This is a genomic window from Andreprevotia chitinilytica DSM 18519, from assembly GCF_000711875.1.
GTDB lineage: Bacteria > Pseudomonadota > Gammaproteobacteria > Burkholderiales > Chitinibacteraceae > Andreprevotia > Andreprevotia chitinilytica.
Genome location: NZ_JONM01000002.1, coordinates 287,481 through 345,151, shown reverse-complemented (window position 1 = coordinate 345,151; position 57,671 = coordinate 287,481). Strand labels below are relative to the sequence as shown.

Annotated in this window: 44 protein-coding genes (2 of these 44 cut by a window edge); 15 read left to right on the top strand and 29 right to left on the bottom strand. The window is 59.4% G+C overall.

Features of this window, described 5'->3' with window-relative positions:
* The 4 genes from BR41_RS04330 to BR41_RS04315 all read right to left on the bottom strand — a co-directional run.
* On the bottom strand, positions 1–369 hold the 5' end (the start) of the coding sequence (locus tag BR41_RS04330; protein WP_035053195.1) for an NAD(P)H-quinone oxidoreductase. It extends 591 nt beyond the left edge of the window; only the first 369 of its 960 coding nucleotides appear in the window; it begins with the start codon at positions 367–369; the stop codon falls past the left edge of the window.
* A gap of 226 nt (positions 370–595) precedes the next feature.
* Complete coding sequence (zapE, locus tag BR41_RS04325) at positions 596–1,747, bottom strand: cell division protein ZapE (protein ID WP_211251656.1); 1,152 nt, start codon at positions 1,745–1,747, stop codon at positions 596–598.
* 181 nt (positions 1,748–1,928) lie between these two features.
* The gene (locus tag BR41_RS04320; protein WP_051710116.1) at positions 1,929–3,542 is read right to left on the bottom strand and encodes a methyl-accepting chemotaxis protein; all 1,614 of its coding nucleotides are present in this window, start codon (positions 3,540–3,542) and stop codon (positions 1,929–1,931) included.
* Positions 3,543–3,682: 140 nt separating this feature from the next.
* Positions 3,683–4,285 (bottom strand): peroxiredoxin, encoded by a 603-nt coding sequence (locus BR41_RS04315; RefSeq protein WP_035053192.1) that lies wholly within the window; start codon positions 4,283–4,285, stop codon positions 3,683–3,685.
* 260 nt (positions 4,286–4,545) lie between these two features.
* Here BR41_RS04315 and BR41_RS04310 point away from each other — a divergent pair, with 260 nt between their 5' ends.
* Positions 4,546–5,433, top strand: a complete 888-nt coding sequence (locus tag BR41_RS04310; RefSeq protein WP_035053727.1) for a type 2 periplasmic-binding domain-containing protein — start codon at positions 4,546–4,548, stop codon at positions 5,431–5,433.
* A 270-nt stretch (positions 5,434–5,703) separates the two neighbouring features.
* Here the strand turns inward: BR41_RS04310 and BR41_RS04305 are convergent, their stop codons facing one another.
* Positions 5,704–8,154 carry an EAL domain-containing protein gene (locus BR41_RS04305; RefSeq protein ID WP_084186832.1) on the bottom strand — a complete coding sequence of 817 codons (2,451 nt, stop codon included), beginning with the start codon at positions 8,152–8,154 and terminating at the stop codon, positions 5,704–5,706.
* 218 nt (positions 8,155–8,372) lie between these two features.
* On the bottom strand, positions 8,373–8,927 hold the full coding sequence (locus BR41_RS04300) for a hemerythrin domain-containing protein (RefSeq protein ID WP_035053190.1): 555 nt from the start codon (positions 8,925–8,927) through the stop codon (positions 8,373–8,375).
* Between the two features lie 162 nt (positions 8,928–9,089).
* Here BR41_RS04300 and modB point away from each other — a divergent pair, with 162 nt between their 5' ends.
* A complete protein-coding gene (gene modB, locus BR41_RS04295) occupies positions 9,090–9,749 on the top strand; it encodes a molybdate ABC transporter permease subunit (RefSeq protein ID WP_035053188.1) in 660 nt (219 codons plus the stop codon).
* Between the two features lie 11 nt (positions 9,750–9,760).
* Positions 9,761–10,597 carry an ATP-binding cassette domain-containing protein gene (locus tag BR41_RS04290; protein WP_051710105.1) on the top strand — a complete coding sequence of 279 codons (837 nt, stop codon included), beginning with the start codon at positions 9,761–9,763 and terminating at the stop codon, positions 10,595–10,597.
* Here the strand turns inward: BR41_RS04290 and BR41_RS04285 are convergent.
* Complete coding sequence (locus tag BR41_RS04285; RefSeq protein WP_051710102.1) at positions 10,563–11,870, bottom strand: MFS transporter; 1,308 nt, start codon at positions 11,868–11,870, stop codon at positions 10,563–10,565. The genes BR41_RS04290 and BR41_RS04285 overlap by 35 nt on opposite strands.
* Before the next feature lie 246 nt (positions 11,871–12,116).
* Here BR41_RS04285 and BR41_RS22690 point away from each other — a divergent pair, with 246 nt between their 5' ends.
* The 3 genes from BR41_RS22690 to BR41_RS04270 all read left to right on the top strand — a co-directional run bounded on the left by BR41_RS22690 (position 12,117) and on the right by BR41_RS04270 (position 16,879).
* Positions 12,117–14,459 carry an extracellular solute-binding protein gene (locus BR41_RS22690; RefSeq protein WP_051710100.1) on the top strand — a complete coding sequence of 781 codons (2,343 nt, stop codon included), beginning with the start codon at positions 12,117–12,119 and terminating at the stop codon, positions 14,457–14,459.
* Positions 14,460–14,693: 234 nt separating this feature from the next.
* Positions 14,694–15,134: a MarR family winged helix-turn-helix transcriptional regulator gene (locus BR41_RS04275; protein WP_051710099.1), complete on the top strand. Its 441-nt coding sequence runs from the start codon at positions 14,694–14,696 to the stop codon at positions 15,132–15,134.
* Positions 15,131–16,879 (top strand): chloride channel protein, encoded by a 1,749-nt coding sequence (locus BR41_RS04270; RefSeq protein ID WP_051710092.1) that lies wholly within the window; start codon positions 15,131–15,133, stop codon positions 16,877–16,879. The genes BR41_RS04275 and BR41_RS04270 overlap by 4 nt, the downstream gene beginning before the upstream one ends.
* 179 nt (positions 16,880–17,058) lie before the next feature.
* Here BR41_RS04270 and BR41_RS04265 read toward each other — a convergent pair whose 3' ends face one another.
* On the bottom strand, positions 17,059–17,820 hold the full coding sequence (locus tag BR41_RS04265) for a type IV pili methyl-accepting chemotaxis transducer N-terminal domain-containing protein (RefSeq protein ID WP_245615807.1): 762 nt from the start codon (positions 17,818–17,820) through the stop codon (positions 17,059–17,061).
* 677 nt (positions 17,821–18,497) lie between these two features.
* On the opposite strand from BR41_RS04265, the gene BR41_RS04255 reads away from it, so the two are divergent.
* The 3 genes from BR41_RS04255 (at position 18,498) to BR41_RS04245 (ending at position 22,199) form a co-directional block, all read left to right on the top strand.
* Positions 18,498–20,204 (top strand): WD40 repeat domain-containing protein, encoded by a 1,707-nt coding sequence (locus BR41_RS04255; protein ID WP_156970559.1) that lies wholly within the window; start codon positions 18,498–18,500, stop codon positions 20,202–20,204.
* Between the two features lie 140 nt (positions 20,205–20,344).
* The gene (locus BR41_RS22685; RefSeq protein ID WP_211251654.1) at positions 20,345–21,226 is read left to right on the top strand and encodes a hypothetical protein; all 882 of its coding nucleotides are present in this window, start codon (positions 20,345–20,347) and stop codon (positions 21,224–21,226) included.
* A 247-nt stretch (positions 21,227–21,473) separates the two neighbouring features.
* Positions 21,474–22,199 (top strand): EAL domain-containing protein, encoded by a 726-nt coding sequence (locus BR41_RS04245; RefSeq protein ID WP_169741246.1) that lies wholly within the window; start codon positions 21,474–21,476, stop codon positions 22,197–22,199.
* Positions 22,200–22,496: 297 nt separating this feature from the next.
* Here BR41_RS04245 and BR41_RS04240 read toward each other — a convergent pair whose 3' ends face one another.
* Positions 22,497–23,387 (bottom strand): MBL fold metallo-hydrolase, encoded by an 891-nt coding sequence (locus BR41_RS04240; RefSeq protein ID WP_035053181.1) that lies wholly within the window; start codon positions 23,385–23,387, stop codon positions 22,497–22,499.
* 366 nt (positions 23,388–23,753) lie between these two features.
* Here BR41_RS04240 and BR41_RS04235 point away from each other — a divergent pair, with 366 nt between their 5' ends.
* The 5 genes from BR41_RS04235 to BR41_RS04230 all read left to right on the top strand — a co-directional run bounded on the left by BR41_RS04235 (position 23,754) and on the right by BR41_RS04230 (position 28,653).
* On the top strand, positions 23,754–26,003 hold the full coding sequence (locus BR41_RS04235; protein ID WP_051710082.1) for a type VI secretion system Vgr family protein: 2,250 nt from the start codon (positions 23,754–23,756) through the stop codon (positions 26,001–26,003).
* A complete protein-coding gene (locus BR41_RS25500) occupies positions 25,897–26,547 on the top strand; it encodes a DUF2345 domain-containing protein (RefSeq protein WP_308417272.1) in 651 nt (216 codons plus the stop codon). Before BR41_RS04235 ends, BR41_RS25500 begins: the two co-directional genes overlap by 107 nt.
* A gap of 63 nt (positions 26,548–26,610) precedes the next feature.
* A complete protein-coding gene (locus tag BR41_RS23985) occupies positions 26,611–27,435 on the top strand; it encodes a hypothetical protein (protein ID WP_156970558.1) in 825 nt (274 codons plus the stop codon).
* A gap of 6 nt (positions 27,436–27,441) precedes the next feature.
* Complete coding sequence (locus tag BR41_RS23980) at positions 27,442–27,993, top strand: hypothetical protein (RefSeq protein WP_156970557.1); 552 nt, start codon at positions 27,442–27,444, stop codon at positions 27,991–27,993.
* Between the two features lie 93 nt (positions 27,994–28,086).
* A complete protein-coding gene (locus tag BR41_RS04230) occupies positions 28,087–28,653 on the top strand; it encodes a DUF3592 domain-containing protein (protein ID WP_084186829.1) in 567 nt (188 codons plus the stop codon).
* Between the two features lie 10 nt (positions 28,654–28,663).
* Here the strand turns inward: BR41_RS04230 and BR41_RS04225 are convergent, their stop codons facing one another.
* The 14 genes from BR41_RS04225 to BR41_RS04160 all read right to left on the bottom strand — a co-directional run bounded on the left by BR41_RS04225 (position 28,664) and on the right by BR41_RS04160 (position 45,916).
* The gene (locus tag BR41_RS04225; protein WP_035053177.1) at positions 28,664–29,572 is read right to left on the bottom strand and encodes a TPM domain-containing protein; all 909 of its coding nucleotides are present in this window, start codon (positions 29,570–29,572) and stop codon (positions 28,664–28,666) included.
* Positions 29,569–30,162: a LemA family protein gene (locus tag BR41_RS04220; RefSeq protein WP_035053175.1), complete on the bottom strand. Its 594-nt coding sequence runs from the start codon at positions 30,160–30,162 to the stop codon at positions 29,569–29,571. Before BR41_RS04220 ends, BR41_RS04225 begins: the two co-directional genes overlap by 4 nt.
* 194 nt (positions 30,163–30,356) lie before the next feature.
* Entirely contained in the window at positions 30,357–30,914 is a 558-nt protein-coding gene (locus BR41_RS04215) for a hypothetical protein (protein WP_156970556.1), read from the bottom strand.
* Positions 30,915–30,966: 52 nt separating this feature from the next.
* A complete protein-coding gene (locus BR41_RS04210) occupies positions 30,967–34,944 on the bottom strand; it encodes a pilus assembly protein (RefSeq protein WP_084186828.1) in 3,978 nt (1,325 codons plus the stop codon).
* 16 nt (positions 34,945–34,960) lie between these two features.
* Positions 34,961–35,602, bottom strand: a complete 642-nt coding sequence (locus BR41_RS04205) for a pilus assembly PilX family protein (RefSeq protein WP_156970555.1) — start codon at positions 35,600–35,602, stop codon at positions 34,961–34,963.
* A gap of 3 nt (positions 35,603–35,605) precedes the next feature.
* Entirely contained in the window at positions 35,606–36,883 is a 1,278-nt protein-coding gene (locus BR41_RS04200; protein WP_084186827.1) for a PilW family protein, read from the bottom strand.
* Positions 36,880–37,320: a hypothetical protein gene (locus tag BR41_RS04195; protein ID WP_051710072.1), complete on the bottom strand. Its 441-nt coding sequence runs from the start codon at positions 37,318–37,320 to the stop codon at positions 36,880–36,882. Before BR41_RS04195 ends, BR41_RS04200 begins: the two co-directional genes overlap by 4 nt.
* A gap of 11 nt (positions 37,321–37,331) precedes the next feature.
* Positions 37,332–37,898, bottom strand: coding sequence for a GspH/FimT family pseudopilin (locus BR41_RS04190; protein ID WP_051710070.1), 567 nt, complete (start codon positions 37,896–37,898; stop codon positions 37,332–37,334).
* Positions 37,892–38,368: a type IV pilin protein gene (locus BR41_RS04185; RefSeq protein WP_035053167.1), complete on the bottom strand. Its 477-nt coding sequence runs from the start codon at positions 38,366–38,368 to the stop codon at positions 37,892–37,894. Before BR41_RS04185 ends, BR41_RS04190 begins: the two co-directional genes overlap by 7 nt.
* A 232-nt stretch (positions 38,369–38,600) precedes the next feature.
* Positions 38,601–40,211 carry a methyl-accepting chemotaxis protein gene (locus BR41_RS04180; protein ID WP_035053165.1) on the bottom strand — a complete coding sequence of 537 codons (1,611 nt, stop codon included), beginning with the start codon at positions 40,209–40,211 and terminating at the stop codon, positions 38,601–38,603.
* 184 nt (positions 40,212–40,395) lie between these two features.
* Positions 40,396–41,367 (bottom strand): aldo/keto reductase, encoded by a 972-nt coding sequence (locus tag BR41_RS04175; protein ID WP_035053162.1) that lies wholly within the window; start codon positions 41,365–41,367, stop codon positions 40,396–40,398.
* Complete coding sequence (gene galK / locus BR41_RS04170) at positions 41,364–42,530, bottom strand: galactokinase (RefSeq protein WP_245615795.1); 1,167 nt, start codon at positions 42,528–42,530, stop codon at positions 41,364–41,366. Before galK ends, BR41_RS04175 begins: the two co-directional genes overlap by 4 nt.
* On the bottom strand, positions 42,530–43,576 hold the full coding sequence (locus BR41_RS04165) for a UDP-glucose--hexose-1-phosphate uridylyltransferase (RefSeq protein WP_035053160.1): 1,047 nt from the start codon (positions 43,574–43,576) through the stop codon (positions 42,530–42,532). Before BR41_RS04165 ends, galK begins: the two co-directional genes overlap by 1 nt.
* Positions 43,577–43,954: 378 nt before the next feature.
* Complete coding sequence (locus tag BR41_RS04160) at positions 43,955–45,916, bottom strand: beta-galactosidase (protein WP_035053158.1); 1,962 nt, start codon at positions 45,914–45,916, stop codon at positions 43,955–43,957.
* 680 nt (positions 45,917–46,596) lie between these two features.
* Between BR41_RS04160 and BR41_RS04155 the strand changes: the two genes are divergently transcribed.
* Positions 46,597–47,619 carry a LacI family DNA-binding transcriptional regulator gene (locus tag BR41_RS04155; RefSeq protein ID WP_035053156.1) on the top strand — a complete coding sequence of 341 codons (1,023 nt, stop codon included), beginning with the start codon at positions 46,597–46,599 and terminating at the stop codon, positions 47,617–47,619.
* Positions 47,620–47,664: 45 nt separating this feature from the next.
* Here the strand turns inward: BR41_RS04155 and BR41_RS24550 are convergent, their stop codons facing one another.
* The 6 genes from BR41_RS24550 to BR41_RS04125 all read right to left on the bottom strand — a co-directional run.
* A complete protein-coding gene (locus tag BR41_RS24550) occupies positions 47,665–49,614 on the bottom strand; it encodes a glycosyl hydrolase 53 family protein (protein ID WP_035053154.1) in 1,950 nt (649 codons plus the stop codon).
* 297 nt (positions 49,615–49,911) lie between these two features.
* A complete protein-coding gene (malG, locus tag BR41_RS04145; protein ID WP_035053152.1) occupies positions 49,912–50,802 on the bottom strand; it encodes a maltose ABC transporter permease MalG in 891 nt (296 codons plus the stop codon).
* A 42-nt stretch (positions 50,803–50,844) separates the two neighbouring features.
* The gene (gene malF, locus BR41_RS04140) at positions 50,845–52,506 is read right to left on the bottom strand and encodes a maltose ABC transporter permease MalF (RefSeq protein WP_245615794.1); all 1,662 of its coding nucleotides are present in this window, start codon (positions 52,504–52,506) and stop codon (positions 50,845–50,847) included.
* Positions 52,507–53,075: 569 nt separating this feature from the next.
* Complete coding sequence (gene malE, locus BR41_RS04135; protein WP_035053150.1) at positions 53,076–54,287, bottom strand: maltose/maltodextrin ABC transporter substrate-binding protein MalE; 1,212 nt, start codon at positions 54,285–54,287, stop codon at positions 53,076–53,078.
* Between the two features lie 275 nt (positions 54,288–54,562).
* On the bottom strand, positions 54,563–55,687 hold the full coding sequence (locus tag BR41_RS04130) for an ABC transporter ATP-binding protein (RefSeq protein WP_035053148.1): 1,125 nt from the start codon (positions 55,685–55,687) through the stop codon (positions 54,563–54,565).
* Positions 55,675–57,671: the 3' portion of a beta-galactosidase gene (locus BR41_RS04125; RefSeq protein WP_156970554.1), read on the bottom strand. It continues 481 nt past the right edge of the window; the window shows 1,997 of its 2,478 coding nt (coding positions 482–2,478); its start codon lies off the right edge, out of view — the gene reads right to left on this strand; its stop codon occupies positions 55,675–55,677. The genes BR41_RS04130 and BR41_RS04125 overlap by 13 nt, the downstream gene beginning before the upstream one ends.

Sequence of the window (57,671 nt, the reverse complement as noted above, 5' to 3'; positions counted from 1 at the left end):
CGCCGTCATCCACGCTTCCGGCAGGGCCGCGGCCTGCTCAAAGGTCAAGGACTCGGGCTTGTGAAGCGCTAGCGCGGCATCGAGCACGCAGAATTCGGCATAGGCCCCACCGCCGACCAGACCGAATACGGCATCGCCAATGGCAAAGCCGCTGGCACCCGCACCAACGGCCACCACCTCACCGGCGATTTCCAGACCAAGGATGTTTGATTCGCCCGGCGGTGGCGGATATTTGCCAGCGGCCTGCATCAAATCGGCGCGATTGACGCCAGCTGCGCGTACCTGCACCAACAGTTGATTGGGGCCGGCTACGGGCACTGGCGCTTGGCCCCTTTGCAGGCCATGGGTGGTGATTTCGATTGCGTGCATAGGTGGCATTCCGGTTGAAAACTTTAAATCTTGAACCACAGAGGACACAGCGTTTCGTAGGGCGGGTTACCCGCCGGATATTCGCGTGGCATACCCAGCCTGCGGCGGGCTACGCAGCAAGCTGCTAACCCGCCCTACATTGCACTGTACCTACAGGTTCTCGCCTTTGCCTTTCATCTGTGAACCTCTGTGGTTCAAGACGTAGGTACTGCCATTGGTGCGGAAACTACGTCTCCGTCACGCCAGCCATGCTCTCGTCCACCGACTGGTGCGGCAGCGACAGATATTCCTTGCTCTGCATCTCGGTCAACCGGCTGGCGGTGCGAAAGAACTCGCTCGCCTGCGCGCCTTCGGTATAGAGCTGATCGGCCGGCACCTCGGCGCTGATGATCAGCTTCACGCGGTGGTCGTAGAACACGTCGACCATCCAGGTAAAGCGACGTGCCTGGTTTGAATTGCGCGAGGAAAGCTTTGGAATGCCCGCGACGATGACCGTGTGATACAGGTGCGCTAGCGCCAGATAGTCCGTCTGCCCCCGACCATCGCCGCAGACCACGTCGAAATCGAACCAGACGATGCCCGGTGCGTGGCGCACGGCGTTGACCTTGCGGCCTTCCACGGTCAGGGTCTTGGATTGATCCTTGCCGGTCGAAATGGCATCGAACAAGGTGCCGAGTTCAGCCTTGTGTGCGTCGGACAACGGGGTGAGATAGGTACGTGCGGCAGTCAGCGTGCGCATGCGGTAGTCCTGACCGCCATCGACACTGAGCACATCGAGCGTGCGCTTCAGGAGATCGATCGTCGGCAGGAAGTTGGTGCGCATCAAGCCATTCGGATACAGCCCATCCGGCGCGTAGTTACTGGTCGTCACCAGCACCACGCCCCGTGCGAACAGGTGCTCCATCAGCCGGCCAAGAATCATGGCGTCGGCAATGTCGGAGACGTGGAATTCATCGAAGCACAACACCCGCACCGCCTTGGCCCACTTTTCCGCCACTTTCGCCAACGGGTCGTCGCTCCCGGCCTGTTTGCGTAGCTCGGCGTGGATTTCCTGCATGAACTGGTGGAAGTGCAGCCGTTTTTTGCGGATGTAGGGCAGGCCGGCAAAAAAGGCATCCATCAGGAAGCTCTTGCCGCGCCCCACCCCGCCCCATAGCCACAAACCACGTGGTAGATCCGGCTGGGGCAACAGGCTCTTGCCGAACAGGCGGCTACGTTTCTTTTTGAATTCAACCAACTGCTGCCAGAGCAACTCCAGTCGGGCAATGGCCTCGGCTTGCGCGGCATCGGCGATGAAACCGGGCTGGCCGGCGATGTGTTGATACCAGGTTTGGGGGCTCACGCCGCTGGCGGGTGGCGCGATCACGTGCTGAGACATCGGGAACCGTGGGCAGACAGGGAAAGCGCAATTTTATCCCGCTGGAAAATAAAAGACGAAAGGCAAAGCCTGTAGACGAGAGGTAAAACGGGATTTGTAGCCCGGACGGCTTGCCGGCCGGGGCCACTGCAGCAAAAGAGAGAGCCCCGGGCCGGCAAGCCGTCCGGGCTACATGACTCACTCAAGTCGCGAATCGCCCCGCCGTGCCACGCATCGTTTCGGCCAATGCGCGCAGCGACCGGGCCAGCTGCGTCGTCTCGCCGGCAATCACGCTGTTTTCTTCCGACATCTGCGAAATCTTTTCGACGTTGCCGGCCAGGATATGGCTGGCTTCGCTTTGCTCCTTGAGCGCTTCGGCGATGACCTGGATTTCCGATTCGACCCGGCGCGCGCCGTCCGTGATGTCGACGACGGACTTGCCCGCCTCGCCAGCCAGCTCGACGCCCCGATTAACGCGGATCACCGCACCGCTCATGCCTTGCACTGCTTCTTGCGAGGCATGCTGAATGCTGCCGATCTTGATGGTGATGTCTTGGGTGGCGAGGCGAGTGCGTTCGGCCAATTTGCGCACCTCATCGGCCACTACGGCAAAGCCGCGCCCTTGTTCACCGGCACGCGCAGCCTCGATCGCGGCATTGAGCGCCAGCAAGTTGGTCTGGTCGGCCACATCGCGAATGACCTGCACGATGCTGGTGATCTCGGTCGACTGCTGCCCCAAGCGCTCGATGCTGCCAGCGACTTCGCGAATCGTGATCGCGATGCCTTCCATTTCCGCCACGGCATCGTTGATTACACCGCCACCACGCCGGGCGTGCCCATCGGCCTCGCCGGACGCCTTGAGCGCCACATCCGCGCTCTCCGATACCTGGGCGATGCTGGTGGTCAGTTGCTCGACCGCTGCAGCCATCGTGCTGGAAGCGTCGCTTTGCTTGGCTGAGTCATCCGACACCCGCCCTGATGAATCAGCCAGCCGGACCGACAACGTGGACAACTCGTCGGATGCACCGATGATGCTGCGCAAGGCTTGCCGAACCGATTCGACCAACTGGTTGAATGCGACAGCAGTCAGTCCGATCTCGTCATGCCGGCCCGCTTCGACCTGACGGGTGAAATCAAGCCGCTCGCCAATTTCGACAATGGTGGCCTGCATACGCCGCAATGGCCGCACGATGGCCGGAATCAACCACAAGCCAAGCAGCACGCTGGCGATCAGGATCAGGCTGATCCACATGATCATCTGGCTGCGGCCGGATGAAAACGCGGCGTGGGCGGCCTCGCTGCTGGTCGTTGCTACTTTCGCGTTGTATTCGACGATCTTGTCGATGGTGGGCAGGAAGTTGCGGAAGGCTTTGCGGCTATCGCCACGGAAATACGCCAGCGCGGCATCGTGCTGACCACCCGCCACCAAGGCGCGAAATTGCTGGTCGGACTGGAAGTATGTGCGCTTGGCCCCGAGGTAAGCCTCGTTCATCGCCTTTTCTTCCGGCGCATTGATCAGGGCCGCATAGGCGGCTTCATGCTTGGCCAGATCGTCGAGATTCTGTTGCTGGCGCTGAATCGTGTCCTTGATTTCTGCGTCGTCTTTCGCGATCAGTAGCTGGGTTTCGCGATTACGGAAATCGATCAAGTCGGCTCGCATCGACAGCGAATATTGCACGCTCGGCATCGCAACACCGGTGACGTCATCGACCGCGCTGGACAATCGGGACAAGGACGAGATGCCGACCATGCCCATGATCGCGGCAAAGAGCACCATCAAGGCGTAGGAAACGATCAGCTTGCGGGAAATGGTCATGGCTGGCTCCAAGGCTCGTATATAACCGCAGAAACACTCAAGACAGCATAGTGCAAGCCACCCCGACCTACCGATCTGGCGGACAAACAAAAACCGCCGGAATAATCCGGCGGTTTTCGTAGACGGGTACAGCCAGCGAATCAGAGCTGGGCAGCCTCCGCAGCCAGGTATTCAGCCACGCCGGCCGCGTCGGCCTTCATGCCCTTCTTACCCTTGTTCCAGCCAGCCGGGCAAACTTCGCCGTGCTCTTCGGTGAACTGCAGCGCATCGACCAGACGCAGGGTTTCGTCGATGTTGCGGCCCAGCGGCAGGTTGTTGACGTACTGGTGTTGCACCACGCCGCTCTTGTCGATCAGGAACGTGCCACGGAAGGCCACGCCATCAGCGGACTCCACGTCGTAGGCCTTGGCGATTTCATGCTTCAGGTCAGCCACGAGGGTGTAGCCGACCGGGCCGATGCCGCCCTTTTCAACCGGGGTGTTGCGCCATGCGCTGTGGGTGAACTGGCTGTCGATGGAGACGCCGATCACTTCGACATTGCGCTTCTTGAACTCTTCCAGACGGTGATCGAAGGCGATCAGTTCGGACGGGCACACGAAGGTGAAGTCAAGCGGGTAGAAGAACACCACGGCGTACTTGCCCTTGGCGGCTTGGCTCAGGGTGTAGTTTTCAACGATTTCGCCGGAACCGAGTACGGCTGCTGCAGTGAAATCAGGGGCTTGCTTGCCTACGAGAACGGCCATGATGGTCTCCTTGGGTTTACGAAGTTCGGGGGTAATTCAGGTTCAAGGGAAGATAGACGTCGGTCGAACAGACGTCCAATCGGGAAACTTGATGCGATTGATAGCGTACTTCTATTTCAGTTCTGCCATGACCGGGCATTGTATTCATGCGGCATGGGCGACGAACGGGCCGGCAGAAGCGCCGGAGCGGATTGCGTACACCTGTAAGCCTTGCGATGATGGCAAGTGCAGACACTTACAACTACAACGAGGAGCCTACCATGTCGCCCGCCCTTTCCCGTCGCACCCTGCTCGCATTGTTGACCTGCACGCTGTTCGCACCGATGGCATGGTCAGCCGATAACGACCCCATCACCATCCTCACCCAGCAAGACGTTTACAACGACTACCAGCATTTCATCGGCACCCGCGACCCGCTGACCCTGACCCGTTTCGACGGTGACGGCTCACGCCGCGATGTGGTCGAGCTGGTACTGGTGCAACAGGCATTGGCGCTCGGCGGCCTGAAACGACCGGTGCGGCTGGTGAAGGTTGATAACAGCAGCGACTCCTACAGCCGCTACCTGAAGGAAATCCTCTCCGGCAACGCCACCATGGGCGGCAATACCGCCTGGATGGTCGACCTCAAATCGCTGGAAGACAAGGTGTTCGTCAGCCCGCCGCTCATTCGCCAAGGTGAATTCGAAGCCGGGCTCTACACCACGCCGGACAACGCGAATGCATTGGCCGCCAAGACCTTGCCACAAGTGCAAAAGCTCACCGCCGTCGTGGCCGAGAGCTGGAAGCCGGATGTCATGACGCTCGATAGCCTCAAGTTCAGCCAGGTACTGAAAACGCAAAGCTGGGATTCGATGGTCGGCATGGTGGTCAAGCATCGTGCCGACGTGCTACTGGCGCCGTTCCAGCCCACCGCGGATATGTCGCTGGAAGCCGCCGGCCACAAGTTCGTGCCGATTCCCAACGTCAAGGTCGGCCTGCAGGGCAGCCGCCATCTCTTCGTGAGCAAACTCGCCCCCAACGGCAACGAAACCGCCCAGGCGCTGGAAAAAGGTCTGACGATGTTGCGCGAAAAGGGCGTGATCGAGCGGGCGTACAAGGAATCGGGGTTCTTTAATATGCGGACGGCGAATTGGAATCGGTTGAACTAGCCGTACGTATAGCCGGCCGGGGTGAGATGGTGTCAAGCAAACCCCGGCCACCAAAGGTGTCCGGGCTACATATTTGCTCCCCTCTCACACTTGTGGGAGAGGGGCTGGGGGGGGGGGTCATACCAAGGGCAGCGTTCTTTGCTAGCACCCTCTTCCTAACCCTCTCCCACTCATAGCTGAGCAAATCTGAAGCCTTGCACGCAAGGGCGAGGGGATTTAAAACAATAACGGCCGCAATCGCGGCCGTTATTGTTTGGAGCAGGGCTGTACTCACACCCCACTCACCTTGACCTCACCATACGGTGAAGCCAGCGGGCGACCGGCAATGGCGGGCTCCGGCCGACCAATATGGAAGCCCTGCAGATAGTCGACGCCTATCTCCTGCAGCACCCGCACGATGGCTTCGTTCTCGACATACTCGGCAATCGTCTTGCGACCCATTGCATGCGCGATGCGATTCACCGCCAGCACCATCTGCCGGCTCACGTCATCCTCGGCCACGTCACGCACCAGGCTACCGTCGATCTTCAGGTAATCCACGTTCAGCGTCTTCAGATAGGTGAAGGACGAGAAGCCGCTGCCGAAATCATCCAGCGCAAAGCGGCAGCCACGGGCGCGCAAGGCTTCGATAAACAGCGACGATTCCTTGATATTCGCAATCGCGCTGGTTTCGGTGATTTCAAAGCAGATGCGGTCGGCCGGCACCGGGTTTTCATCCAATCGTTCCAGCACGAACGCCAGCGTCTGCCGGTTGAGCGACTTGCCGGACAGGTTCACCGACAACTCCGGCAAGACCTCGCCACGGGCCTGACGGATCGATAGCTCATCCAGTACGTGCGCCACCACCCAGCGATCGATGGTCGCCATCAAGTCATAACGCTCTGCGGCCGGAATGAACGCCCCGGGGGAAATGAGGCGGCCCTTCTCGTCTTCCAGCCGCAGCAGCACTTCGTAATGCGGGATCGCGTGTTGGCCGAGGGTCGGCACGATCGGCTGGTAATGCAGCTTGAAGCGGTTGGTCTCGGCCGCTTGCCGCAAGGTGGACAACAGTTGCAGCTCGTTGTGGCGACTCTGCAGGTCTTCCTCGCCGCCGCGATACCACGAGAACCGGTTGCGGCCCGCTTCCTTCGCGGCAAAGCAAGCCACGTCGGCGCGGCTCATGGCTTCCTGCGGCGTGGAGCATTCCTGATCCATGCGCACCATGCCCAGACTGCCGGTCACGGTGAAGGGGCGATCCAGCCAGACGAAGCGGTATTGCTCCAGCGCCACCAGCACCTGCATCGCAATCACTTGCGCCTCGGCTTCATCCAGATCGCTCAGCAGCACGCCGAATTCGTCGCCGCCCAGCCGGCCGATCAAGGCGTTTTCCGGCAGCAGCTCCAGCAGCATGCGCGCCAGCTGGCGCAGCAATTCATCGCCAGCCTGATGGCCGCAGGTGTCGTTGACGAGCTTGAATTGATCCAGATCGATCTGCATCAGCATGCGGCGTGCGCCGGTCAGCTTGACGGCCTCATTCGCCTGCACCAGCGCACTCATGAAACCACGCCGGTTGGTCAGGCCAGTCAATTCATCATGTGTGGCCTGATAGGCCAGCCGCGCGGTCAACGCTTCGGCGGCACTCACATCATGCAAGGCCACCACGTAACCAATGCGGCGGCCGTCCCAATCGCTGATCGAGGCGATGGCGACCTCCACAATGAACCGGTCGCCATTGCGGTTGATCAACGTGGCCTTGTCGCGCTGCTGCCGCTTGCTGGAGGCCTGCGCCGCCTGCATCAGTCGCGACAAACGCGGGCCTTGCGCGTCAGCGGCCGTGACCAGCACATCGCCAATCGGCAGCCCCTTGGCTTCGGCGAAGCTCCAGCCAATCAATTTCTCCGCCGCCGGGTTCAGCAGCTTGACGTAGCCATCGGCGGTCGTCGTGACGATGGCATCGGCCACCGAAATCAGCGTGACCTCGGCCAGCTCTTTTTCCTGGAACAGCTCGCGCTGTGCCGCATCGCGGTCTTCGATCCCCTGCTGCAGGTTCTGCCGCATAGTGTTGAACGCATCAGTCAGCGCCTGCAACTCATCCTGGCTATTGCCCGGCCGTGCCAGATCGAGCGGCGCAGACAAGCGTTCGTAATTGAACTTGCGGGTGTAATCGGCGATATGGCTCAAATGGCGCGCAATCAGGCGGTGGTACAGCCACAGGAAGCACAGCGCCGAAGCGCCCATGCCGGAGCCAAGCAACAGCAGCATCCGCTTCACTTGCGAAGTCAGCTGCGATTCGAGGCCATCCAGCGTGTTGACGAGGCGCAACTCACCCAGCCGCACCGATTTGCCGGTCAGCGGGTGATTGTAATTAACGGGGTAGGTCTTGCTGATGACGTTATGCGGGTCGCCATTGAGCGCGCCGACCTGATAGCGCGTGCCATCCGGTTCAACCAGTTCGACCCAGTTGACCGCCTTGGTCTGCAGCAGGGAATTGAGTTGGGTGTGGACTGCTTCGGTGTTGACCAGCCAGAGATTGGACGCCAATTGCGGCGTCACGCTGCGGGCGAGCGTATTCAGATCCGTGCTGATTTGCGCGAGGCTGCGCTGGTATTCCTGTTTGACCAGGAAGAACGTCAACGACAGCGTAACGACGAAGCTGGTGATGACTACGGCTGCAACCAGACGCCATGCCAGACGGTTGGCTTGGTAAAACTGACTGAAACGGCGGTCCAATGAGTGAAGCACGGTATTTTATTTGAATCGAATCAAGTGTAATGGCGGTCGACTTCGAGCATAAACGGCGAATACGGCTGGCACAAATTGTAAGGCTTTGTCGACGTCAAAATGGCGACACATCCCCCGAAAAATAGCGCGATTTGCTTATTTATAGCGCCTGTCGCGGCGGTTTCAGAATCAGATTACATACAGGGCGAGTCGTCAAGAAAGCTTTCTCGGAAAGTAAATTAGCGACCACTGATCGAGACCGGTGGCTGGCGTCGTTTTTCCATTCTGGCACCAATACCGGCCAGCGTTGCCGCATCCAGCAAACGGCCCACATGGGGATAGACATCGTTTTCCTCGCGCGCGGCATGTTGCGGGTAGCGCCGGGCGAATTCTTCGGCCAAATCTCGCGGCAGCGTAGCCCCCTCGCTCGCCCCCGATTCCCCGCCAACAATCAGCTGCAGCGCCGCCCGCACGCGCAGCCACAAGGCATCCAGCTCAAGGTGTTCGGCCGAGAGGGCCAGGATTTCTGCTCGCAATGCCGGCTCGGCACAAGCCAGCAAGGCGGGGAACAGATCGTCTTCTTCATCTTGATGGTGCAGCGGCGCGGCGATATCGAAATACCGCAAGATGCCACGCGCCGCATCCTGCGCTACATCGTCACAACCACGGCGTTCCAGATGTTCGGCGAGCTTGGCGGTCAACGCGGCAAAGCGCCTGATCTTGTCGTGGCAGGTGATCAACATCTCGATCGGCGCTTCAAAGCTGCCCCCTTCCTGCTCAAACAATCCAACCACACCAGTCCCCTCCAACCCAAGACACCGGCATTATATAAGACACCCGAGGTGCGCCCGCGCCTTTATCCAGCGACAATGGGCGGCTTGTAACTGCTGGCAGCTGCACCGCGGTTACAGCCCTCTAACCCGATCAGAACCCTCAGACCCGAACCGAAGCAACCGATGGATTGGCAACCGCTCCTGCTTACCCTGCGCCTAGCGCTCGTCACCACGGCGATCCTGTTCGTGCTCGGCGTGCCCTTGGCCGGCTGGCTCGCACTGACCAAGAGCCGCTTCAAGCCGCTGGCCGAAGCGCTGCTGGCCATGCCGCTGGTACTGCCACCATCCGTGCTCGGCTTCTATCTGCTGCTGGCCTTTAGCCCCGCCAACGCCTTCGGGCAATGGATCGAACACGTGTTCGGCATCCGGCTGGTATTCAGCTTTACCGGCCTTGTGATTGCCTCAGTGATTTTCAGCCTGCCCTTCATGGTGCAACCGCTGCAAGCCGGGTTTGAAGCCTTGCCGGCGCAGTGGGTGGAAGCGGCGCGCACCCTCGGCAAACATCGCCGCGACATCCTCGCCCATGTGTTGCTACCCAATGCCAAGGGCGCGCTGCTGTCTGGCGGTGTACTGGCGTTTGCGCACACGGTGGGTGAGTTCGGCGTAGTGCTGATGATCGGCGGCAACATCCCCGGTGTGACCCGCGTGGCATCGATCGCCATTTACAACGATGTGGAAAGCCTCAACTACGCCGCCGCGCACAGCTACGCCGGCATCTTGTGTGCGCTGAGCTTCGCCGTGGTGATTGGCTTGTATGTCTTCAAGCGGCAGCGCGGGCAATGAACCCATCCGCCATGACCCACGTACTCGAATTTGAACTGACCAAAACCCTGCATGGCGCGAACGGTGGCTTGCCGCTGGCTATCGCCGGCCGTATCGAGGCCGGCCAGACCCTCGCGCTGTTCGGCCCATCCGGCTCCGGCAAGACCACCGTACTGCGCATGCTCGCCGGCCTGACGCCCCCGGATGCCGGTCGAATCACCATCGGCAACGCGCTCTGGTTCGATGCTGACCGCCACGTCGACCGCCCCACCGAACACCGGCTGATCGGCATGCAATTCCAGCAAGCCGCGCTATTCCCCAACATGCCTGCGCTGACGCAACTCGAATTTGCCGGCGCAACGCCCGCCGAGGCGATGGAACTGCTGGAACGGGTCGAGCTGGAAGGCTTCGCCCGACGCAAGCCGGCTGCGTTGTCCGGAGGTCAGCAGCAGCGGCTGGCACTGGCACGGGCATTGGCCCGCCGCGCGCCACTGTTATTACTGGATGAACCGCTCTCCGCGCAGGACGCCGCGTTACGCGTACGGGTACAGGATCGTCTGCGCGATTTGCAGCGCGAACGCGGCTTCACGCTGATCGTGGCCAGCCACGATGTGGCGGAGATCGTCCGCATCGCCGATGAAGTGTGGCAACTCGATGCCGGCCGCGTCGTTACGCGTGGCACACCAACCGCCGTGCTACTTGGCGGCCACCCGGTGGGCATCGTGCTGACGATTGAACATGACCACGTACTGGTTTCGATCGGCGGCGGCGTGCTGCGCCTGCAACTGGCCGCTGCCGAAATGCCGACGCTGTTCGCCGGCGCCCCGCTCGAACTTACCCCGCAGAGGCTGGCTGCGGCACAGCGATAAACCGGCCGCGCCCGATCATCAGCGCCATGCCGGCCGCCGCCATGCACAGCACGCCGGCCACCAGGAAGGCAGTCCGGTAGCTGCCCATCTCCACCCGTAACACGCCAGCGGCAAAGGCAATACCTGCCGCGCCCAGCTGATGCGATGCGGAAATCCAGCCGAAGTACAGTCCGACCTGCTCCTTTCCAAACGCTTGGGTAGCCAGCCGCACCGTTGGCGGCACAGTCGCGATCCAGTCCAGCCCGTAGAAAATCGCAAACACACCCAGCCCATAAAACGGCGACACCCCGTAATCCGCCAGCCCGCTGTACACCAGCCCGAACGCATACGGCAGATACAGCAGCGACAAGCCGCGCAAGCCGTAATACCAGGCCAGCAGCTTGCGGTTGTCCCACCGATCACTCAGCCAGCCCGACAAGGTCGTACCGGCAAAATCGAACAAGCCCATCATCGCCAGCAATCCCGCCGCCGTAATTTCCGGAATGCCCTGATCCGCGCACGCCGGAATCAGATGGGTCTGGATCAAACCGTTGGTCGACGCGCCGCACACGAAGAAGGTACCGGCCAGCAACCAGAACACCGGCGTTTTCAAACCACGGAACAAGGCATCGATTGCCAGTTTGAATGGCGAACCGGCCGCCGGGCGGATCGGCTCAAGCGGCGTGTCTTCAGATTCCCCGTAGGGCCGCAGCCCGACATCCACCGGCCGGTTGCGGATGAAGATCGCCACCACCACCGCCATCACCAATGCCGCCGCGGCCACGGTCAGGGTCGCTGCCCGCCAGCCGTAACCGACAGCCAGATGCGCCAACACCGGCAAAAAGATCAGCTGCCCGGTAGCTGTGCTGGCAGAAAACGCCCCCATCACCGTGCCGCGCTTGGCGGTAAACCAGCGCGTTGAGACCACCGCCGCCAGCACCAGCGCCGTCATGCCCGAGCCCACGCCAACGACGATCCCCCACAGCACGATCAACTGCCAGACCTGATGCATCTGCGTGGTCAGGCCAATGCCGCTTGCCAGAATCAGTAGCGCGGCGACCATGCAGCGGCGCAGGCCGAAGCGCTCGATCAAGCCAGCCGAGAACGGCCCCATCAATCCGTACAGCGCGATATTGATCGCCACCGCCAGCGAAATGGTGGCACGCGACCAGCCGAACTCCTGCCCCAGCGGAATCATCAGGATGCCCGGCGTGGCCCGCGCACCGGCACCGATCAACAGCGTGAGAAAGGTGACCGCTGCCACCACCCAGCTGTAATGAATTTTTTTTGACATGACTATGGCATTTCCGGCGTCAGAATGACCTAGGCTAACAGAACAAATCCCGGGCTAACCCGCACAGGCAGCAACAAAAACAAGGACAACAGACGGCTTTTTCAGACCCGTCCATGACAAGCCCTTAGCACGAAGATGATCTAGGGAGAATCCTAGTCTTGTAAGTTTTTAACGTAAAAATGCTACTATCGAAACGGGATACCGTCTGTCAACCGACGCCTTACCCGTATCGAAAGGGAGTAAAACATGGCATCCATCCGGACCCGGATTCTTGGCGCAGCTTGTGCCAGCACGGTGATTGGCTTTGGCATCACACTCGGCTACATCGTGTTCAACCCGAATGACGCCGGAAGTTATGGCTTATTGATTGGCCTCGTCTGTCTTGCGGCCATCATCGCGGTCATGGTGGTCACCATCAATCTGGCGCTCAAACCTGTCGGCCAGATGCATGAAACCCTGCGCCGGCTGGCCAGCGGTGGCGGCGACCTCTCCTTGCGTGTTCCCTCCGGCGGCGACGACGAAATCGGCGAGATGGCCAATGCCTTCAATGCTTTCATCGGCGCTCAGCAATCCGCCTTCCGCGAAGTCCAGCGCGAGATGGAAGGTTTGGCGCTCAACCTGCACGAGATGACCCGCGTCACCGCGCAGATGTCCAAAGACACGCGCACGCAATCCGACTACGCCGCATCCAGCGCCGCCACGGTCGAAGAAATCACCGTTAGCATCTCCCACATTGCGGACAATGCCCGCGACGTGGATGGCGCTGTGGCAGATGCACAACATCTTTCCGGCGAAAGCGCCGAAGCCGTCGGCCGCGTCTCTGAAGAAGTCGGCTATGTATCGGAATCGATGCACGCCCTTGCCATCACCATGGATGGCCTCTCGCAACGCTCGGAAGAAATCGGCAGCATCGTCGGCGTCATCAAGGACATCGCCGGCCAGACCAACCTGCTGGCGCTGAACGCCGCCATCGAAGCCGCCCGTGCCGGCGAACAAGGCCGTGGTTTCGCCGTGGTCGCCGACGAAGTTCGCAAACTCGCCGAGCGCACCGGCCAGGCCACCATCGACATCGCCAAGCGCATTGAATCGGTCGGCAAGGAAACCCAGGCCGCCGTCGAAAACATGAGCCATACCACCGAACGCGTGAAGCAAAGCGTGGAACGTGCCGAAGAAGCCCGCAGCCATATGCTGGAAATCGGCGGCCGCATGGATCACGTGGTTGGCATCGTGCGCCAGATCGCCGACGCCACCATGGAGCAATCCGCCGCCACCACCACCATGGCGCAGTCGGCCGAGCAGGTCAGCACCATGACCCAGGCTACCGACTCCGCCTTGCGCCAGTCCACCCAGACGCTGGATCACCTGGATGGCCAAGCCGAGCGGCTGCTGGAGATCGTCGGCAAATACAAACTCGCCGATATCGAAGTGCTGCACTGGTGGTTGTCGTCCAGTGAAGCCAAAGCCGTGTTCGAACTGAAAAAGCGCCTGAACGACCAAGGCCACCACTGGATGGACGCCGGTGCCGGCAGCGGCGACCCGATGGCCTCGCTCAAGAACCGTGTGCAAGCCGGCAACCCGCCGACTGCCGCCGCCATTGGTGGCGTGAAAATCCAGAACTGGGCCAAGCAAGGCGTCTGTGCCGACCTGACCGATCTGGCCCGCGAGCAACGCTGGTCCAGCATCCTGCCGGCCGTGTTCGATCAAATGATCCAGGCCGATGGCAAATACGTTGCCGTGCCGCTCGGTGTGGCGCGAACCAATATGTTGTGGGTGAACGCCTCCCTGGCGAAACGCTTCGGCTTCAACCGCGCCCCCGCCAGCTGGGACGAATTCTTCGCCATGGCGGACAAATTCAAGCAAGGCGGCATCCCGCTGGTGGCGCACAGCGAACAGAGCTGGCAGGTCGCCACCACGTTCGAAGCCATTACCGTCGGCATGGGCGCAGATTTCTACCGCTCGGCCTTCAGCAAGCTCGATCAAAGCGCCCTCACCGGCCCGACCATGATCCGCGCGCTGGAAATCCTGCGCCGCTTCAAACCGTACGTGACGCCCGACCCGGCCGGCCGCGAATGGAACCTCGCCACCGCCGACGTCATCAACGGCCGCGCCGTGCTGCAAATCATGGGCGACTGGGCCAAGGCCGAGTTCGTGCAGGCCGGCAAGGCACAAGGCACCGACTACCTCTGCTGGCCAGCCCCGACGCAATCGGGCGATTTCAGCTTTGCCGCCGATACGCTGACCATGTTCAAACTCACCGACCCGGCCGCCCTCGCCGCGCAGCGCGATTTCGTCACGCTGCTGATGAGCCAGGACGGCCAGGAAGCCTTCAACCTCTACAAAGGCAACATCCCGGCCCGCACCGACGTCCCGATGGGCCGCTACGACGCCTACGCCAAACAATCGGCGCAGGACTTCAGCCAGGCCGCCAACAAGAACGTGCTGGTGCCATCCTGGGCGCACAACATGGCCGTGCAGGAAGAAACCCGCCTGGCGTTCTTCGATATCGTTGGCCAGTTCTGGGGCAACGACAACATGAGCCCGGCCGACGCGGCACGGCGCTTTGCGGATGCGGCGCGCAAGCAGTCCTGATTGATCTCAGCGTTTCCTGCTCCTAAAAAACCGGCCAATTCTGGCCGGTTTTTTATTGCGCATGGCTTGTTGCCAAGTCCCCTGTCCCACCCACGACGTTCCGCTGCACCGACCTGCCCATTTGCACCGTCTGCCTCCTGCGGCGACGTTTCTCCGATCCCATCCAGATAAACATACATCACAATATGATATATATTCCTCACTTTCGAGCCATCGCACGTCCCACCACCTCCCATGCTCACCAAAAAACACTTCGAAGCCCTGTCTGAATTCCGCTACCAGCTGCGGCGCTTCCTGCATTTCAGCGAAACCGCCGCAAAGAAAGAGGGGCTGACGCCGCTGCAATACCTGTTGTTGCTGCATGTGCGTGGCTTTCCTAGGCGGGATTGGGCGACGGTGGGTGAGCTGGCGGAGCGTCTGCAATTGCAGCATCACGGCATGGTGGCGCTGCTCACGCGCTGCGAAGAAAACGGGTTGGTGCGGCGGCAGAAAAGCGAGACGGATCGGCGTCAGGTTGAGGTGCATCTCTTACCCGAAGGCGAGGCGTTTCTCGAACGCCTGGCGACCCTGCATGAAGCGGAGCTGAAATCGCTGCAAGGCGTATTCCGGGTGGCGCAAATCACCGCATTCAACGATGACGACAGCCGAATCAACGAGGCAGACGAACAATCATGAGCAGCTTGCACAGCACCACTTACGACGAACACAAACGGGACTACGCAGTGGATCGCCGCTTGCTGCTGATGGCGGCATTGGCACTGGTGGTTGGTGCGCTCGGCACGCTGGCGGCGGATGTCTTGCTCAAGCTGATCCACTTCTTCACCAACCTGTTCTTCTACCAGACACTCTCGCTGGCCGACCGCTCCCCCGCCTTGAATACCCTCGGCACATGGGTGATCGGCATTCCAGTACTTGGCGGGCTGATCGTCGGCCTGATGGCGCGCTACGGCAGTGACAAGATTCGCGGCCACGGCATCCCGGAAGCCATTGAGGTGATCCTGTTTGGCAAGAGCCGCATGTCCGGCAAGGTGGCGCTGCTCAAGCCCTTGTCGTCCGGCATCGTGATCGGCAGCGGCGGGCCGTTCGGAGCGGAAGGCCCGATCATCATGACCGGCGGGGCGCTGGGTTCGCTGCTGGCGCAATACCTGCACCTCACCGCATCCGAGCGCAAAACCTTGCTGGTGGCCGGTGCCTGCGCGGGGATGACGGCGATCTTCGGCACGCCGGTTGCGGCGGTGTTGCTGGCGGTTGAATTACTGCTGTTCGAACTGCGTCCGCGCAGCTTGCTGCCCGTTGCCATTGCCTGTGCCGTGGCCGGGTTCGCCCGCCCCTTGCTGCTTGAGGCCGGCCCGCTCTTCCCCTTGCAGACCGCACCGGTGACCAGCATCGCCTGGGCATCGTGCATCGTGGCTGGTTTGCTGAGTGGCGTGCTGGCCGCAGCGATGACGCTGGCGCTCTACAAGACCGAAGACGCCTTTGCCAAGCTGAACGTCCACTGGATGTGGTGGCCGGCGATTGGCGGGTTGGTGGTCGGCCTCGGCGGCTATATCGAACCGCGAGCGCTGGGTGTCGGCTATGACGTGATCGGCGATCTGCTCAACCATCGCCTTGCCTTGGGCGTGGTCGTGGCGCTGCTGACCGTGAAGGCCATCATGTGGGTGATTGCGCTTGGGTCGGGGACGTCGGGCGGCGTGTTGGCACCACTGCTGATGATCGGTGCCGGCTTGGGCGTGGCGCTCGCCCCGTGGCTGCCCGGCGGCTCGCCGCAGCTATGGGCGCTGGTCTGCATGGCCGCAGTGCTGGGCAGCGTGCTCGGCGCGCCGCTCACCGCGATCGTCTTTGCCTTCGGCCTGACCCACGATACCGAGGCCCTGCTGCCGCTCCTGCTGACGGCCGTGGTGGCGTACGGCTTTACCGCGCTCACCATGAAGCGCTCGATCATGACCGAGAAAATCGCCCGCCGTGGCCTGCACATCTACCGCGAATACGGCGTCGATCCGCTGGAGCGCCAACACGTGGCCGACCTGATGAGCCGCGATGTGATCCAGATCGATGGCGCAACCTCCACCGCCGAAGCCTGCCAGCTTTATTTCGCTGCGGCGCAGATGCACCGCCGTTATCCGGTGGTGGTCGCGCAACGCCTGATCGGCATGCTGGATCGGGATAGCCTGCGCGGGCACGAACATAGCGATGCCACCTGCGCCGAACTGTTTACCACCCAAACGCCGCTCTGGGCCTTGCCCGGCGAAACAGCCCGCGCCGTGGCTGGGCGGATGACCGAGCATCGCGTCTCCAGCCTGCCCGTCATTGCCGATGCCCAAAGCCGCCAGTTGATCGGCATCGTGGCGCTCAGCGATCTGTTGCGCCCGCAACAAGCGGTGATGCGCGAAGAAACGGTGCGCGAGCGCATGCGTGGGTGAGGTGGGTGCCAGGCAGGCCAATACCGTTCACTTACAACACTCCCCTCGCCCATTGATGGGAGAGGGGTCGGGGGTGAGGGCTGGCTGAGTGAACATTCCCCCTTCTCCCGCAAGTGGGCGAGGGGAGTGTTTAAAATTTAATTGAACTTAAATTGAACAGCCTTGGCCGATTCGGCAATCTATTTGGCGATCCCTTCATACATCCAGGTCACGCCATCCATCACCTGCAAAATCCGCTCGCTGGTGGTCGCCACGTTCTTCAACTGATCGTCGCGGCTGCCCGCCGTCTGCTTGATGGCGTCATCAAAGAAAAACCACTGCGTTTTGGCGAGTTGCAATTCACGGGTGATTTGCGGCGTGTTTTGCGGTGCCGCGAGCAGCACATCCTGAGCGGTGGCGAACTCCTTCGCCGCCGCATCCAGGTCCTGCAGCATCTGCGGGGACGTGATGCCCCAGGCGCGGAACACGTTGAACTTGGCCATGCGCTGCGAAAGCATTCGTTGGCGGCCGGCAATGTTGATGAGCTTGCCGCCCGGGCTGCCGGAATATTTCTCGAATTGCGCCGTGCCCTGTTGCGCCAGTTTCAGCACGTCTTCATTCACTAGCGCGATCTTCCTGGCGTTCTCGATATTTGGCTTGCTGCCTGCGAGCAACTCCTTATAGGAGAGCCACACCTGCGCGAGCTTGGCATAGGTGTCCTTGATCTCCGGCGTGGGTGCAAACGCCTTCAACTCCCCGAGCTGCTTATCGAAGAGCGTCACCGACTGGTCGAGGATGTGCTTCGACGACTCCGTCTCCACCCCCAATCCCACCTGGCAATAGGCTTTGGCCATACGCTGCGACAGCATGCGCTGGCTGCCGGCCTTATTGATAGCCGAATTGACGTTCAATGCGTCGGCAGCAACAGACTCAACGGCACCAAACAGCACAAGCGCATACACCAGCAACCACAGGGACTTCAGGCAATCACGTTTCATGGGAATCTCTGCAATGAAATCGCACCAGAGCCGCCGATGTCATCAAGCGCCCCGTGCTCAAATTCGCCCGACGCCAACGGAAGACCTTGGCGAACGATTGTGCGCAATGTCTGCGGATTGAGATGGCAAGACTTATAAGACCCGATGGTCAAACGCCTGCGCTTATGCAGTTTGCATGCGGTGCCGACGGCTGGGCACAGACACCCAACAGGGTTGGGGTTTGCCATTTTCGGCCAATGTGAGCCACCTCACTTTCAATTTCTGACAAAAACAATTATTAAAACATTCCAATTTATTTCATTTACTGACTGTACATTGACAATATAAATCGAAGAAATCACAATGCAGTCCAGCATCATCAGACAGCATCAGCACCGCTACACCTGAAACTGCCTTCGCCGCAAACACAGCAGGTTCTTGGCCTCACCAGGCCGGGAACAGCAAAGCGATAGCACGAGAGCCGCATCAACCGTGGTCTCGCTCAGGTGGGCACCCGCGTGGCTTCGTCGATAGCGACGGGGTTACGGCAAGGACATGAGTGCTGAGCATCAGCGGAACCCCGCTCCTTCCAAGGGCGCTGCCCCCAAAGGTTTGGCAGCAACTCACCCCCTTTTCATCTCTTCAATCACCGGGCAGGAATCATGAGAAAAGCAGGTATTTGTCAGCTTGGGCTGATCTTGGCCGCATCGTTGGCGTTAGCCGCATGCGGTGGAGGTGGCGGCAGCTCGACCACCGCCACTAACCCCACCACAACGCCGACCAGCGGGACGACAACGAGTGTCGCCGTGAATCCAAATGCGGCGGCGGCAGCAACGATTCCAAATACATCGACCACGCTCAATTTCCCGAATGGCACGGTCAGCCAGGCGGCGACCGTCTCGGTCACCCAGCTCACGGCCAGCACCTTGCCGCAGTCCATCAATGCCGGCAGCAGCCAGGGCGGGCAAAGCGGCAGCACTTTCACCCCCAATGCAGGGAATGTCTTCGTCCTCGGCTTCACCATCACGGCCAGCGGCATTACCACCTTCAACGTACCGCTGACCCTCAGCGGCTCGGTGCCATCCACCGTGGCGGCCGGCACCACGCTGAACCTCGCCCTGCTGCAAGGCGGCAGCTGGACCATCGTCGCAACGGGCACCGTCGGGGCCAATGGGTCGTTCAGCCAGAATCTGGCCTCGGCCTTGCTGCCCGGCATGCTGACACCGGGCACTTATGTACTGTACCAACCGGCTGCCGGCACGAGCACAGCGGTCTCCAACCTTGGCGTGGCCTTGATTGCCGATGACGGAAATGGCGGCACGGCTGGCAACGGCTTGCAGGTGGTCAATCTGTTTGACGCAAGCGGCGCACCGCTGGCGACACCGACCATCAAACAACTGCCGTACAAGGGTGCCTACGACATTGACGGGCAAGCACTGACACCGGATGGCTCGCAAGGGATCGTGGTGGATGGCGGGAATACCGTCCGCTTCTTCAGCAACGTGCAGACCGGTTTGCCGGTGGCCTCGACGACGACGCTGGATATCACGGCCTACGGCGGCGATGGCGATTCGGTGGCGATCATGCCGAATGGCAATGAAGCGGTCGTCTCCGGCAATGCGCCGAACGTGCTGTTGCTGGTTTCGGGCATTGTCTCGGGCAAGCCGCAAGCCGCAGCCACCATCGCGATTCCGAGCGCACGGGACGGGCTGGTCATTTCCAACGACGGGCAAGTCATGCTGGCCCGCGGCCTTACCGGCTTGACCGTATTCAACATTGCCTCCATCCCTGTCGCCACCGGCGCCCTGGGCGGCAGCGTGTCGCACAGCTTTACGCAAGTCGCTGACTTCGCAGCGCTTGGCTCCTGGCACGAAGACGGGCGCAACGGGATCGCGATCAGTCCCGTGGATTCCAGCCGTGCCGTCATCATTGGCGACAAAACCGCCTTGCCCAATATTTCACTGGTGACGGGCCTGAACACCGCAACGCCGAAAGTACAGCCATCCCTGAGCCTGACCGGGGCGGGCTCGGTTTGGTCGGTCGCGATCTCCGCAGACGGCAAGAATGCCATCGTTGGCACCGATGCAGGGCTGGCGCTGGTCACCGGCGTCGATACCGGCAAACTCGTCCAGGTAGGCAGCCTGTTCGCGCCCAGCTTCACCAGCAACGGCACGGCCTACAAACTGGGCATGGTGCCGACCCTGGGCATTACGCTGGACGGCAAATACGTAGTCGTCACCACCCCGCTGCCGGCTTATAACAACGGCACCTTGTTGACGATTCCGTTTACCGCCACCGGGTTCTCCAATCCAGTCGGTCAACTATCGGGCATTGCTGTACCGATGAATGACCAGATGGTGCTGCACTGAGACAGGCGCTACCCTGATTAGCATCCATCAGTAAAGCGAAGGCCTGAAGCGATTCAGGCCTTCGTTGTTCCTTCGTTGTTCATTTGGAATTACCTCATTCAGGTCGGAATCTCATGAAAACATCACGCCGAAAGATCGTCTTGAAAGCACTCCCGCTCATCCTGGCGCTTTCCTCATTGGCATCCCAGGCGGAAACCATCAATCTGGGCGCAATGCTCAAAGAGAGCGTCAAGAAAGCGCTGCAAAAGAATCCGGACGCGTCTGAAACTGCAGCCGCCGGCAGTACCTCTACCACTCTCACACCCGGCACCTACGATGCCACCACACAAGAATTTGAACGCTCGCTGACCATCCGCCCGGATGGCAAGTTCGATCTCGAGATCATGCAAAAAGGCAAAGCCGGCAATCTGCGTTCCGGCACGGGTAGTGGGCAGCTGGTTTTCAATAACGGCCAGTGGCGCTATGCAGACGGCGCCTGCAAGATGACCGTGACGGCAACGCCGCCGGCGCTGCAAGTCCACGTCGAGTCTTGTGCCGGTTCAATTGGTGATGTGCCAGTCGATGGCCGCTACCTGTTGCAAGACAAGAAAACCACCAGCACGCAAACCGCCGCGCCCGCCCCTTCTGCCCCCAAAAACAAACAGCTGGCGACGCAGCTGAATTGCCAAAAACTGGACTTTAGCGATAAAGGCATTGCGAGTTTGCTAGGCAAAGCCACCAAGCTGCCGCAAAGCGAAATCTGGGAGCACGACGTTGTCGTGCCGGGCGGTTATACATTTGGCGATATCCCGATTCAGTCGGTGAACCTGTCCGAGGCGGATGGCGGCTTCCTGGCCGTGTTTGTGGATGGCGATGCCGCTGCGGTCAAATCCGCGATCAAACACACCCGCCTCAAGGGCGATTCAACCCTGGTAGCGCTGCAAAAAGTCGGCGATGCCAATAGCTACGCATTTGCCGGCAAACGACCCGGGCAGTTGTATGTGTTCTGCCGGGGTAAGTCTGCTCAATATGGCTATGACTGAATCGGCACCCATTTAGCTGCAATAAAAAACCGGCCATTCAGGCCGGTTTTTTATTGCGCACTCACCAACATGAGTCTGTTGGCAGTGTACGCAGCACTAGCGTCGATCATTCTGCTGCGCCTCAAAACTCCCGCAGAACAAAACCAACGTTTTTAACCTTTCTTGAGCTTCTTTGTCCCCCAAACACGAAAGGCGGAAGGTCATGGGTATCCGATTCGATCCCAAATCGATCCCTAAAGGAACGTCCATGACACTCCCCCTCCCCGTGGCGGAAATCCGCGAACAACGCACGTTGCGGCCCTACTACCAGCCCATCATCGACCGCAAGGCGCGCTTGGCCGGTTATGAACTGCTGACGCGCCAGGCGGCCAAGGATGGCACCTTCCTATCCATCGACTTTGAAGCGCTGAGCGACACGGAACATCTGCTCATCAACAAATGCATGCTGCGGCATCTGGAGCTGGACGTGCCCTTTCTGCACAGCCAGGGCGCGCACTTCGTCTCGATCAACGTCAGCCCCGCCCTCACCGACAGCGACTATCGATCCGCGCTGATCCGGCTGGCGCAATCCATGCGCCGCATCGGGATGATGCTATGGGTGGAAATTCTGGAAACCGACCCGCTCTCGACCGACGAAATGGGCTTGATCGCCACCCTGCGCGAAGCCGGCGTGACCGTGGCGCTGGATGATGTCGGCGTGCGGGAAAGCAGCTTCCTCGGCACACTGACCACGCGCTTCGATGTGATCAAGCTGGATCGACGCTGCCTGCTGGCCGCGACGCGCTCCAAACGGGTGTTCCAGGTACTACGCGAATTAGTGCACAGCCTCGCAGCCAAGGGGCTACGGATCGTCTGCGAAGGGATTGAAACCAGCGCGGATGAGCAGCTGGCGCAACAGCTGGGTTGCCAGTATCAGCAAGGCTATGCACATGGCCGGCCTGCACCATTGCCGGTGCCAATGGCGGTGCATTGATTTGATGCGCGGGGCTTCTGCAAGGACCTTTCTCCCCTCGCCCATTTATGGGAGAGGGGCCGGGGGTGAGGGTCGTGCAAGCTTCAGCGACCTTGCTGGCACCCTCTCCCTAACCCTCTCCCACTTTCCCTGAACAAGGGAAAAAGCCTTGCACGGGATGGGAGAGGGGAGATAACACCGTAGCCCGGACGGCTTCGCCGGCCGGGTGACATCACATCTAGAATCGCCGCTGCCCGTTTATACCGTGCCCCCGGCCGGCAAAGCCGTCCGGGCTACATTGACGCTCCCTCCCCCCCATCACTGCGGCCACTTCATCTCACCCTTGATCACCTTGGCACTGATCTCCAGGCTGGCCGCGCCAGAGAGGGTCGGGTAACGCGCCTTGATCGCCGCAATCAGCTCGGCAGAATCCTTCGCCTTGGCCGCTTCCTGCTCGAACGCCTGCAAGTAATCACGCGTGAACTGCACCGATTCAACCGTCTGCGGCGCGCCCGCGGCAAAGTGGCCCGGCACCACCGTCGTCGGCTTCAGCGCTTCGATCTTGTCCAGCACCTTGAACCAGTTCTGGCGCGATTGCGGCGTTTGCGTATCCGCCACCCACACATGTTCCTGACCAAACACCACCACGCCACCGAACGCCGCCTTCAGTGACGGCGCCCACACAAAGGTGCGATCCGGGCTCGGGCCGTTCAGGCCGACGATTTCCAGCGTCTTGCCTTCCAGCTTGATCGTATTGCCCTTCAATACGTCCGGCAGCACCAGCGACTTGGGCGCGTTGTCTTTCAGGATCGGGCCCCAGTATTGCAGCTTGCCTTCCATGCTCGCCTTGATCGCGGCGACCGTTTGCGGCGTAGCAACGATCCTGGCCTTGGGGAACGCGGCCTTGATCACGTCCAGACCGAAGTAGAAATCCGGATCGCTGTGACTGATATAAACAGTGGTCAGCGTCTTGCCGCTGTCCTTGATCATTTTCACCAGCTGCTCGGCATCCGCCTTGGCGAATTGCGCATCGACCAGCACGGCCTCTTTCTGGCCGGTAATCAGTTCGGACGAGACGGCGAAGATGCCTTTGTCACCCGGGTTGTACACAGCCAGCTTGAGCGGCTGGCCCGCTGCGCCGGCGGAGGCGATCACGCCCAAGGTCAGCGAGGCGGCGATGAGGGTACGAGCAAAGTTTTTCTGGAACATGATGACTTATCCTGTTTGAGCTGGAGAATTGCTGACCAGTGAAGAACGCGGCGGGCATCTGGTCTTGCCGGAGGTGTTGCAGCGCTGGTTCAGATGGCAGCCATTCTGGCCGAGCACATTGGCTGGATAAATCGGCATATCGATAAATTACTGTTCACCAAAAAAGAACAGTTTCGCGAAAATGGGGACGTTGCTTCATCGCCATGCAGCGCAGTGCGGAATGATGCCATGCGCCCAAAATCGTAAGCCCCATGTCGAATCTCCCCCGCTTGCGAAGCGCGCTTAATATCGGGTAACTGTCTATTTCCTTTCGTGTAAATAACCATTAAGCTGTCGAACTTCCCAGATTCCGTCTGCCGGTCGTCCATGCTCGACACCCTCCTCGCGTCCTTCGCCACCGCCTTCAGCCAAGCCAACCGGCTGCTTGAACTCCACTTCAGCGACGGCAGCGGCCCGGCCGCCGATACCCTGTTGCCGCATGTGTTATCTGGCTCAGGGCAGTTGTCTAGTTGCTACCGCTACACGCTGCAGTGTTTGTCGTCGGATGTGAGCCTGGAACTCAAGACCTTGTTGGGTCTGGGGGTGGAAGTCGGCATTCTCTCGGCCGATGGTGGCCGGCAGGTCATCACGGGCTTGGTGACCGCCGCCGAGTTCGCCGGTTCCGATGGCGGTTTCAGTCGTTACGACCTGACCATCGAACCGCCACTGGCGCTGTTGCGGCAACGAACGACCAGCCGGGTGTTTCAGGACGTTTCTGTCCCCGAGATCGTCAAACAGATCCTCGATGAGCATATCGCTGGCAATCCGGCCATCGCCGCCAGCTTTGCCGCCGAGTTCGATTTATCCAAGACCTACCCGCAACGCTCCTACTGTGCCCAGTACCGTGAATCCGATCTGGATTTCATCCAGCGGCTGCTGGCTGAGGAAGGCATTGCCTATCGCTTCCGTTTTACCGCCGGGGATGCACCGGTCACGACGTTTGTGGCCTTCGATGATCCGTATCAACTCGATGCCGCCGAGCAAGCCCGCATCCGCTTCCATCGCGCCGCCACCACCGAAGCCGACGACACCCTGACCCAGTGGGGCGCGGTGCGGCAGATCACCCCCGGTCAGGTGCAACTGGCGAGTTTCGACTACAAGCCGGTCGATGCGCTCAAGGCGGAAGACGGCACTGCCGTCGATCATGGCGACGGCGGCCGACAAGCGCAAAGCACCCTCACCCATTACGACGCACCGGGTGGTTACTTCGGTCAGGACAGCGACGATCTGGCGCGCTATGCGCAGTTGCGCCAGCAAGCGTTCGATCGGGCGGCCAAGACCTTCTCTGGCGAAGGCACCGTCCGGTCCTTGAACATCGGCGAATGGTTCCAGCTCGACAGCCATCCGGCCCATGACGACGATGCGCCGGAGAACCGCCAGTTCACCGTCACCGGCCATACCCTCACTGCTTATAACAACCTGCCCGGTGATCTGCAGCAGGGTGTGCGTGGTTTGTTGGCGCAGAACGATGCGCCAGCACAGCCGTTCAAGGTACAGCTGGAGGCCGTCCGGCGCGGCATTCCGCTCAACCCCGCCTTCGCCGATACCGACCACAGCAAACCCACCGCACCGGGGCTGCAAACCGCTACTGTGGTCGGCCCAGCGGGTGAAGAGATTCACACCGATGCGATGGGCCGCATCAAGATCCAGCTGCACTGGCAACGGCCGGACGAACATCCCCAAAGCGGCGCCAACCGCGACGACAACAGCAGCTGCTGGGTCCGGGTGGCGTATCCGAGTGCTGGTGATGGCTGGGGCACGCAACACATCCCGCGCGTCGGGCAGGAAGTGGTGGTGCAGTTCGTCGAAGGCGATATCGACCGGCCGCTGGTGACTGGTGTGTTGTTCAACGGCGCGCACCGCACCCCGACCTTCAGCGGTGCAGGCTCTCTCCCCGCCAACAAGACCCTGTCCGGCCTCAAGAGCCAGGAATACAAAGGCAGCCAGTACAACGAACTGTTGTTCGATGATTCCACCGGCGAAGTCCGCACCAAGCTCTCCTCGGAACACGGCAAAACCCAGCTCAATCAGGGTTACCTCACCCACCCCAGAAGCGACGGCAAGGCCGAAGCGCGGGGGGAAGGGTTTGAGCTCAGGACCGACCGCCACGGTGCCGTCCGCGCCGGCCACGGCTTATTGATCAGTGCCGACGCCCGCAACGGCGCTTCCGGCAAACAGCTGGATCGCAGCGAAGCGCAATCCCAACTCGATGCCGCCTTCGCCCTGGCGCAAACCCTGAGCGACACCGCCACGCATCAACAGGCGGATACCACGGAAACGGGCAAGGACAACCTCACCGTCCAGAGCGACAACAGCGCCGGGCCGAAGCAGACCACTGGGCCACCAGCAGCACTTGAAAGACGCGCTCAAAAGCTGGGACAAGGGCAGCAACACCGACAAGGAAGCCAAATCCGGCAGCCAGGACCAGGCCGGGCAACAACCGCTCCTCGTCCTCTCCGCCCCGGCGGGGATTGCCTCGACTACGCCGCTATCCCAAACCATTACCGCCGGCAGCAATCTGGATTGGGTCGCACAGCGCGATACCAATCAGACCTCGGGACGACGCTGGTTGCATAACGTCGGGGAGCACATCTCGCTGTTCGTGGCGGGGGTAAAGGACAAGGTGGCGCTGAAGCTGATTGTGGCCAAGGGCAAAATCCAAATGCAGGCCCAAGCCGACAATATCGAAGTCACCGCCGCCAAAGACATCGCCGAGACCGCCAACGAAAAGATCGTGATCAATGCGGGCAAGGAAATTCTGCTGGCTTCTGGCGGCGGCTATATCCGCATTTCAGGCGGCAATATCGAAATTCACGCGCCCGGGCCGATTGATATCAAGGGAGCGAGCCATAGTTTGGGCGGGCCGACCTGGAAAGGCTGGCAGCCGCCAGAGATGCCTCACTCGGACTTGCATAGCCACCAATTTGAAGTCAAATCACCCGAGACTGGTTTGCCACAAGCCCAAGTACCCTATTTCGTTCGCACGGAAGAGGGAAAGGTTTACTTTGGTGAAACAGATAAAAGTGGCATGACGCAGCGTATTCACAGTGCTTCGCCCAAGAAACTGCAAATCTTCTATGGGTATGAAGCAATTCAAAAAATTGACGAACATAAATCTTAGTTGAGCCAAGTTCGTTAGAAGCATTCATTTTCAATCAGATGTAACACCCCAGGCTACTTCGAGATGGCAAAACCCGTTACCGTTAATACCGCAGTTGATCGACCTACAACGACGATTCAATACACGCCACCAAAACTAAAGCTGATTGTTATTTTTGTGGGTGGGGCAGCGGATTATGATTCGTTTGCGGGGCAAGGGCCGACATATATTATGGGAGCTCAACAGCGTAACTATGTAAGGGAAGTTCAAAAAAAATATCCCAACACCCTCTTTGAAGGTCATTTTTACGACAAAGAAAAGGATGGTGTCGTCTCGGGATCAAAAAATAGCGATGTTAGCCTACCAGTAAAAAACAGGGTAAAGACCATCTACTGCGGCTATGATCAAGCATTGAAAAGCACTCTGGAAGATATAAAGATCACATATGCGACAAATGGACAGAACCCTGGCCTAATTGTGGTTGGACATAGCCTGGGAGGGTGGAAAGGTGCGGAATTGGTAGAAAAAATCATGGCACTTGAGATCAAGCAAGGGCAAACAGATTTACTTATTACGTTAGATCCAGTTGGAGAACGCTATTTTTCCCCACATCGATGGATTCCTGCCTTAACAGCCATACCTAACTTATCCGAACCAAATCCTGTTCCAAAATATTGGATAAACGTTCATACAGAAGGTTGGTTTGGAACAAGCGAAGAAAAACTCACCGACAATGCAGTAGCAACAGCGGGCGCTAGATGGACAGTAAAAAAAGCTGACGAAAACCTAGCGGCACCAAAGATAACTCATGGCGATGCCAGAGCACTCATTAACCTGAAAACATCAAAAGGGTTTAGCGCCTTCCAAAAATTACTGAAAGTGACAGATTCATATCTGAGCGGCAATTAATTCACTATGAAAAACAGAACGCTTAACACATTGTTATTTTGCGCAGTATCTTTGACCCTATTGCTCGCAACATTCTGGGCCACCAAATATTTCTACAAACCACCTACACCTTCGTTGCCAATAGAGGATGTTCATTTTTTTAAGTCCGATATCAAACAAATGGATGGAAAGAAATTTTATATCTTTCAATTCTCCAGTCCCGTTTACCTTCCCGCCGTTCTAGATGATTACTCTTGGTATGATTGCGATATTTTTTCACTGGAAGGCACTCCAAAAATTGAGCAAGGCTGCAGAATTATCCTCACAAAGAGTGAATTCTTAGAAAATACCACCGGTGCAGCAGGCGAAAAAGAATGGAAAGAAATTCTAGGAGAACTCAAAGAGCGAGAAACACTAGATAGCCAGGGAAAAATGCCGAGCACATACCAACAACGCTATACCTACGAGATAATTTCTCAGTATTTCGTTTCTCCATCACGTCAATACCACCTAAAAATAAATGCAACCAAGACGTTTAGGAAAAATGAAAGGATTATAGATTTAACATTTTCACCTTGAGCGCCTCAAACCGCGACATTCTCTCTGAGCAGATAGCGAAATTTGTTTAGCTAACGGTTACCAGCAAATAGGCTCCCACAGAAAATCCGCCAATTGGAGAATACTATTTTTCTTATAAAAAACATCCTCGGCGGCCTGTTTTCCATCTTTGTTATTGCCATGTCACTGATGCTCCTACTCACCATCCCCTTTGCAACGGGTGATCTGATAGAGGCCATGAATAGCAAAGAATGGCCCTCAACCACCGCGACGATTACATCCAGCAACATCTATTACTTTCAGCGCGGCGGTACGATAACCATCAAATATCGCTACTGGGTCAATGGCAAGCCGTACGACGGCGAGTTTGAAGAAAAAGAAACGCGCCAATCGGGCCTTGAGCACGTACGCAGCCGTTGGGTCAGCTATAAGCAAAACGCCACCATGACTGTTTATTTCAACCCCAAGCATCCAGAGCGTACTTTGCAAGAATTCAAAAGAGTCGTCGGTGCGAAGTTGGGGATTTTGCTATTTATGAGCTTTGGGGCTTTGCTGCTCGGGGCTGTTGGGATTTCCAATTTATTGGGGTACTGCGGCATTGATTGGCCCAAGCGACGCACCAACATGAAGAAAGCACGGCAATTGGCCCGACGTAAACGCGTGAACGTGATTCAGAAATGACCGTTCGACCTTAGCCAGACGCCCCACCACCACCAAAGCCGCCGCCCTTCCCTCGCCCGTCATCTGCAGAACCACGGACGCTGTCATTGCCACTGGTGAACTCGGTGCGTTCCAGAATCCAAACGATGACAGCCCAAAAGCGAGCGCTTTGCAGAATCACGCAGATCACCAGCACCAGGGCCACTTGCAGGATCGAAGCCGTGAGGGCCTGACCGATCAGCAGCGATGCGCCAAGGCTTGCCACGGACATCACGGTGCGACAAACCCAGCGCCGGAATTTGAAGCTGGCGAGTATGCAGCAAGCGATCAGTACAAACATGAAAAACGGATGCAAGCCGAGCGAGGATGTACTCGTCGCCGCATCAGGCTGGACGGCAGCAACGGCGGAGGCGGTAACCAGCGCGGAGGCCGCATGGGTGGGGGAAGGCGGATGCGTTGGCAGCGGCCCGCCGTTGATCAGCGTCGTCACTTGCGTTACGCCCTGCTGGATGCCTTCTGCCCAGCGCCCGTCTTGCAAAGCCGGCGCCATGCGCTCGCGGATGATCTGGCTGCATGCCACATCGGTCAGCGTGCCTTCCAGGCCATAGCCCACCTCGATGCGGGCTTTGTGGTCGTTCTTCACCACGAGGATGAGCACGCCGTCGTCAACGCCTTTACGGCCCAGCTTCCAGGATTCGGCCACCCGCAGGCTGTATTGCTCGATCGTTTCCGGCAGCGTCTGCGCCACGATCAACACCACCACCTGACTGCCTTTGCGTTCTTCCAATAGTTGCAATTGGTCAGAGAGTTGCCATTGCTCCCGCGCGGACAAGGTATGTGTTAAATCGGTAACGCGTTGCTGAAAAGGCGGGATGGCGGTCTGCGCGCCCGCAAGGGCTGCCAGCCCCCACAGCAAGAGTGCAAGCCAGATGCGCTTCATTGCTTGGCGCCAAATTCAACCTTGGGGGCTTCGCCAAGCTTTTGTTCGTTCTGCACGGCGAAATTGGGTTTGGCCTTGAGGCCGGTGGCATTGGCGGTGAGATTGCTGGGGAAGGATCGCACGGTGGTATTGAACGCTTGCACCGCCTTGATATAGCGATTGCGCGCCACGGTAATCCGGTTTTCCGTGCCTTCCAGCTGGGCGGCGAGATCGCGGAAATTGTTGCTGGCTTTTAGGTCGGGATAACGTTCGGCCACGACCATCAAATGCGATAGCGCCTGCGTCATCCCTGCTTGCGCCTGCTGATATTGGCCAAAGCGGGCGTCGTCCTTGATCAAGTCGGGGCTTGCCGGCACCGAGCCGACTTGGGTACGCGCCGCGGTCACTTCCAGCAGCACGTCTTTCTCATGTGCGGCATAGCCTTTGACCGTGTTGACGAGATTCGGCACCAGATCAGCCCGCCGCTGGTATTGATTCAATACTTCCGACCAGGCGGCCGATACGGCTTCGTCTTCTGCCTGCAGGGTGTTGTAACCGCAACCACTCAGAACAAGGGCAAGCGCAAAAACCAACAACAAATAGCGTTTCATGGTCGTGATGGGCTGGTGTGAATCAAGGACAACCGACTATACCATTGGCACTGCAAGATGCTGTCTAAAAGCTTTCTCAGAATGTTTAAAAAGCTTTTTGAACTGCTCAGCCGGCTGTTTTACAACGTCGTGTGGCGTGGGGATGTAGCTGTGATCGAGCAGCACCCCAAGCTCATCAGCGAATCCGCCCCATATCAAGGCTGCGGTTCAAAATAGAACTCCCGGTCTATATAGGTACTCACGTCGATCTTGCCGTGCCTTGCGGGTACAAACGCCGTCTTCAGCATCACGTCTGCAATGCGATTCGCAAAGGGAATGTCATCGTCAAATGCCTTTAAAACGACCACACGATAAACCTTGCCATTGCCATCAATGAATATACGGAGGTCAATCGGAAATCCAGATGAGGGCATGCCTTGCAAACTATCGAAATCCGGCGCACTGCGCGGCATCGGTAACTGATCGACTTCTTGCGGGGGATAAAACATGAAATCGGCATCCAGCATTGAAGGCTGGGTTGCTTGCTCTTGATCATGGATTGATTCTTTCAAATCCGTTTTTTGCCTGGGTGTTTTATCAACCTGATTAAGTGCGGACTCAGATTTTTTATCCGGTTTTTTGCCTAAATATACAGTTTCCGGCACATCAGCAACGGCGACAGCATGGTTTGCGAGCGTGCTCATCCGCACCAGCACGGCAAAAACCATCCCGATACAAGCATGGAAGACAACAGAAACAAAAAGGGCGGCCATCAAACCACCCTTCCTGTCACGCCTACTCAAATACATTTACCACTCTATCTGCTTAGTTGGTGGTCGGGATTTCTCGCCAATTTACTTTTGTCACACTACCGCTTGCATCTGGCGATTTCTTCTGCTGAGTACATTTACCGCTATCGTTACAAGTATAGATTTGCGTCGTACTTGAGCTGGACGTCGAGCCAGAGCCCCCGGAAACATTAAGAATAACAATATCAGTCACCAAGCCCGAGCCGGAATTAGCCGTCACCGTAGCGCCGCTACTATCGATCAATATGCTTTTACCCGTCGTCAAGTTGACCGCAAACTCTCTATTGTTACCGGTGGGGTTGCAGGCATCGCCATTGGTTTGGTTTGCTGCAAATACCAGGTAATTCAGATAAGCGACAGGCGAGACGTTGATTTGCTCAGCAATATTGGCACTTGAAACCGCAAGATCATAATACCAACCCATCCCCGATGTTGGCGATGTACCGATGCCGGCCGTCAAATCCGTATTGGCATTCAGCTGAGAACGGGTAATCGGAAAGGTATACCCGGACGGGAGTGTCGTAGCGGTATAGGGCGCGCTCTGAGTGCCATCCAGGATTGCGTAAACCGTATTCTTCTGGCTATTCAATATATCGCTGGAATCCAGCAGTTTCCCCGTACCAACTACAACATAACGCTGACGGGTGCCCGATATGATTTGTATCGCCGGCTTGGTCGTAATCGGTTGAGCCTTGCCGGACGCATCAGTGAGGTATGCAATACGCGTGGGGCTTGGATAAGTGCCGGAAGTTGCCGTCAGATCAAAACGCCATACATTGCCGTTCAAGTCGCCAGCATAAACCGATTCAACGGTTGCATCGGTGATATCGGTTGTATAGCCGCTGGCATAGGTCAGCCCATTTGAAACCACGCTCGCGTTTTTGCTATCGACTGCAGCAATTTTCTGCAACAGGGTGCCCGTCGTTGGATCGACGATATATAAATATCCCGCACCGCCGCTGGCATTGTAGCCAGAGGTGAGCAATACCACCCAGCCATACTGCGCCGTTTTAGCCATGATGGGGCTACCAAATGAGTACCCCATGGTGCTATCGGTAAACTCCCATTTCACTGCACTGGCCAGCGTGGTTTCATTGCTCAAAGTCGACGGGCTCGTTACGTCGAGCGAATAAAAACTTTTACCGCCTTTGCCAAGCCCCCCCACCAACAACGATGTCCAATTAGCCGTGCCGGTATGACCACCTGCATTGCCCATATCGATATCGGTGACGACAGGTGTCGCGTTGACATAGTTGTAGTGAACAAATGAGCCACCAGGAATACCGAATCGGGCAAGTTCCGCCGTGCTAGCCCCCTGAGCTGCGCCGGTCAAACTTTGATAAATCGCCCCCGGGACATAGGCAAACAGTTCTTTGCCACCGCCAGCGCTGGTCGTAGCACTACCATCGACGGCATGCAGCATCCCGTCATTGGCACCGACGTAAATGACGGTCTTGCGTGTTGCATTGTTGCTTTTGAACGTACCGTATCCGGGATTCGTCGTATCTGAATAATAAGCACTCGGGGCATCAACCGGAACCACCTTGGAGTCCACAATGTCGCCCAATAAATACGAGCGGGCCCGATAAGCGTACGTGCTGGTGGATACGGTTGAATTCACTTCATTGCTTTGATCGCCACGCAAGTAATTGACGTAATTCGTTTGCGTTGTGCTGCTGGCAACATTATTGGGTGAGCTTAACAAGGCCGCAGGATCGAGTGCGGCTGCATCGGCACTTGCCAGTTTCGACCGGCGAAACGGCACCCCTTTGCCGCCGCTATACGTAGCAATGAAACGGGCGGAATCCCATCCTGTTCCGCTGGCTTGCGTATTCAGAATATCCCGGGCAGACCAGCCGGAGATCGCTGCCAGGGATAGTGCGCCGGTAGAAGAGGTATAGGTGACCGTGCTGGCGATCACGTTACCCGACCACGTGCCGGTATCGTAATAGCTGCTATAGGCAACGCTCGGATTGCTGGTGTCTTGCGAAACCCGTGGTTCAGCCGTGCTGAAAGACGTGGAATACTCACTGATCTTGCTGGCGATACTCGCAAATGCCGATGTCAGGCCAGCCACCATCAGATCGGCCTGCCCGCCGCTAAAATAATTATCAGGCTTCAGATTGCCATAAGGATCTTTTGCGCTGCCGGTATTCCACCAGGAGTTGGTCAAGGCAACAGCAGTGCTTGGATAGGGCACATAGCCACTGGGTACAGTGAAGCCACCATACTTTGCTGCATACCAATACTGATTCCGGTATGTGTAGGTCTGATATTCCTGCACATCCAGCCAATAAGTCGAGACCGTCTGGATGAATGTTTTTGTACCATCCGAATTTTTAAAATCATTCGGTCGCATGTCATTGACGTGGGAATCGTAGGCAAGCCCGGCAATATAGTAAGTAGCACCCGGGGTCTTGTTGTCGTTACAACACGGCGTATAGGTGGCACCTAAATTTTTCACCCCTTCCATACTGCCAATTGCATTGGTTGCTTTGGTCACATCGACGGTCGCGTCGCTGCTGACTTCAGAAGGAATTGTTGGCTCATTGGAGGAGCGGAGCGTAGAGCCCGGCAAGTTGGCGTCGGCGTGGGTATTTATATCACCAATGCCCAGAATGAAATTCTTCTGGCAGGAATACAAAATGGGATCATTCCACGACGTGATGACCGGGAAGCCATCGGCCGATGTCGACGTAATATTGTTGCTATAGGATGCAACGCCACCCTGATTTTTAAAATACCGGATCGATGCATAGTAAAGCTCTGAAACCGGGTCAAAAGTCTTGTAGGTGTGAGAAGTCTCACCAAATTTGTTCAAGTAATTGATCACGCCACTGTTGGCGATGGTGGCGCTGCTGCCAATGGCTGTTGCCGTAGCAGTGGCATCGGCGGGGTTCGGATTGGTGATGAACACACCCGTTGCCGCATTCCACTCGGTATTGCCATTGGTGGTCACAACAGGGCTACCCGGTGTTGGGTAAGTAGGACCAATGTATTTCATATTGGCCCGCAATACCCCGCCATCGCGCTTGATATCGCTATCATTCAGATAACCAAATGCACCATAGCGGATTTTATTAGCGTATTTCTGCATCAACCCTTCAGGTTTATACAACGGCTTGCCATCCGTACCCGTGTATTGAGTGCAATTTGTTTCAAGGCTGACCGTTGCATCGCATACGCGCACGCGGACAATGACGGAATAAATCGTGTCCGTGCTGTAACTGCCTGCGGCTGGGTCATATTCCGTACCTGTAGTGCTCTGATTGACGCCATCGTCAAGCTTGACTTTGCTTGTGCTGCTACTGGGGCTCATGAACTGCATGCGATTGCCCAAGCCCCAGATCCGGAATTGAAAACTGCCCCAACTAAACGGGGTCACGGTGCTCACGGTGACGCCGGACGGGATGGAGCGATTTGGTGTTTCACCAGAGCCGCCATCGCCAGAGGCCCACGCCTTTTCAATAATGGTGCCCGTACCGGTTGTTGCACCCGTACCGGCAACAGCTGCATCCACGGCCCGATAGCCACCGGTCAATGCCCAGCGGAACGGATCGATGGTTTGCATGGTGGCCCAATTCATGAAGCTGCCGCTCCAGCGATTGGCATCCGAGCATTGATGGCTACTATCCGTCGCGCCGACCGGATAAAAGAAACTTTGATTTGATGCGCTGCTCAGTGCGACGCTGTTGTCGTAATAGTAGGCATAACATTTATTCGGGTCGAAATAACCCACAAAACCGGTCGTGCTCACATAGGGCGACAAACTTGCCGGATAGGCGATGCTATTGGCGGTTGGATATTCAACCGACAAATCCAGCATCATATTGCCGGGCACAGCCGTAGAACCGAATATAGGCTGGTCAGCCAGAAGCGTGCTCGCGTTAGCCCCCCCAATCATCAACCCCATACTGGCAATCAATACAACAAGATAGTGCATCCACGGCATGGATCGACCAAGGTGGCAAGGAGATGCTTGACGGACATTCATGACGTATTGCCTCTATTTAAAAAGCAACGGTTGCTTGGGTAAATGCCTGCGTGCCCCTTGGCCCGTCAACCCTTACACTGATGCGGTATACGATCTGATCACCAGCGGTGACGATTTTCTTGGATACCTCCCCGCCAATGACAGGGGGTGTATTGCCGGCAGGGCGAAAGCTGCAATCGGTATCGGTCGCGATGGATGAATTCATCGTGCTATTGCACATGCGGTCAATCACGTAATAGATCGTGGCCCCACCCGTACCTGTGATTGCCAGACTGGAATTGAGACCGGTCGGTGCCGTACCGGCTGGCGTTGCGAGTAATACATCTGGAATGGCAGATTTAGTGCCGTAGGCATTTGCCGATTGGACCAATTGCACGGCCGAATAATTGCTTGTCGCTAACGCTGTTGTATTGCCAAGCCCGCCACCGATCGCCGTAATTGCTGCATTGATCCCCAGATCAGCCTGATTGGTCAGGTCGCGCTTGAAAGCGAGGTTGCCCGCCGAATATTGAGATGCCTGCACTGAACGCAACATGGCAATGGATGCCGTAAAGATCAACACGATAGCCACCAGCGTGATCACCAACACAACACCCTGCTGGCGCCTGGCGGGGCTGACGACGCGTCCGGGAATGAACAATGATGTGCAGGTAGCCATGATCTAGTTCAGCAGCGTGTTGCGAATCGGGATGCTCGATTCGATGATTCGGTAGCGATAATTCCGTTCGCTGGGATAGGTACTTGGATAACTGGCGCTGAGCGTCTTGCTATAACTTGGTGCCGGATTGCCAGCCGTGAGATCGCTGAACATCGTCAATGGCGATGTGGTGACCTGGGTGTTTTCTGGCGCTGAAGTCCGCAATACCAGGCCAATCCGGATGGCACGGATCTTTTGCAATGCCGCATTGGCAGCAACCGTGCCGGCCAACAGCGCTGCCGGTGCATAAGCGCCGGTAGGCGCAACCCAGGTGATGGCGCTGCCTAATGTTGAAGACGCCGATATGCCGTAAACGGCCCGCATATCGTATATGCCGTCTGCAATCGCCTGGGGCGTGGCGCTCACGGCATTGAGCAGGTCGTAGCTATAGAGCGTGTTTGTGGCATCAAGCCCGACCAACTGGAAGTTCGGCAGATTAAGCGTACCGGCGGTGAGGTTGCCAATATTGAACGCCATGCCGCTTGAACTGATGGCGTTGATACTTGCAGCATTTCCGGAGGTGTACTTATCGGTTCCGCTCGCATGGTAATAACTGCCGCTTAACGGCAATTGATCCGCAGTCGGCGTGCCGCCAATTTGTTCGATATAACACGGTTCGATATTGGTCGTGCTGGCCGTGCTGGCCGGTTGATCAGCCAACAGAATGAGATCGTTGCTGGAAAAGCCGAGCGTGTTGAGTAAATTCACGTTAGGCGCGGCAGCTGCTTTTTTGAAATAGGAATTGACCTCGCCATAACCGGCACTGCCGGACATGACAATGAGGACGTCCGATCCACTGTTACCCACTCCTGAATAGCCGGCACTCGGGACGATAATCACCGGCGCCAGGCGGAATGATCCAGCAGTAGGGACATTGACGATGGCCGGCACTTTGTCAAAAGGAGAGGCCAATGTGGCCGCCGGCAGGATTTGCGTTCCGCCAACCGATGCATTGAGACGGCAGCCATAGGTACTGGCGGCATTGGCGCTGTATCCCGATCCGGCGCTGCGAATCAACTTGTCCAGTTGATAAAGCGCGTAACTGCCAGCCTGATTGACATCGTTGACTGAAGTCGTACTGCGTTTGCGGCCTTCAAATGCCTTCAACACGCCAAAGATGGCTACGGACATGATGAGACTGATGGCAACGACCACCATCAGCTCGACGACGCTGAATCCGCTGGCCCGCTTGGGGTTTTGGGCAGCGTGGGGGAATGGCGGCCTGAAAGGTCTTGAGGTCATGGCAACACCACGACTTGAGTCGTATATGAATCGGTGACCGGATTGGTCGTCCCCTTGGATTTAGGCTCGATCCAGGTGATGGTGATGGTCGCGTTGGTGGTGCCACTGACCGCCACAGTGCTTGATGCATTGGGCAAGCCATTCAGTCCGCTATTGGTTTGCCCGGCGGATGAAGCGCTGTTTAACTGATTCTGCCAGGCAGTGAGCGTTGCAGAAGGCAGAGAAACCGTATGGTTGACCTGCATGATGGCAGCCAATTCATTTGCCAATAGCGCGGCGCGGTTTTTGTTTTCGACAGCGGTCGAAGTGCGCATTGAAGTCGTGAGCGCTGCGACCATGCCGAGAATGGCCAATGAAAAAATCAGCAGGGAAACCAGCACTTCCAGAAGCAATACGCCCTGCTGGGCGTGATATCCGGACTGGAATTGGGATCGCATGGCGGTATTCCTCAGCAGGCCGTCTTGGATGTATCGAGGGCGCATACACGGACTTGCCCGCCAATGGACACACTGACTCGCAGTGGATGATCGCCTTTCTGGCTGGTTACGTCGTAGTTCACGATCCCTGGCGTGGCACAATTTCCACCCGCAGGCGGTGATCCGGTATTGGTCAAATGGCCCATTGAATTGAAACAAACCGATGCAGCGCCGGTGACAGTGATTTTATTGTTTGCCAGCGTGCCGCCTTGTATATAAGTCGCCAGATCACCGACAAATCCGTTTGGAATGACCTGGATAAACCAATTATTGCTATTTGCTGCCGGCACCGGAATTGCCGCATCAGTCGGCACAGAAGCAGCGAGTGAAAATACGACCTGGCGATTCAATCGCGCGGCTTCTACCTTTGCATAGCGAATTTCGTTTTGCAGCGTATCTGCCGCAGTGCGGACCTGCCCGTTTTGAATCCAGGCAGAGAAAGCCGGAAATGCAATCGCCATCAAGATACCCATGATGGCGATAACAATGACCATCTCGATCAAGGTAAAGCCGGTTGAGCGCAAATTGGAGGTCAACACACCGTGGTTCCTTTGGTGGTGGCCCAACAACTGCCGGTAACCGCCGTACTTCCCCAAGCTGGCCCGTATTGGGTTGATTTGGTATCAGTATTGCTGACTGTATAGATAAAACCACTATCCTGACCGGTAGTGGATTTAGCTTGCAGGGTATAGCTGACCGCATCCGATACGGAGCAGGTAATGGCGAAATCACCATATTTGATACCCGATGCACAAGGCGTGGTGAACGTGCCGATACTCAAATAGGTGCGATTATCCTGGAAATACTGTTCCATCTGGGACTGCACGGCAGCGAGGCCATTAATGGCATTCACCAATTTGGAGCGCAACACATAGTCCTGATACCGCGGAATGGCGATGGCCAGAATAATGCCCATGATCGCAATGACGATCATCAGCTCGATCAAGGTAAAACCAGCCTGGGCAGTGGATTGCCTAACATTAACCTTGGCGTTGTAGTAATGTTTCATGGCGATGCTTGCCCTTATCCCGTTTTCGTTCCAATACGTCTAATTTGCCTCCGTTATATCAGCATGTGTAGTGTTCGCCGCATTAGGTCTATTAGCTAAGGTCCATTATTTACACTCTCGTAAATTCATTCAGCCCTACGCCAAACAAAATCACCGATCCAGATACAGTTCAGACAAATACAATGCGGAATATGGATTATTCATTCGTATATATGGATATTTTCCCCATATCTCATAACGCATAAGCGCCAACAACCCGTTTCATCTGATCCGATACCGATTCCAGCCGCGCCGCCAATGCTGCGGCTTGCGTCGAAGCCTTGCTATTCGCCTCCGCCATCTGCGCCACTTTTTCCACTTGCTGGGCGATGGTGGTGGTCGCCGTGCCCTGCTCGCGGATGGCGATGGAGATTTCGTTGACGATTTGCACGCTCTGGCCGGATGACGCGTGAATGTCCGTCATCGACTGCTGCGCGATGCCGGCACCGCTGACGCCCTGCTCCACCTGGGCGATGGCCTCGGCCATGCGGCGCACGGCGTTGCTGGATACCGCCTGAATCGCGCCAATGATCGCGCCGATCTCTACCGTGGCTGCTGCCGTGCGCTCGGCCAGCTTGCGCACTTCATCCGCGACCACCGCGAAACCACGACCGGTTTCGCCGGCACGGGCGGCTTCGATGGCGGCATTGAGCGCCAGGAGGTTGGTTTGATCCGCCACGTCCTTGATCACGTTGACGACAGAGGCGATTTCCTTGCTCTTGATGTCGAGTTGGCTGATCTCGCCGGCGACGGTTTCCACGGCGGCGGCGATGGCGTGGATGTCATTACTGGTCTGGCCGATCACCTGCTGGCCGTTTGCCGCTTTTTGCCCGACCGCACCGGACAGCTCGCTGGCGTCACCGGCTCGTTGCGCCATCTGTTGGATGCTGACGGTGATCTGCTCGACCGATGCCGCCATGTGCGATGACGACTCGCTCTGGGTAGTGGAGCTGCGCGCCACCTGTTGGGATGCGCCGAGCAAGTCGGAGGATGTCTGCGCCACTTCCATTGCGCCATCCCGCAGCGTGCGCAGATTGGTTTGCAAACTGGCGATCAACTGGTTGAACGCCCGCAAGGTGTGGGCAATTTCGTCATTGCCTGAGACCATCGCCCGCCGGTTGAAGTCGAGCGAGGATTCAACGCCGGCGATGGTTTCCCGCGCATTGCGCAGGCCGCCGTCGATCTTGCGATAGATCGCCACGCCCAGCATGCCGACGATCAGCAGCGTGGCCAGCGCAATGCCGATTGCCATCGTGATGGCGCGGGTGCGAGTCGACTGGGCGTCTTTGTCGGCCAGGTTACCGAGGTCGATGTTGTATTGGATATGCGCCGCCAATGCCTGCGCGACCTTGGCGGCGATCACGCCATTGGCGATTGCGGTCTCGCGTGCATCGTCCAGCCGGTAGCCGCGTACCAAGGCGATGACCTTCTCCCGCGCCTGATCGTACTCATGCAGGGCAGCCCGGTTGGCAGCCATGAGCGCGCGATCCTTGGCGTCGGCGATATCGTTCTGCTCGTAGGTTTTCAGTGCGTCTTCGAGCTTGGCGCGGCTGGCGGCGATCAGCGGTTCCAGCTCGGTGCGCTTGGTCGGCCCTTCGGCGATGAGCAACAGCACATTGGCACGGACATCCGCCAAGGCACCCCGGGCGATGTCCAGATCCTTGAGGCTGGGCATGCCCTTCACGGTGTTCGCGCTGGCTGCGGTGTAGACACTGGTGATCTGGTAGATGCCCAGGCCCGCGACCAGCAGCAGGCCGAGCATGGCGGCGGTGATCAGGAGCAGCAGTCGTTTGGCGATTGTCATGGTTTCTCAAATTCCGTGATGTATGGAACGTGCATCGATCTTTGTCCCCTCTCACACTTGTGGGAGAGGGTTAGGGAGAGGGTGCTAAAAAGGACACTGCAATTGGCACGACCCTCTCCCCCGGCCCCTCTCCCACTTTCCCTGAACAAGGCAAAGCCTTGCACGGGATGGGCGAGGGGAGAAATCACCCCTGCCCCAAAACCGCCTCAATCCGCCCCAGCTCTTCGGCCGTAAATCCCAGCCCCCCCAATGCCGCCACGTTATCGGCAATCTGCCGGGTGCTACTCGCGCCGATAATCAAAGAGGTGGTCGTGCGCAGCACCCACGCCAGCGCCATCTGCGCGAGGTCTTGCCCGCGCTCCTGGGCAATGGCGTGCAGCAGGCGGACTTGCTCCAGCCGCGGCTCAACCTTGTCCGGCGTGAGGAAGGGGCTATCGGCATCCATGGCGCGTGAGCCGGCCGGCAGGCCGTTCAGATAACGGTCGGTCAGCACGCCTTGCGCCAGCGGGCTGAAGGCGATCGAGCCGACGCCCTCTTCCGCCAGCACGCCAACCAGCTCCGCCTCGATACCGCGTTCGAACATCGAATAACGCGCCTGGTGGATCAGGCAGGGCGTGCCGAGCTTGCGCAGTACGGCGACGGCCTCTCGCGTTTGTGTGGCCGAGTAGTTGGATAAGCCGACGTACAGCGCCTTGCCTTGGCGCACGGCGGTATCCAGCGCGGACATGGTTTCTTCGATCGGCGTGTTCGGATCGGGCCGATGCGAATAGAAGATGTCGACGTACTCCAGCCCCATGCGCCTCAGGCTCTGATCCAGACTGGCGAGCAGGTTCTTGCGGCTGCCCCAGTCGCCATACGGGCCGGCCCACATCTTGTAGCCGGCCTTGGTGCTGATCAGGATTTCGTCGCGATGCGCCGCGAGCGAGCTGGCGAACACCTGGCCGAAATTGCGCTCGGCGCTGCCCGGTGGCGGGCCGTAGTTGTTGGCCAGATCGAAATGGACGATGCCCATGTCGAACGCGCCGGTCAGCATGGCGCGGATATCCGCCAGCGGCCGGTTGTCGCCAAAGTTGTGCCACAGGCCGAGCGAGATGGCCGGCAGATCGATGCCGCTGCGCCCGCAACGGCGAAATTGCATGGCTGGCGTGCCGCTCATGGCAATGCCCCGGCACCCGCAGAGGCTTGGCACACATAGGCGGTGGCAGCCTGGTCGTCGGCATTGCGGTATTGCGCTGCCACGGCGGCCGTCACCGGCTCGACCAGATCATGCGGGACGAGGGCGACGATGCAACCGCCGAAACCACCGCCCGTCATGCGCACGCCACCGCGTTCGCCAATGACGGCTTTCACGATCTCGACCAGCTGATCGATCAGCGGCACGGTGATCTCGAAATCATCGCGCATCGAGGCATGCGATTCGGCCATCAGCGTCGCCATCGTGGTCATGTCGCCAGCAGCCAATGCCTCGCTGGCGCGGAGTGTGCGGGCGTTTTCGGTGATCACGTGGCGGGCGCGGCGGAAGACGACCGGATCGAGATGCGATTCGGCCGCCAGTAATTGCTGCAAGGTCACATCGCGCAACGCGGATGCGCCGAAGAAGGTGGCGGCGGCTTCGCACTGTTCGCGGCGCAGGTTGTATTCGCTGCCCACCAAACCGCGCTGGATATTGGAGTTGATGATCAGCACCGACGCGTCGGCCGGCATCGCCACCGGGACTGTCTGCAGCGAGCGGCAATCGATCAGCAGCGCGTGGCCGGCCTGGCCGGAGGCGGAGATCAGCTGATCCATGATGCCGCAGTGGCAGCCGACGAATTCGTTCTCGGCCTTTTGCGCATTGAGAGCGTTCTCTTGCGGTGACAGCAACAAGTCATACGCAGCCTTCACCGCCTGCCCCACCGCCACCAGCAGCGATGCCGACGAACTCAGCCCGGTGCCGCGTGGAATGTCACCGCTGATCACCATGTCCAGCCCGCCGAAATCGTGGCCGGCTTGCTGCAGATACAGCACCGCGCCGCGCACATAGGTGGCCCAGAGGTGCTCGGAGTGCGGAGTGATGGCTTCATCCAGCGAGAAGGTATCGCGCTCGCCGCTGTAATCCGCTGCGATCACCTGCACGGTGCGGTCATTGCGCGGCGTGCAGGCGATGGCGGTGTAGAAATTGATGGCGCACGGCAGCACGAAACCATCGTTGTAATCGGTGTGCTCGCCGATCAGGTTCACCCGGCCGGGGGCCTGGATGACGAAGGCCGGCTTGCCGCCGAAATGGAGGGCATGCAGCGCACGCACGCGGCTTTCGGGAGTCAGCATGGAATTCAGCATCAGAGTGCCCCTTGCAGGTAATGGATGTCGCTGGTGGCTTGCAGTCGTTCGGCGGCTTGCTCGGGCGTGATGTCGCGCTGGGCTTCGGCCAGCATTTCGTAGCCGACCATGAACTTGCGCACCGAGGCCGAGCGCAGCAGTGGCGGATAGAAATGCGCGTGCAGCTGCCAGTGCTGGCCGGTATTGCCGGCAACGAAGGGGCGGCCATGCCAGCCCATCGAGTACGGGAAGGAGCACTGGAACAAGTTGTCATAGCGCGTGGTGAGCAGCTTCACCGCCAGCGCCAGATCGCCCTTTTGCGCCGGATCGAGCTGATCCAGATGGGTGATGTGCGCCGCTTTGGGCAGCAGCAGGGTCTCGAACGGCCACGATGCCCAGTACGGCACCACCGCCAGCCAGTGCTCGGTTTCCACCACCGTGCGGGTGCCATCGGCCAGCTCGCGGCGGGCGTAGTCGAGCAACATGGGTGAGCCGTGCTGCGCGAAATAGGCGGCCTGTAATTCATCAGCGGTCTGCACTTCGGACGGCACGAAATTGCTGGCCCACAGCTGGCCATGCGGGTGCGGGTTGGAGCAGCCCATCGCCGCCCCCTTGTTCTCGAACAACTGCACCCAGGCGTATCGGCCCGACAGTTCGTTGAGCTGGTCGCACCACACATCGACCACCCGGCCGAGTGCCGCCAGCGACAACTCCGGCAAGGTCTTGCCGTGATCGGGCGAGAAGCAGATCACGCGGCCGATGCCTTGCGCGCCGGCCGACTGGAACAGCGGATCGTCACTGGGCGGCGGGGCCGGCGAATCAGCCAGCAGCGCCGGGAAATCGTTCTCGAACACCCATGTGTGTTCGTACTGCGGGTTGTGCTCGCCCGTAACGCGCTTGTTGCCGGCGCACAGATAGCAGGTCGGATCGTGGCTGGGCTGGGCGACGACGCTGGGCGCATCCTGCTGGCCTTGCCACGGCCGCTTGGCGCGATGCGGGGAGACCAGCACCCAGCGGCCGGTCAGCGGGTTGTAGCGACGGTGCGGGTGGTCTGCGGGGTTGAACATCTTGGTGCTCCTGAATGAAAAACGGTGGCCGGTGGGGCCGTGAAACGAAGATCAAGAAAATCGGGGGATTGCCGGACACGTACTCAAAGCCTTCAGGTGCAACGCTTAGCGCTGCTATTCCCCCCTTTTTGAAGGGGGGCTAGGGGGGATTTCGACGCCGCATCAAATTTGTACCGACGCCGAAATCCCCCTCGATCCCCCTTCAAAAAGGGGGAGGTGAAAACCTGAAGCGCTTTACGCAAGCAACTCAGCCTCGTAGGGCGGTTTAGGCCTTTGGCCGTAACCCGCCGCTGCATCGGTGGCGCTATCGGCGGTGGCATCGGCGGGTTACGCCGTTCACGGCTAACCCGCCCTACGAGCGTCCTGCGAACAACGAGATCACGCCCGCCAGGCACTCACCTGCCCCTGATCAATCACCGCCCCGCCCAGCACGAACTTCGCATCAGCCGGTGCGGGCACTTCGCAGCGTTGTTCGCCGTAGTTGAACGCGAACGTCACATCGCCACGGCGGCGCAGCCGCAGGCCGTCGGGCAGGCGTTGGGTGGTCAGGCCGGCGGTGCGGGCGGTTTGCTCCAGCCACGCCAGATGCAGGCGCGGCTCGAAGCAGGCGGCGGCGTATTGCACGTTGCGGTGGCCCAGGATCGCCGGCCAATTGTCGTCGAAGGCGGCCAGAATCTGCACTTCGCTGGGGACGTTGCCGGTAGCGCGCACATGCTCGCGCCACTGCACGGCGGTGCCTGCCTCGCCGGCCAGCCAGATCGAGGGCGTGAGCGTCGGGCGCAGCGATTCGACTTCCATGACCTGGATCGGCAGCAGCGCTTGCAGCGGGCCGGGCGGCAGCGTGGCGGGGATGGCGAAATCGCGGGTGCGCGAGCCGGTGCGCGGGCCGAACACCCATTGCGCATCGCTCTGCCGCACGCGCTCGACCATCGCGTCATCCATCACCGCGAGGCTCGGCACGACCACCAGCTTGTAGCCGGAGAAATCGGCGTCACGCGGCAGGATGTCGATGTCCAGCCCGAGTTGCCGCAGCGTGCGGTAGTAGTCGAACACCAGCATCTGGTAATCGAAGGTCTTGCCGTGGCGCTGGATATCGAACAGCCACAGCGATTCGTAATCGAACACCAGCGCGACCTGCGCCTTGGCCGTGACCGGCGCAATCGGGAAACGCTCCAGTTCACGCCCCACTCGCGCCGCTTCTTCGCCACCCGGCGAGAGACCATCGCATGGCAGGTTGAGGCCGGAGTGCAGATGCTCCTGTGCAAACGGCGCTTGCCGCCAGCGGAACCACGACACCAGCTCCGCGCCATGCGCCAGGCCTTCCCACGCCCACAGCCGCACCATGCCCGGCGCCGGGGTCGGGTTCCACGGCCCCCAGTTCACCGGGCCGGCTTGTTGCTCCATCACCCAGAAGCGGCCCTTGCCCACGCCGCGATACAGGTCATGGCTGAAGGCCGATACATCGGGGTGGCCGGTGCGCGCCCAGCGAGCCTTTTCGGCTTCGGAGAACGGCAGCACTTCGGTACGTGCCAGTGGGTAGCTATCCCACGCCGCCACATCCAGCCCGGCCTTGGCGAATTCGTAGTGGTCGAATGCGCCGAAGAAGCCCATGAAGTTGTGCAGCAGATCGCGGCCCGGTGCGTACTCGCGAATGATCTGCGCCTGCAGCTGATGGAAGCTCACCACCTCGGCCGACAAGAAGCGGCGGAAATCCAGCAAATGAATCGGGTTGGCATCGGTTGGCGTTTGTACCGGAAAACCGATCTGCTCGAACGAGCGGTATTCCATGCTCCAGAACACATTGCCCCAGGCGCGGTTCAGCGTGTCGATCTCGCCGTAGCGCTCAGTCAACCAGGCGTGGAAGCGGGCCAATGCCGCCGGGGAATAACTCGGCACGGTGTCATGGCAAGCCAGCTCGTTATCCGTCTGCCACGCCACCACTGCCGGGTGCCGGCCGTAGCGCTGGGCCATGGCAGTGACGATGCGCGTGCATTCGCGCAGGTATTGCGGGTTGGAAACGTCGTAATGCCGGCGCGAACCGAACTTCCATTGCCCGCCATCGGCACGGAACGGCAACACATCGGGATACGCCTTGATCAGCCATTGCGGCGGCGCAGCCGTGGGCGTGCCCAGCACCAGTTTCAGACCCGCATCGGCCAGTATGCCGATGGCGCGATCCAGCCAGCTCCAGTCATAACGGCCTTGATCCGGCTCCATGCGGCTCCAGGCGAATTCGGCGATGCGGACATGCGTGATGCCCATTTCAGCCATGCGGCGGGCGTCGGATTCCCATTGCGCTTCGGGCCAGTGTTCGGGGTAGTAACAAACGCCTACTTGCATGAATTGCTCTCGATTGCTTGGTGGTTGAATAAAAAGCCCGGCGGCCGCAGGAGATCGCATGCGGCACGGAGGAAGTTCGACCGGGGAAATTGGGATGGGGAAATGGGTCGGGAATTGCTGCGGAAAGATTTGAAGCCCCGCTGTTCGGGGGCTGCGTTCAAACGACCGAAGTTGCTGCGACGGAAGCGCTGCAGGTTTTCACCTCCCCCTTTTATGCCTGTGCGAATCAATAGATTCGTACGGCAAAGGGGGATTGTGAGCGTGCGAATCTGTTGATTCGCCCAGCCAGAGGATTTCGACGCCGGTGGAGTTTGAGATGCCGCAGAAATCCCCCCTAGCCCCCCTTCGAAAAGGGGGGAACGAGCGCAGTGAACGTTTTGAATGCTGCGGCTTCGAGACTGCGCAGCCCCTATCCCCTCGCCCATCCCGTGTAAGGCTTTAGCCTTGTTCAGGGAAAGTGGGAGAGGGTTAGGGTGTAGAGAAGGACTATGCACGTGGCACGACCCTCTCCCCCGCCCCCTCTCCCACAAGTGTGAGAGGGGAGAAGACCTGAGACCGCGCCTTGAATTTAAGCGCTCAAATAAGAACCCCAGAAAAACAGTCCAAAGTGATAGCATCGACGCCGCCCACACGTCGGCAGGCGCGCATGGCCCATCCTTCACCTCAGATGCAAAGCAAACATGGTCACACTGGCTGAAGTAGCAAAACACGCAGATGTCACGCCCGCCACGGTTTCCAACGTGCTGCGCAATCGCGACAAAGTGCGGCCGAAGACGGTTGAGCGCGTGCTCGCGGCGATCAAGGAATTGGGCTACCGGCCGAACCTGACGGCACGGGCGTTGGCAGAGGGGCGCAGCGCCACGCTGGCATTGATGGTGTCCAACATCGCCAACCCGTTCTACCCGGAGTTCGTGCTCGAAGCCGAACGGGCGGCGCGGCGGGCGGGACAGTTCCTGCTGGTCTGCAATACCGATGACGACGCCGAGACCAGCCGTGCCTACCTCAACCAGATTGCCGGCACCCTGGCCGAGGGCGTGCTGGTGATGAACACCGAGCTGGACATGGCCGAGCTGTGCCAATCCGCTGCCGGCGGCACGCCGCTGGTGCTGTGCATGTGGGAGAACCCGGCCGAACCGCCGACCGATCTGCCGTGCGTGGCGGTGGACTTCCCGCTGGCGGGGCGACTGGCGGCCGAGCATCTGCTGACGCTCGAGCATCGTGACATCGGCATCATCGTCGGCAATGGTTGCGGTGGGTTGCAATCCGCCCGTTACCAAGGTTTCTTGAACGCGCTGACCACAGCCGGTGTGACCCAGCCCGAGTCGCGCATTGTCGAGGTGCAGGACACGCTCGACGAAGGCTTCAAAGCCGCCACGACTTTGCTTGAAAACGACCCCAACATCACCGCCCTCTTCGCCACCAACGACCTGATGGCCATCGGCGCGATGCAAGCCGCGCTGGTGCTGGGCAAGCGCGTGCCGGAAGACGTCTCCGTGATCGGCATTACCGATATCGCGCTGGCGCATCAGATGCGGCCGTCCTTGAGCACCGTCGCCATCGACACCCACGCCATCGCCGGCGAGTGCGTGAAGCTGCTGCTGGAGATCATCAAAGACCCCGGCAACGGCCCACGCATGGTGCTCGCCCCGGCCCCGCAACTGGTCGCCCGGGATTCGACCGGCCCCGCTCCACGCCCCATTTGAATCCGGGGCGAGAACGCGAAACGGAAGCGCAGGCCGCTGCATCGTTTACGCGCCTTCCCGCACGAATTCGATGTCGTCGATGTTGCCCCAGGTGCCCGTCTGCGCATCGACGTTGACGCCGATCGTGCAGCTACCGCTGGTAACCTTGATGTCTTTCACCACGTACTGGTGCCACTTCTGCCAGCCGCTATTGACCATCGGCGTCGGTTTCGGCGCTTCGCCGCCGCAATCCTTGGCGAACAGCTCGAACACCTTCTCGCCACTGCCGCCGGCCGACCACGCCCGTAGCGTGTAGTTGCCGTTGGGAATCTTGGTGAAGGTGCGCAGCACCTTGAAGTGGAACGGCTCGCCCAGCCAGTAATGGATGGAATGCTGGCCGCTGTGCGCGTTGCCGGGGTTGCGTTCATTGCTGACCGCGCCGCTGGCGCCTTCGATGGTCCAGCCATCCAGCGTGCCGTTCTCGAAGCCCGGATCAGGGATCAGATTGCGGCGTGGCACGACCTCGACATCCGCTTTCATATCCGGCTGGCCGCTGACTTCGCCACGCAAGGTGAAGTGGCCCGGTGTATTGAGCTTGGCGGCCGGCACGTCGTCCCAGGCGATGAAGACCGGGCGTTCGGCCTCGTCGCTGAACGGCAGGCGCAAGGTCTCTGGCGGCGCCCAGTTTTCGCCGACATAGGCGGTGAGCTGGAGCGGCGCAGCGGCGAGCAGATGCGGGGTATCAGCCGGCGTGCCGGCATCGCGCACCCGCTTGAACACGGCCATCGACGGCAAGGCGCGGCCGGAGAAATCGAACATGGCCTGGTTATCCCACGCGTTGCCCTCACCCGTGCGCCAGCCTGCGCCAGCGACCGGAATCCAGTCCGGCTCCCAGTAGAACAAGCCCAGCCCGCGCCCGGCCGGCACCTTGCTCAGCGCATTGATAGTGTCGCGGATCAGGCTGGCCTGCCCTTGCACACTGGCCTTGTAGCCGGCGGTCTTTTGATTATCGGCACTGAAGATATTGGGAAAGCCGTCGCCATCGGCCAGCGTGTAGGCGTAGGACACTTCCATCACCGCCACCTGCTTTTCGTAGCGGAAGGCGATGTCATCCATATTGTTCTGCAGTTCTTCGACGGTGCCGTGCAGATACGGGTAGTACGACAGGCCGATCACGTCGTAATCGACGCCCTTCTTCTGCAGCATGTCGAACACGCGCCGGTACAGCTCGTTGCTGGTGCCGTTGGCGAGGTGGATCGCCACCTTGATGTGGTTCTTGCTTGCCGCCGCCGGGTCGGTATCGCGCACGCCCTTGATGCCTTGTTTCATCAGCGCGGCAAAGCCGTCATCGCCACCGATGGTTTCACCCGGCTTGGATTTCCACGTTTTGCCATCCGGCCAGAGCATGCCGCCGTTGAGTTCGTTGCCGACCTGCACCATGTCCGGATACACGCCAGCCGTGCGCATCGCCGTCAGCGATTGCACCGTGTATTGGTACACCGCCTGCTCCAGCGCCGCGCCGTGCAGGTCTTTCCACGCGGCGGGTTTGTCTTGTTTCTCCGGGTCGACCCAGAAATCGCTGTAGTGGATATCCAGCAGCACCTTCAGGCCCAAGGCCTTGGCACGCGTCGCCAGACGGATCGTGGTCGCCAGATCGTTGTTGCCGCCACCTTTGGGATCACCTTTATGGGAGATCACCTTGCCACCCTCGACCACGTCTTCACTGTTCACAGGCGTGTGCCACAGGCGCAGACGCAGCCAATTGACGCCGTTGGCCTTGAGGATGGCGAGCGCGTCTTTCTGCTGGCCGCTCTGATCAGAGAACTTGCCGCCGACGCGCTCGATCTGGTCAAGCATCGACACATCCGCGCCCATGATGAAATCAGAACGCAGGTTCGGCACCGGTTGCACGGTGACGGTGCTTGGGATTTCTTGGGCGGCGAGTGCGGCGCTGCTGCCGAAGGCAAGCAGCAGGGAGGCGCAGAGGGTCAGCAGCCGGTGTTGGAAATGGGGCATGAGTTGTTCCTTTGAAAAGCTGTTTTCAAAATCTTCGGCGCTACCGTCCCCCCTTTTTGAAGGGGGGCTAGGGGGGATTTCTGCGGCATCTCAAACTCCACCGGCGTCGAAATCCTCTGGCTGGGCGAATCAACAGATTCGCACGCTCACAATCCCCCTTTGCCGTACGAATCTATTGATTCGCACAGGCATAAAAGGGGGAGGTAAAAACCTGTGGCGCTGAAGTAGCTGCAATTTCCCGTTTGGAAGCGCAGCGCTTAGATCGCTACTTGAGATCGAGCTGAGGTCGTCACGCCATCACCCCTTCACCGACCCCGCCGTCAACCCGGACACCAACCAGCGCTGGGTAAACAGGAAGATCGCCGTGAGCGGAATCCCCGCCAGGATCGCCGTGGCAGCGAAGTCGCCCCACAGATAGCGCTGGTTGAACAGGAACAACCGCGAGCCGATCGCCAGCGTGAGTTTCTGTTCGTCGTGCAACAGCACCGAGGCAACCGGGTATTCGATCATGCCGCCGAGGAAGGCCAGCACGAATACGACGACCAGGATCGGCACTGCCATCGGTAGCAGCACATAGACGAATGCCTGGAATGGCGTCGCGCCGTCGACGCGGGCGGCTTCTTCCAGCTCGTACGGGACAGAATCGAAATAGCCCTTGATCAACCAGATGTGTTGCGCCACGCCGCCGGTGTAGGCCAGCGCCAGACTCCAGTGGCTATCCACGCCCAGCCACGGCACGTATTCGCCGATGCGGTCGAACAGCGCATAAATGGCGATCAAGGCCAGCACCGACGGGAACATCTGCAGCAGCAGCAAGCCGTTCAGCATCAGGGTCTTGCCCTTGAAGCGCATGCGGGCGAAGGCGTAGGCGCTGGTGATCGACAAGGTGAGCGAGATCACCGCCGACAGCAGCGCGACCTTCATCGAGTTCCAGATCCACAGCAGCACCGGGAACGGCGGTTTCACCAGATTGCCGTCGGCATCCTGATAGGACATGCCGAGCGCCAGCTTCCAGTGTTCAAAGCTGATGTGATGCGGGATCAGCGAGCCGCCGGCAAAGTTGCCCGGTCGCAAGGAGATCGAGATGATCATCAGCAGTGGCAAAACGGTGAGCGCGATGAAGGCGATCAGGCCGATGTGTCCGCACAGCACGCGCCAGCGGTTGGATTTCTTGATGACTACAGGCATGTCTGGATGCTCCCCATGTCTCTTCGGTTACGCGTCTTTCGATTACGCGTGCTGGCTGTTGACCTTGAACAGGCGCAGGTTGATGACGGCCAGCGCGGCGACGATCAGGAACACGATCGACGAGATGGCGCAGGCCAGCGCGTAGTTCTGCCCCGAATCCTGGAAGGCGATGCGGTAGGTGTACGACACCAGCAGATCGGTCGCCCCCGCTGGCACTTGCGTATCGAGGAAGTCGGGCGAGCCGCCGGTCAGCAGCGTGATCAGCGTGAGGTTGTTGAAGTTGAAGGCGAATGACGCGATCAGCAGCGGGGCCATCGGCCGCAGGATCAGCGGCAGGGTGATGCTGAAGAAATTGGTCAACGGGCCGGCGCCGACCAGCGCGGAGGCTTCGTAGAGTTCGTCCGGGATCGCTTTGATCAGCCCCATGCACAAGATCATCATGTACGGGTAGGCCAGCCAGGTGTTCACGATCAGCACCATGCTCTTGGCGAGCACCGGATCGGAGAACCAGCTCGGGCGGGTGCCGAAGAACATCTCGATCACCATGTTGATCTCGCCCAGGTTCTCGTTGAACAAGCCCTTGAACACCGGAATCGAGATGAAGGCCGGGATGGCGTACGGCAGGAACAGCATCATCCGGTACACGCCCCGGAAGCGCAGCGCCTCCCAGTTCAGCAGCACCGCCAGCACGATGCCGATGGCGAAGGTGAGCAGCGTATTGAGGCCGGCAAAGGTCACCGTCCACGAAAAGATACGCAGGAAGGGCTCGTGGAACGCCGGATCGGTAAAGATGCGGAAGTAGTTCTGGAAGCCGACAAAGCTGCGGAAGCCCGGCTCCAGCGGTTTGCCATCGGCATGTTCGTAATAGCCGCTGTTCGGGTTCGGCTTGATCAGCGAGCCATCGGCGTTGTCGGTCAGCGTGCCGTCGCGGTTGGCGCGATACGCCGGCTTGGTCTGGGCAAAACGCGTGAAGCTGCTCTGGCGCAACTCGGTGCCATCCGGCAGCACCGCCACCACCTGCTTCAAGCCAGCCTGACGCTTGATCAGCTCCTTGAGCGGCAGCGGCTCGCCCGTCAATGGCGCGCTCTTTGGCGTGGGTTGCAGGATCACGCTGACCGGGCCGGCGTGGATGGAGCGGTTCAAGTCATGATCGACATCGTTGCCTAGCGGCAGATCGACCGGCTTCGAGACAAAGCTGGAGCCGTTGTCATCAGAGAATTGCAGGCGATATTGCGACCCGACGGCATACAGCTTGAGGTCGAGACTGGCATCGCCGGCCGTGCTTTTCTGCAGCAACACCTCGGCCGCGCGCGGCTGGGCCAGCAAGTGCCGGGAGCTGTAATTGGTAAAGCTGATCCCGAGCGTATACAGCATCGGGAACACGATGAAGATGAGCACGCCCATCACGCCGGGCACCACGTAGCGGTAGGCGTAAAGCCGGGGCGATACATAGATATATGTGGTGATCGCCAGCAATACCATCGTCACGGCGGCGTAAATCGGCTGGTGCGCGGTGTAGAGCAGCGTCACCAGCTCCAGGCCGGCCATCAGCGTGATACAGCCCAGGATGGCCAGTGCATAGTGCATGTACGAACGTTTCATGGATGGTGCCAACGCCTTATCTGTAGCGGTCGACTCGAACCCGTAGCGGGTCGGTTTACCAGCCGCCTTTTTCAGCAGCTTTTCTGAATCTCTTGCGGTCATTTCATCTCCCATTTCCCTGACCCTTGCCCATGCGCGGGAAAGGGAATCGGGTGGTGGGCAGCTTGTTTAGAAGCTGCCCTTATAGCGTTTGGTGCAGCCCCCATGAAGGGCTCAATCTCCCCTCGCCCGTTTACGGGAGAGGGGCCGGGGGTGAGGGTGCTGGCAAGTACATCTTCCTTCTCCCTACCCTCTCCCTAGCCCTCTCCCACTTTCCCTGAACAAGGCTAAAAGCCTTGCACGGGATGGGCGAGGGGACGAAAAGCGGCGCACTCATCTCCCCTCTCACACTTGTGGGAGAGGGGCCGGGGGTGAGGGTGCTGGCAAGGACATCGTCCTACTCCCTACCCTCTCCCTAGCCCTCTCCCAACTTTGTAGCCTTGCACGGGATGGGCGAGGGGACGAAAAGCGGCGCACTCATCTCCCCTCTCACACTTGTGGGAGAGGGGCCGGGGGTGAGGGTGCCGGCAAGAACATCATCCTACTCCCTACCCTCTCCCTAGCCCTCTCCCACTTTCCCTGAACAAGGCTAAAAGCCTTGCACGGGATGGGCGAGGGGACGAGAACTGCCCTTACTCGCTCTTCTGCTCACCCTTGATCCGCTTCGCAGCGCGATCCAGGCCAGCCTGTACGCTTTCACGACCTTGGGTGATGTTCTCCAACGCGGCCTTCATCGCCGTCCAGAAGCGCGGCATTTCCGGGGCGCTTGGCATTGGCGTGCCGGCGCGGGCGGCGGCCATGGTGCCTTCGATCAGCGGGTCATTCTTCAGCTCGTTGTAGAAGGCCTTGTTGGCCGGCACGCCCAGCGGCACGGCGGCGTTCATGTCTTTCAGGCCTTCCATGCTCAGCAGGTAGTTTTCGAGGAACTCGGTAGCCAGCGGCTTGTTCGGGCTGGCGCTGGCGACCATTGCGCCAAGCACGCCCACGAACGGCGCGCCTTGCTTGCCGCCGAAGCCGGGGATGGGGGCAACGCCGAAGTTGATCTTGCTCTTCTTCAGGTTGTTCCACGCCCACGGGCCGTTGATGGTCATGGCGGTGCGGCGCTCGTTCATGGCGGCTTCCGCTTCGCCATAGGTAGCGGTTTTCGGCATTGCACCGGCCGCGATCAGCTTCTGGATCGCTTCTGCGCCTTGCACAGCACCCTTGTTGTTCACGCCCGTGTCGCTGGAGTTATACGAGCCATCCGGATTGCGCTTGAACACGTAACCGCCGTTGGCACCGAGCAGCGCCCACGAGTAATAGATTTCGGTGAAGTTCCACATGATGGCGTGCTTGCCTTGCGCAGCCAGCTTCTTGTCCAGCGCCAGCACGTCGTCAAAGCTCTTGGGCGGAGTCGGCACCATGTCCTTGTTGTACAGCAGCGCCACGGCTTCGATCGACAGCGGGTAACCCCAAGTCTTGCCGCCGATGGTCCAGGCTTTCCAGGCTAGCGGGTCGATGCTGTCGATAGTCTTCTTCGAGGGCGTCACCGGGGTGATCAGGCCACCGGAAATCCAGTTGCCAGCCGGGTCATGCGGCCAGATCCAGATGTCCGGGCCTTTGCCGGCGGCGGACGATTGCTCGAACTTGGCGATGGCATCTTCCGGGTGCTCGACCTTGACCGGGATGCCGGTGTCCTTGGTGAATTTCTCGGCGATCTTCTGGATGCCGTCATAGCCCTTATCGCCATTGATCCAGATCACCAGTTTGCCCGGCTCGGCCGCGTGAGCCTGCACGCTCAACATGCCAGCGACGACTAACGCGCCTAAGCCAGTCAGCCGAAAACCATTCACAGTGTTTGCCATTTAAACGACCCCTCTCCTGTTGCTACATGAATATCCCGGTGGCTGCACGCGCGCCGGGTAATGGTCGGGAGTCTGCAAACTCCCGAATTCAGTTTCTAAAAACTTCCACTGCGGCCATTCCCCCCTTCCACGAAGGGGGGTTAGGGGGGATTTCGACGCCGCATCAAATTTCGATGTCAGCGACTATTGAGATGACGCAGAAATCCCCCCTAGCCCCCCTTCGAAAAGGGGGAACAACAGCCCTTACGGCTACGTGCAAAATCGTGAGCCGTTCCTCAACCCCACAACCGCGGCAAAGCGCGCCCGTCCTCACGGAACACATGCGCATTGCCCATCGGCACATGAATGCTCATCACCTCGCCCGCCGCCACGCGGCTGGAGGCATGCAAGCGCACGATCATGGGCACCGAGCGGTCGCCTTCCAGATAGGCGTAGGTGCAATCGCCCAGATGCTCGACCCACTGGATGGTGCGTTGCATGACGTTGTTGCCGGTGGCGGTCGTGGCATGTTCGACATGCTCCGGGCGCACGCCGAGCTGCACCTTGTCACCGATGGCCACGTCTTTTGCCTGCACATTGGCGCGCAGCAGGAAGCCATCACGCGTCTTGATCTGCACACCGGCGGCGGTCACGGCATCCACCGTGCCGTCGAGGAAATTCATCTTGGGCGAACCGAGGAAGCCGGCGACGAACACGCTGCCAGGGCGCTCGTAGAGTTCGAGCGGCGAGCCGATCTGCGCCACGCTGCCGTATTTGGCGACGTCGGCCCCGGTATTGAGCAGCACGATCTTGTCCGCCAGCGTCATCGCTTCGACCTGATCGTGGGTCACGTAGATGGTGCTGGCCTTGGCGTATTCCTTGTGCAGCCGGGCGATTTCGACCCGGGTCTGCGTACGCAGGGCGGCATCCAGATTGGAGAGCGGTTCGTCGAACAGGAACACTTCCGGATCGCGCACCAAGGCACGGCCGATGGCGACCCGCTGGCGCTGCCCGCCGGACAAGGCGCGCGGCTTGCGTTTCAGGAAGCGGTCGATCTGCAACATGCTGGCGATGCCGGCCACGCGAGACTGGATGTCTTCTTTGGAAACACCGGCCAGCTTGAGGCCGAACGCCATGTTCTGCGCCACATCCATGTGCGGATACAGCGCATAGCTCTGGAACACCATCGACACGTTGCGCTCGGACGGGGCCAGCTCGTTCACACGCCGGCCGCCGATCTTCATGTCACCGGTGGTGATGTCTTCCAGCCCGGCGATCATGCGCAGCAGCGTGGATTTGCCGCAGCCGCTGGGGCCGACGAATACACAGAATTCACCATCGGCGATCTCTAGCGAGACGTCGTTGATGACCTGAACGCTGTCATAGGATTTGCATACATTCTTAAGCGTTACGCCCGCCACGTTGATGTCTCCAGACTGGATTGCTCGGCTTGGGTGGCCGGCACGGCGGGCTGGCGTTCAAAGCCCAGCCGTGCCGTGCGCTGGCTCACCAGTTGCACGTTGTTGAGATGCGCGCCGGCGCTGGCCTTGGCCAGTTTTGCCTGCGCGCTGGATTCGATAAAAATGGGCGCGTCCTGATGGGTGGGCAGGATGTGCAGTTCCAGTACCGGCTTGCCCTGAGCACCGGTCGGATACAAGCGATCCAAGGCCACCTCGAAGACGTCGCCGTCGTAAAACTGGTCGTCGATCAACACGCCATCGGCGTACAGACGCGCGGCATCGCCGGCATAGTCGATCTGCAGCAGCAGCCGGCCGGCAGCCGGGTCGATGTCGTTCGGCAAACTGATGCGCCAGACGCCAGCGTGCTGGTAGATCGCGTCATCCGGCGCGGTCGGCACCGGGGCTTTGCGCCAGGAAATCGGCGGGCCGAAACGCAGCGGCTGCGGGGTGGCCAGCCGCAACAAGGTGGTCGCCACTTTCACCGGCGCTGCCGCCGACACGGTTTGGGAGAACAGCGTGAATGCGCCCTGCCCGTTCGCCTCGCCGCCGTGTAAATCATCAGCCGGATAAATCGCGACCCGCGCCATGCCGTCACTGCCGGCACCAACCACCAGCGCCTCGCCCTCCTGATACAGACTGCCCGACTGGCCCCAGGCCAAACGCCAGCGGCCGTGCAATTTGATCGGTGTACAGCGCTCGGCGATCTGCTGCGATAACACGATCACCGTATGCCGCTGACCGGCGTGATCGGTGAGGGAGAAACAGCCAGCCTCGTCACCTGTCGAATGCCGGATGGTGATGACGCTCTCCTCGACCAGCACCGACGACGATGCTGCTTCCACGGCGGCAACCGAATCGGCATCGAAACAGAATTCGACCGGGATATTGGAAGTGGCGAAGTAGACGGCGCACGTACCAGCGGCATCGGCAAAACGCGTCAGCGGTTGCGCGGTGGCATAACGCAACACCACACCGCCCAGGCGCTGCATGACCGGCCAGATGAAGAACGCGCCGGCCGGCACATCGACCGGTTGCGCCGGGATGGCGATGGTCTGGTCGGCCAATTCGACTTGCAGCTGCACGCCGGCAAACAGGGGCATCGGATGATGGCGAACATGATTGTTGACGAACACGAAGCCGCTCGTGCCATCGCCGCGACCGCATACCCGCAGGCGCGTCTTGTCGGCCGGATCGATTGGCGCATCGTCGCGCAGCTTGGCATCCATCGTCGCCAGCGATGCGCCATAGGCGGCAACGAAATGATGCAGCGTCGCCAGCCGGCCGAACGACGTCCGTACCTGGCCGTATTGGCCCAGCGGCGCGTGGAAGTCGTAACCGAGCTGCGGTACATCGTTGGGGTAGCCGGTGTCTTGCGTTTCGTTGAGCCAGCCATGCTCGCCCACCGGATTGGTGCCGCCGTGATACATGTAATAGCCGTACAGATTCGCGCCCGAGCCGAGCTGGGTCAGCGCCGTGGCGGTCACGTCGTCAGCAGTGACCACCGGGCGACGGTGATAAGACATATGCATGCCACCACCCGCTTCAGCCAGGAAGAACGGGTAATGGCGCTTATCAATCTGGCCGCTGGCGGGCGTGCCGCCAACATTGCCCATCTCGCCAATCGCACGGTCGGTATTAAAGAGGAACACGCCGGACGCGGGCAGCGGGCCGGTTTCGCCACTCCAGAAACCATCTGCATACGCGCCCGAGACCGGGATCACCTCACGCGGCGGAATATCCAGTGTCGGCCAGCCGGTTACGGTATAGAACGGCACCTTGAGGCCGGCTTCGATGGCGATCTGCTTGAGCGCCGCAATATGCTCCGCGCCACAGTTCGGGCCGGTGCGGTCGTATTCGTTTTCCAGCTGCACCGTCACCACCGGGCCGCCCGCTTGCCACATCAGGCCATCGACCTGCTGGCCGATCTCGCCATAGAAGCGCGTGA

Coding starts and splice junctions, on each gene's coding strand:
- BR41_RS23985 (WP_156970558.1), top strand. CDS start 26,611: ATGGCAAAACCCGTTACCGTTAATACCGCAGTTGATCGACCTACAACG.
- BR41_RS04235 (WP_051710082.1), top strand. CDS start 23,754: ATGCTCGACACCCTCCTCGCGTCCTTCGCCACCGCCTTCAGCCAAGCC.
- BR41_RS04215 (WP_156970556.1), bottom strand. CDS start 30,914: ATGGCCGCCCTTTTTGTTTCTGTTGTCTTCCATGCTTGTATCGGGATG.
- BR41_RS23980 (WP_156970557.1), top strand. CDS start 27,442: ATGAAAAACAGAACGCTTAACACATTGTTATTTTGCGCAGTATCTTTG.
- BR41_RS04205 (WP_156970555.1), bottom strand. CDS start 35,602: ATGGCTACCTGCACATCATTGTTCATTCCCGGACGCGTCGTCAGCCCC.
- BR41_RS04200 (WP_084186827.1), bottom strand. CDS start 36,883: ATGACCTCAAGACCTTTCAGGCCGCCATTCCCCCACGCTGCCCAAAAC.
- modB (WP_035053188.1), top strand. CDS start 9,090: ATGGATTGGCAACCGCTCCTGCTTACCCTGCGCCTAGCGCTCGTCACC.
- BR41_RS04165 (WP_035053160.1), bottom strand. CDS start 43,576: ATGTTCAACCCCGCAGACCACCCGCACCGTCGCTACAACCCGCTGACC.
- BR41_RS04315 (WP_035053192.1), bottom strand. CDS start 4,285: ATGGCCGTTCTCGTAGGCAAGCAAGCCCCTGATTTCACTGCAGCAGCC.
- BR41_RS04195 (WP_051710072.1), bottom strand. CDS start 37,320: ATGCGATCCCAATTCCAGTCCGGATATCACGCCCAGCAGGGCGTATTG.
- BR41_RS04180 (WP_035053165.1), bottom strand. CDS start 40,211: ATGACAATCGCCAAACGACTGCTGCTCCTGATCACCGCCGCCATGCTC.
- BR41_RS04160 (WP_035053158.1), bottom strand. CDS start 45,916: ATGCAAGTAGGCGTTTGTTACTACCCCGAACACTGGCCCGAAGCGCAA.
- BR41_RS04245 (WP_169741246.1), top strand. CDS start 21,474: ATGACACTCCCCCTCCCCGTGGCGGAAATCCGCGAACAACGCACGTTG.
- BR41_RS04270 (WP_051710092.1), top strand. CDS start 15,131: ATGAGCAGCTTGCACAGCACCACTTACGACGAACACAAACGGGACTAC.
- zapE (WP_211251656.1), bottom strand. CDS start 1,747: ATGTCTCAGCACGTGATCGCGCCACCCGCCAGCGGCGTGAGCCCCCAA.
- BR41_RS04320 (WP_051710116.1), bottom strand. CDS start 3,542: ATGACCATTTCCCGCAAGCTGATCGTTTCCTACGCCTTGATGGTGCTC.
- BR41_RS04310 (WP_035053727.1), top strand. CDS start 4,546: ATGTCGCCCGCCCTTTCCCGTCGCACCCTGCTCGCATTGTTGACCTGC.
- BR41_RS04185 (WP_035053167.1), bottom strand. CDS start 38,368: ATGAAACATTACTACAACGCCAAGGTTAATGTTAGGCAATCCACTGCC.
- BR41_RS04225 (WP_035053177.1), bottom strand. CDS start 29,572: ATGAAGCGCATCTGGCTTGCACTCTTGCTGTGGGGGCTGGCAGCCCTT.
- galK (WP_245615795.1), bottom strand. CDS start 42,530: ATGCTGAATTCCATGCTGACTCCCGAAAGCCGCGTGCGTGCGCTGCAT.
- BR41_RS22690 (WP_051710100.1), top strand. CDS start 12,117: ATGGCATCCATCCGGACCCGGATTCTTGGCGCAGCTTGTGCCAGCACG.
- BR41_RS04210 (WP_084186828.1), bottom strand. CDS start 34,944: ATGAATGTCCGTCAAGCATCTCCTTGCCACCTTGGTCGATCCATGCCG.
- malF (WP_245615794.1), bottom strand. CDS start 52,506: ATGACCGCAAGAGATTCAGAAAAGCTGCTGAAAAAGGCGGCTGGTAAA.
- BR41_RS04155 (WP_035053156.1), top strand. CDS start 46,597: ATGGTCACACTGGCTGAAGTAGCAAAACACGCAGATGTCACGCCCGCC.
- BR41_RS04255 (WP_156970559.1), top strand. CDS start 18,498: ATGAGAAAAGCAGGTATTTGTCAGCTTGGGCTGATCTTGGCCGCATCG.
- BR41_RS04275 (WP_051710099.1), top strand. CDS start 14,694: ATGCTCACCAAAAAACACTTCGAAGCCCTGTCTGAATTCCGCTACCAG.
- BR41_RS24550 (WP_035053154.1), bottom strand. CDS start 49,614: ATGCCCCATTTCCAACACCGGCTGCTGACCCTCTGCGCCTCCCTGCTG.
- BR41_RS04285 (WP_051710102.1), bottom strand. CDS start 11,870: ATGTCAAAAAAAATTCATTACAGCTGGGTGGTGGCAGCGGTCACCTTT.
- BR41_RS04240 (WP_035053181.1), bottom strand. CDS start 23,387: ATGTTCCAGAAAAACTTTGCTCGTACCCTCATCGCCGCCTCGCTGACC.
- BR41_RS04220 (WP_035053175.1), bottom strand. CDS start 30,162: ATGAAACGCTATTTGTTGTTGGTTTTTGCGCTTGCCCTTGTTCTGAGT.
- malG (WP_035053152.1), bottom strand. CDS start 50,802: ATGCCTGTAGTCATCAAGAAATCCAACCGCTGGCGCGTGCTGTGCGGA.
- BR41_RS04175 (WP_035053162.1), bottom strand. CDS start 41,367: ATGAGCGGCACGCCAGCCATGCAATTTCGCCGTTGCGGGCGCAGCGGC.
- malE (WP_035053150.1), bottom strand. CDS start 54,287: ATGGCAAACACTGTGAATGGTTTTCGGCTGACTGGCTTAGGCGCGTTA.
- BR41_RS04290 (WP_051710105.1), top strand. CDS start 9,761: ATGACCCACGTACTCGAATTTGAACTGACCAAAACCCTGCATGGCGCG.